The following is a 57671-nucleotide window of genomic DNA, read 5'->3' on the forward strand; positions in this document are numbered from 1 at the left end:
CAACAATTTCCAAGCCATTTGAGTACCATCACCTGCGTTGACTTTTTCAAAGTCTACATCTTTTCTCAAAACTACCAAACCGACACCTTCTTTGATTTCTATTTTATCACCATCGCTAACTATCGCCAAAAAAAGGTGATTTTTTTGTAAGATATTTCTATCATTTTGGGTCTTTTGGTGAGTAAAAGTTGCGATAAATTCCATTGTGTAATCATCGATCGTGAGGCAAGTTTCTTCCTCCATTTCTCGCACTGCTGCCTGCTGTGGAATTTCTCCAATGTCCACGCCACCACCAAAAGTAGAAAGCATTCCTTGACTGGCAATACCTGGAATATTATCTCGCAGTTGTGCCCCTATTTGACCGTTGGGGAGCATTACAAAAATGCGAACTATTGACTTGGGAATATTCATATTATTGAGGAAATAACTAAACTAACAAAAGTTGCTCTATAGTTGTCTGATTTGACTACAAATTTTTTTAATCCAATTGTACACCGCAGCATACAAATCATGCAAAATTTTGACAGAACTTTTCCAAATAGATTTTTCTTTGACCTCTGAAATCTCCTCGATTTCCACGGGCAGCGGCGGCATCCCGACTACTTCATAGAGCGGATATTCGCCGCTTTTTCCCGGAATTTCAACTAATATGCACCGATTGACGATCGCCAATTCCTTCACTTCCTGATAAGTCTCTTCGGAAATCAATAAACTCGTTCCCACTTGCTTGTTAGCAGCTTCGATCCGGCTGGCTAAATTCACTGCATCTCCGATCGCAGTCACTGTCTGATTTTTCAACGCCCCCAAATTCCCCACAACCACCCAGCCGCAGTGAATCCCAATCCCAATCCGCAATCGGTGACGGTATAAGTTTTCAAAATAGGGATTGAGTTTCTCTAGTTCCTCCAGCATTTCCACCCCAGCCCTCACCGCTTGTTCGGCCGCCTTCTCAGGATTTTCCAACCCAAACAGCGCCATTAAACCGTCACCCATATAATTATTAATCATCCCGCCATTCCGGTTGATCGCAAAACCCATTTTTTGGAAATAGCGATTTAAAACATAGATTACGTCGTAGGGCAACAGCGATTCTGCAAAAGGCGTAAATCCTCGAATATCCGCAAACAAAATCGCAATTTTTTTCTCTTGACCCACAGGAGTAGAAATCAACTTTCCGGCGATTTGGTCGGTAAATGATTCCAAGTCTTCAGAATCGATCGCCAATCGGCGCAAAATCACCTTGCCGCCAGCAACCTGCGTCTGACAAGCCAGCCTAATTTCCGGCTCCAAACGCAATTTTTTGGCAAGTTCCTCCTCCGGCGCAGTGCGGCGAGAGCAAAATTCCAAACCTTCGACAATCAATACCCGGCAAGTCGAACATCGGGCGCTACCGCCGCAGATGTGGGTGTGCGGAATGCCGGCACGCAGGGAAGCTTCGAGAATTATATCGTCGTCGTCTATCTCGATCGTGCGATCGTCCGGCAGATAGTGAATCTGTGGCATATGTAGCGCGTCTAGCTAATTAGCGAGGAATCTCGCGGACATCTGTTATTGCAGCGAATCTGTATGCAAACCCGGTTTCTCGGCATTTTTTCTGTATCCCCTGATTCCTTAACTATAAGTCGCGATCGGCATTTGCTTCTCGTTGCGTCAGCTCAAGCCCCCAACTGGCACCAGTTTAAAAAAAGAATGCAACTCTAGGCAAGAGTCCAACTCTTAGCTGATCATTCATTCTCAATTCTAAGATATAAAATGGTATAAATGAACACTGAAATTTTCATTTCACCGTGAAAATACCCCCATTTAAGCTGTGGAGTTAATCTCAAATCTCAAATCTCAAATCTCAAATAAACTGACATAATTCTTAATAAAATTCCGATCGCCCAAAGCCCGATAAATCCGTTATCAAATCCCCTTCAACGGCGATATATTTTTCGGAATTTTCGGAATTTTCCTGTGGAAACCTGACTTTGTAATAGTTTCAGCTTTTTTGCTCTCTAACAACCAGCTAATTTTCGTGAGATAGAATAGCAGCATCTTTAAAACCACTATAGCCATGACTTCATCAACAGCCCTACAAAACCTCGAAAAGCACATTCCCATCGTGGGAGATGTACATACCAAAAGTCCGATCGCCTATCGAGCAACCCGCCTCGCAGTCAGTGCAGTTAACACGGTGCAAATGGCAGTAGCAGAGTCTTACATCAACGGATTAGAAGTCCCAGATTCAGTATTGCGATCGCTTTTTGATACCTGTATGCCCGTCTTTTTTAAGCATTTCCCGTCCCTGCTTGCACCCTACGAATGGGTACTAACAGAAACAGACCATACAGCCGAAGGACCGCGGGATTTAATGAAGATTCAGTACGACTTACCTCAAGCAATGCTGAATCCGATGTTAGGCGATGGAAAACTCATTTATCCTAAATACAGCATGGGATTGTGGGAAAAAGGAGCCGCCAACCTTGAACAAGCGCAAATGCAGATGATTGATGATGTTATTGAGAAGCTAGAGATTCAGGATGGCGACAATATTTTAGACTTTGGCTGCGGTTGGGGTTGTGTTCCGAATTACATTCTTTCCAAATTCCCCAATGTCACCTTTACCGGGATTAACTTGAGCCACCACCAATGCGAGTATATGCGTCAGAAGATGCAAGACCCCGAAAGCTACCTTAGTTCCGGTCGATTTACCTTATATGAAGGCGATTTGAACGACGCCAACTTCGAGACAAAATTTGATAAAATTCTCTCCATAGGAGTTTTTTGTCATGTAGGTAATTTAACGAAGGCTTTCCAAAAACTCGCCTCTTTCCTGAAGAATAACGGCAAAGTTTTCATTCATATCATCACAGTTCGCACTCCCAACAATATATCCAGCGTTTTCACCCACAAATACATTTTCCCCCACGGTCGTTACTGGAAATACGATGCCGTTCCCAGCCACAATAAAGACCTCAAAACCATTCAAAGATGGTATCTCAACGGATACAATTACTCCACAACCTTTGCTAACTGGCTGAAAAACTTTGACGATTCTCAGGCAATAGTCAAAGATTTGGACTACGGCATCGACTATGCCAAATTTCGGCGAATCTGGCGGTTTTACTTGATTTGGTTTGTGGCTAATTTCGCGAGTTGTGACGGCGAATATAACGGCAACGGTCAATATTTAATGGTTCGTGCCTAACCGCTAATCAAGACCCAGCTCAAAAAACCGAACACCCCGAACCCCGACATCTCAAAGAAGTCGGGGTTCTTGAGTGCGAGCTACTTATCGGGAGAATGAAACCTTTCAACCTAGATTTAGGGCGATCGAGAACTGTTGCCTTCTTTGGAGGAATTTTTCTGAGTTTAAAAAAATCCGGAATAAGATTATTTCTCGGTGAATAATACCTATATCAAGCGTGAGCCTGCACAATAGTTTTTAAATTCCATCCTCGATCAGTAGTGATGATGTCTGATATTTTACTACAAAAAGAGAGTAGATTTATACAATGGTAGACAATATGAAACCTTCTCTTCCTCAAGACGACCCGAACCCAGAACAGCGCAAAGATTCCTTGAATCGTCAGCAACAAGCTTATCAGTTTGACTATGAGAGTTTATCACCTTTGGCATTATTGAAAGAGGTGCCCGCAGTCGAGAATTTTTCGAGCAAGTATCTTGCAGAACGGATATTAGCAACCTCGGAACTTCCAGCAAATATGCTGGCAGCCGATTCGAGAACTTTTCTCGATCCTCTCGACCAACTCCAAGACTATGAAGACTTTTTTACTTGGCTGCCGCTACCTGGAGTTGCCAAAATTTACCAAACCGATCGCTCTTTTGCAGAACAGCGCCTGTCTGGAGCCAATCCGATGGTGCTTCGCCTGTTAGATGCCAGCGATCCTCGGGCAGAAACACTGAGGGGTCTTTCCAGTTTGCACCCATTATTCGATCTGCGCCAAGAGTTGCAGGACAAAAACATTTACATTGCCGATTACACAGGTACTGACGAACACTATCGCGCGCCGGCTCTCGTTGGAGGCGGAACCTATGAAAAAGGCAGAAAATACTTGCCGAAACCACGGGCTTTTTTCGCTTGGCGGTGGACGGGAGTCCGCGATCGCGGTGAAATGACACCTATTGCCATTCAACTAGATCCCAGCCCAGATAGCCATGTCTACACCCCATTCGATCCTCCTGTCGATTGGCTGTTTGCGAAACTCTGCGTACAAGTAGCAGATGCCAATCACCATGAAATGAGCTCGCATTTAGGTCGAACTCATCTGGTGATGGAACCAATCGCGATCGTCACCGCCCGACAGTTGGCAAAAAATCACCCGCTGAGCCTGCTGCTGAAACCGCACTTTCGCTTTATGTTGACCAACAACGATCTGGCGCGTTCTCACTTGATCGCTCCCGGCGGGCCCGTCGATGAATTGCTAGGCGGCACCTTGGCTGAGACAATGGAACTTACTAGAGAGGCGTGCAGTACGTGGAGTCTTGATGAATTTGCCTTACCCGCTGAACTGAAAAATCGGGGAATGGATGACCCCAATCAACTGCCTCACTATCCTTACCGAGATGATGGATTGCTGCTGTGGAATGCGATTGAAACCTTTGTATCGGGCTATCTAAAATTCTTTTACCCGACGGAGATGGCGATCGTACAAGATGTGGAACTGCAAACCTGGGCCCAAGAATTAGCCTCAGATAGTGGCGGTAAAGTCAAAGGAATGCCAGAGCGCATCAACACAGTTGAACAATTAATTCAAATTGTCACAACTATAATTTTTACCTGCGGTCCCCAGCATTCAGCTATCAATTTTCCTCAGTATGACTACATGAGTTTTGCCGCCAATATGCCCTTGGCAGCCTACCGAGACATTCCTAGAATTACTGCTTCGGGTAATCTAGAATTGATTACGGAAAAGGACATTTTACGGTTGCTTCCTCCGTACAAACGAGCGGCTGACCAACTGCAAATTCTGTTTATTTTGTCAGCTTATCGATATGACCGTTTGGGTTATTACGATAAATCTTTCCGAGAACTCTACCGGATGAGTTTCGAGGAAGTTTTTGCTGGAACGCCGATCCAACTTTTAGCCAGACAGTTCCAGCAAAATTTGAATATGGCAGAACAAAAGATTGATGCTAACAATCACAAACGAGTCATCCCTTATTTGGCTCTCAAGCCTTCGTTGGTACTAAATAGCATCAGTATGTAGGAGTATATTTGTTGGGTGGGTGTTTCGCCCACCCCACAAGAAAATTCATTTTTTGTGGAACAGGCTTTCTGGCTTGTTCTTAAGCATCGTAGAAGATGTAAGAACCCCTGCACATTCTCAGCTTTTGTATTCTTCAGCGATCGCGCAATTCACGGACATTGTACCAGACGAATCGGTGAAGGTGATTTCATCTTGATAATGCCGGGGTGTTTGCATCAGCAACCGCCAAGCTTGCCCAGCATCGATTAAATTCAGGCGATCGGGATAGTGAATTTCCAACAACTCTTGCACCATCGGATAATAGTTTGAGTTGATGCTGGGGAAAATATGATGCTCTGTGTGGTGAGAGAAATTTAAGTGCAGCAAGTCAAATATTTTAGGAACCCGCACTGAAGCACTGTTGATCAGCGGATCGTTAATGGCGGTCATCCGGCAACCCATGTGGTTGGTATAGATGTAAAACATTGCGCCTGCATGACCAATTGCGATCGGCAAAAAGTACGCAAGAGCGATTTTGAGCGGATGAAAATTTAGGTAGAACAAAATGCTCGCATGAATTCCTAAAATTCCCAGACATTCAAATGCAATTGTCAATCTATCTTTAGGACTAACTGTAAAGGCAGCCGGTACGTAATCGACAGATTTATCGTTAAATAACAGTACCGAGGTGAGATTGCGGAAATTATGCACTAACCACGAACCGGCCATCCCTACCATTAACCACACCGAATTGACTTCCACCGACGGGACAAACAGATTTTGAATCCATTTTCCCCAAGTATCTGGTTGCTGGTAGAGATAGTTGCGATCGGGGTCGGCCACAGAGTTCGTGTTATTGTGATGTACGAGATTGTGCAGATTTTTCCACTGAGTAGGCGGCATAAACAGCATACTTAGTCCCAAAAAGGCGATCGGATAAGTGAAGCGCGACTTTTTCTGAACGCTACCGTGCATCAAATCGTGGGAGCTAAATAGCAAAACTATAATACTATTGCCCATGATGACTGCTAAAGGTAAGTAAAGCCCTAAAAGATAAACAGGCCAGCGATCGAGATTAGCAGCAATTCCCCATCCCAGCAATAAAATAGCAGCGTTGATGAATAGTATTGCTAACTTGCTCCGATCGGGTTCAAAGGCATCAGACGGCAGCAGCGGACGCAATCTTTTTACATATACCGAGTGATGAATTAGCGTTTCTTCGCCTAAAGTCGGCGTTGCCACCTTGTCTAGAGTATTGAGTAATTTTTTGGATTTCATGCTATCGCTAAGAGTATTTTCATGGGTGAGTTAATAACTTTTTAAAGTTAATTAGAGCCTGTACCGATTTTAGATTGACCCACAAATGAATCCGGGGCTTATTCTCAGGACGCGGAAATGTTATCTGTGTCCGCGGTGTCGTTCCGGGAGCTTGTGACTAAATTGCTTGAGATCAAAGCTGTCTAATTGTTGTACCCAAATATTATTGTATTCCATAAATAAAAATTTGGAAACAACTATTAAAGGCTTATAAAGGCTTAGGCATCGATAATACTATCCGACTTTTGACTTTGATTTAATATTGCAATAACTAATCCTAAATATCCTATAAGATTAAAAAAGTCCGTTTCCTTGAACAATTTCTTTAATTGTCGTCAGCGTATCTAACCCGATCAATCCCCGACGATAACCTTTTTGGTTGGACATTCCCAAAAATATCGCATCTCCCCGATTTTGATAACGCCAAAACCGAGGTGAGGCATTAATAAAAGTTGAGGCGCTGTTAACATCCAGAGCAAATTGGCGACTTTCTAAGTAAGATTCAGTGGCGATGCAGTCAGCGTGGCCGCTGCTGTAGCGGTTGATCCAGCCGATCGCAATCTCTAAACTATCGACAACTTTAAACGCTATGGTTTTGTTTAAATAGGGTTGAGTCCACTCGTATGGTTCCGCCAGCTTCAAGTCTGGGAAATCTGCGACGAGATCCGCATCAGCGCTAATTTGAAAGCCTTTTTCTTTTAAACTGTTCCACAGCCTGACTAAGGAAGAAGGCTTTTGGTTGCGATCGATGAGCACTTTTTCGATCGCGTTAACAGGATCGGGAACGCTTTGATGGCTGTCCAAAATCATCCACCTTGCCATCTCCAAACTGCCAGTCGGTGACCAATAAAGGTAACAATTTCCCATTGCCGACCTCAAAACTGGTGCTGTACACAACCTTACTACCTGCTGCACCAAACTTGGCCTGCCGTAGGGAATAATTAAATTGAGATATTGGTCTTGAGTGACCAATTCTCTGATCGAAGCGCCCCGGTCTGGTGGCAGTACCTGCAAACATCCCGAGGGCAAACCAACCTCCTCGATGGCAGAAATCAAAGCTTCTCCAATTACTGTATTAGTTTGCCAGCTTTCGCTGCCACCTTTAAGAATCAAACTGTTAGCGCTTTTGAGAGACAAACCCGCGGCGATCGCCCCCAACTCGGGAAACGCCTCGTAAATTAGAGCTATCGCCCCCAGCGGTAGCGACTGACAGTAAACCTGACAGCGATCGACCTGATAAGAAGCATTGATCACCCTGCCGATGGGATCTGGCATTTCCCCCAACCGTTCCAGAATTTGCACAGTTGTCTTTATCCGTTCCGGCGTCAGCTTCAGCCACTCCACGATCAACTCCGGAATCGCCATGTCCCGACTTGCTTCTAGATCGAGAGTATTTGCTTCTAAAATGTCATTTTGCCGGCGTTTCAGCGAGCCCGCCATCGCCTGCAAAGCAGCAGCGCGATCGGCACTCTTTGTCGTAGCCAACTCCAAAGAAGCTTGATAAGCGCGACGCGCGACATTTGCGGCATCTGATGAATGGGTAAAATCCTCTATTATCATCTAGCTAACGCCTGTAAGCGAGCCATACCATCAGCGCCGGCAGCATTGCTAGCAGCACGGCGACCATTGCCCACAGAATAATATTCGGGCCCGGCGAGTGTAACGCCAAGGGCAACCAAATCACTAACGGCACCAATATCATACCCAAAGCCAGTGGCAAATAATGGGCCTTCAAACCCGGATGCGCTCTGTTCCACTGATTCCCTGTCCACCGCCAAGCCTGCTTGTAAGGATAGTTCGTTGATAGTTGCTCGATCACGTATCCACTTTCGTCCAATACAAATATTTGTTGACAGCGGTTGCATCCAAAGGCTTCTGTCAACGTTATAGGCACTAGACGACCCCGGCGTCGGCAAGGACAGGGGTACTCATCGTTTAAGTCAATCTTTGGAACTTTTTGAGATGGCACGAGCGATCGGATAAAAAAAGCGTTTTTGCAAAAATAATCGTTAACATATCCACTTAATCAAACTTGTCAATTTCGGCATACCGAGGCTTTCAACTGCCTGTTCCGAGATATGGCCCGATCGGCAATTTTGACTTGCAAGTTCTGGATTCAATCTTACCACTAACTTAGGTATTTTCAACCATCATTAGGACTATACCGAAAACTTTCTTGATATACTTTCCGGTTTCCTGGATTTTTTTATCTTCTAAAGCGGGTGACGCGATTCGAACGCGCGACATTCACCTTGGCAAGGTGACGCTCTACCACTGAGCTACACCCGCATTTCCTGCGGTATTAACAATATTGTCTCAATTCTCGAAATTTGTCAAGTCTTTTTAGTAAGTTTTTTTCACAAACCCAGTAAACCCCCCCCAAACCCACCCCCCACCTGCAATTTCAGCAGCCAGATCATTAACCAAATCAGTAATTGCCGTGAAAATTGACCGCCATCGGCCGACGGCAAAGCTACAATCAAGCTGGAATTGTGGGAGAACACTGTCATGTCAGATTTAAATCGCGGAATCATGAAGTTCAAGGGAGCTGACAGTCCTATAGCGATCGCCATTTCGGCGATTGTCATTGCCGGCGGAATCGGCTTCTTGATCTGGTGGGCGCTGCAATCAGCCTACACCTTCAGCTAACAGACTACTCAAACGTAAAACTTATAAGACCTTGCTCAGAAGGCAGAATTTAAGAAAAATTCTGTCTTTTGCATTTTTTTGCCCTTAGTCTGGAATTGATTGCCCAGGAATGCGGATCGATTGCTGACGATCGAATGATTGCCATAAATCACCCGATCGGGCGAGTCGCTAGCATGAGCCGAGATGACTTCCCGATCGACTACTTTTGTAGTACACTTGTAAACAAAGCGCGCCGAGAGCGCAATTTTAGATGCAAGTGTTTGCAAGGGTTGTATCTCAACACAATTTTATGGCAAACTTTCAGGACATTTTCCAATACTACAGTCGCTACTGGAAAATATCAGTTTACAGCATAGGCGCATCCAGCGTTTTGGCACTAGCCGATTTGCTTGTTCCTTACGCGATCGGTCAAATATTAAACGTATTGTCGGGTCAACCTACAGATACAGTAACGCAAAAACTCATAACAGCGATCGCCTCTGTTACCCAGCACTCACCCAACAAAATATTATCGCTATCCGTCTTGCTGGGCATAATTTTTCTGGTAACAGTCGCCAAAGCACCGGTACAGCCTTGGGTGGGAAATTGGTTCCACTGGGCGATACCATTGAGGGCAAGGCGCGATCAAATGAGAAGTGCCATCGGCAAAATCCTCACCTTGCCCCTAGAATTTTACGACGAAAACAACGCCGGACGGATTGCCAGCCGCATCGCCAAAGGCATCGCCAACCATACTTGGACTTACCCAGAAATTGCTGGCGAATTCATCCCCGAAGTCGTCCGCTTAATCGGCATTTTTGCCGTTATCTGCTTAATTGAGTGGCGGATTGGCTTATTAATTTTGGTTTCATTCCTATTTATCCTCAGTTTCACCCTCAAAGGCCTGCAACAGGTGACTGCGCGGGAAGAAATTCTGGATGAATACATTGAAGATACCGAAAGCCGCAACTCGGAAATTATCACCAACATCAAAACAGTCAAAGCTTTTGCGACAGAAAGCGATGAACTCAAAAGGCAAACCACCAGACTCGATCGCGAATTAAAAGTCGTGATCAACCGCATTCATAAAGGATACGTCACCCTGGGGACATACCAGCAGACGATCGTCCAGTTGTGTTTGTTTTCAGTTCTCGGTTTTAGTCTAGCAGCCACGGTTGCGGGCAAAATTTCCCTCGGATATTTTGTTACCGTCTACACCCTGGCAAGCATGGCATATTCCCAACTGCGTCCGATTAGTATAATCGCCGAATTATTGGCGCGGCGTTATTCTTCAATGATCCGGTTCCACGAGTTTATGCAAACGCCAGACGGTGTTGATGCGGTTAATTTAGCAGAAAATGCTCGATCGGCACAGCCACCTTATAAATTTACCGGCAAAGTTGAGATCAGCGGTTTGACATTCGGGTACGACAGTCAAAAACCGGTTTTGCAGGATGTGAATTTATTGATTCATCCCCGTCAAACTGTAGCATTAGTCGGGCGATCGGGTTCCGGGAAATCGACTTTAGTTAAACTTCTGTTTCGCTACTTTGAACCGAACTCCGGCCGCATTCTGATCGACGGCGAAGACATTCGCAGCTTAGACGTGACTCGCTACCGGCAGCGTTTAGCCATTGTCCACCAAGAAGTAGACGTTTTTAACGGTACTTTGCTGGAAAATTTGACTTACGGAAACAGAAGCGCCACTTTCGATCAAGTTGAGGATGCTTGTCGCATTGCCAAGGTAGACGATTTTGTGCGCCTGTTGCCCCAAGGTTACTATACCGTGGTCGGGGAGAGAGGAATGCGCTTGTCCGGCGGTCAGCGGCAGCGGTTGGGAATTGCGAGGGCGCTGTTGGTGGAGCCGGATGTGTTAATTTTTGATGAGGCTACTTCTAGTTTGGACTATGAGTCGGAGCGATCGATCCAGCTAGCCATGCAAAATATCCTCGGTACGCGCACCACCATCATTATTGCCCACAGACTCAGTACAATTCGCGAAGCCGATACGATCGTCGTACTCGACGGCGGTAGAATCGTCGAAGTTGGCAGCCACGAAGAACTTTTGAGTCAACAAGGCATTTACCGGCGCCTCCACTCCCTGCAAGAAACCGGGGAATTAGTGAATTAGCGATTTCCTCTTAGTCTAGACTTAGGGTGCTCGGGGCGGGCATCCAGCCTAGACTTAGCAATGCACACCTTAAATAGTGTTCAATTTTTCCGTCATCCCCTAACTCACTTATGTGTTATCAAGTGAATCATTAGAGTTTTAAATATAATGTTGCAAATAAAGATTCTGGTGCTAGGATGTATAACTGTGATGGAAATGGGTCGATGCCCGAGTGGTTAATGGGGGCGGACTGTAAATCCGCTGGCTACGCCTACGCTAGTTCAAATCTAGCTCGGCCCACCTCAATTTAATAAAAAGTTAAAATTTAAGAATTAAAAATTAATTTTTTAATTGGAGGTTCTTAATTTTTTATGCCCGTGTAACTCAGTGGTAGAGTACCTCCTTGGTAAGGAGGAAGTCACGAGTTCAAATCTCGTCACGGGCTTGCTATTCTCTGCTATATACCTCAAGGATTTCAGGTTAATCGCACAGCAAGAAGGTTAGTTTTCCGCTCAACTTTCGCGCCCATGGTTTTCTAATATCTCCAAAACGACTTCCATATCTGTCAAGTTGGCGCCGGACTTTTTCCCTCTGACTGTGAACTGGTTGAGTAAGTCGGCCGGGGGAGCATCTCATATTGGTAAAAACACTTCTTCTAGCTCCTTCCTTCTTCCTCTGTCCTCTTGGCTCCAGGCTCCAGTTTCTAGCTTGGCTGCTTTCATTGAGATGCTCCCGGCGGGCACTTCTACAAACTCATCACAATATTGTCCCCATATCGAATTCCCGGACTTGTTCAAGAAATCGGGAATCTAATCATCCTCATCCAATCCCAGTGGGACGAAATATTGACTGTAAACCACACTATCGGGCTCCCAAAGAGGTCGCCAATAAACATTTTGCATCACCGCTTTTTCCCCATCACCCTCAGCAGGCCACTGAAAACTGACGATCGCAATATTGCTATATCCCACAATCTCATCACCCTCTTGCAGCCAGCGATTGCGCCACAACAACGCTATAAAATTCCACAACCTACGCAGGAATGACAATTGTTTATTTTTATGAGATCTATCTGACGCAGTTCCCTTTTCTAGCAGCAAAAATACCCGAGATCTTTGCCGTTTAATCCAGTCAATCCGATAGCCCCAGTCAGGCAGAGATTGTCTATTCCTAACAGCAGCCTCCAGAGCTTTCTTTCTGCTACTCCTGGGAATTTTCATTAATTCCAGCGGCTGATTCCATCCCAAACATTCATGCGAGCGCTCAGGAAACAGCGACTTAATCTTAGTATGAATTAAATGCGTTTTCCACTCCTCATTGATAAAAGCACTAGCAGTCAACTGCGCCAGCACAGAATATTGACAATTTGACCGATAATTATCCCTCGTCAAAGGCTCAATATTCGGCCGAGAATCGCCAAAATGACAATCAGACCAATAACTCAGTCGCACAGCAGCAGCATAGTGAATATCCCCAGTCAACACAATCACCCGATCGCGCTGCTTAAAAAACTCCGACAACAGCTTTACAAAAGCCAACTCATGAAAATTCCAAGCATCCCCCGCATCACTATTAAAAACCTTCCCCTGTTCCACATCCCACTTTTGCACCGCATCAATAATCCACAACCCCACCAAATTTGTTGGTACAACCACCAGCGTCGCCTCAATCTCAAACTCCCCAGTTTTATTCAGCAAATCAGTCTCCTTGAAAGGCTGCTGAATTTGCTCCTCAAAACCTTTGTGAGTCAAAAGCATCGGTGGATCTATCGCGCTTTTCACCGGATACCCGCGCCAACTCCGCGTATCCAGTACAATCACCTCGTGCTTAAAACTTCTCACAGTAAAATGCCAATTCAAAACCTCATTGACACCCTCCTCATCTCGATCCAAAATAAAAACATCTTCATCTAATTTCAACTTAGGCAAATGAGTTTTCGGATCGAGTGCAGGAATTCCCAAATACGAAGCCGCCTCCTCCCAAGCAGAAACATCCGTACCAGCAGAAGCGGACCATTTTTCCGCAGTTGTTAATAATTTATCTCCGGGTTTTTCGCGATCGAACTGTGCAGGCGTATTGCCCCAAGCCTGAAACACAGCGTAAGCCAGCAAAGCATTCTGCACCACCCGTCGGCCCAGCGGCTTTCCCAGCACCCGGTAACACCACTCTCGATTCAAATACAAATCGTCGCTAACATCATGATCGTCGCAAATCATATAACTAGGAATATTCGCTAGCGCCCTCCTCACCCTCCACAAATTGCGAGCAAAACCGTTAAGTTCAACAACTTCTCTATCCCAGACTTTTGCCTGCTTAGAATTTGGACAAATATCCTTACCCTTCGGAAAACTCGTGCACCAGAGTACCGGCGACCAAACTAACAAATACATCGCATAATATTCGCCCAAGCTAAATAAATGACTTTTAGCATTGGCGGGTTTATTCACCAACATCGCCGTAAAGCCGCCAAAATCTCTAGCAATATCGCTGCGAGTCCCCGGCTGTAACTCAATTGGTTTTTTGGACTGATACTCAGCATCAGACGGTTTCTGAATTGGCGACTCTCTAAAAATTTCCCTCTTTTGGCCAAGTGCAGTTTCGTTTTCCGAATTTTTAGGTATACTAATACACAAATTCTTTTTTATTTGGGCATCATCCATCAGGGGTAGACTTTCTTCCCAGCCCAACAGTGTATCGCCAGCGTCAGTCAAGGCCCACAGCATGGCATCGGCAACGTCGTCGCCGTAAATTTGGTCGCCCGTTAAAAACAGTTGGTGGGGCCTACTATTTGCCGTTCCTGCAAACTGTTCGATCGAATTATCCAAGATAGGCAGCGCATCTCTGCCGTCTCCGTGGGGCTTGCGACAAGAACCGTGAACGATACGCAAATAGTTTAAATCGTTCGGTGGCAGGGCAAAAGTCGGCAACTGGTGAGCGAAATAACTAATCGTCCCCGGCCCCAAAGCCGATAAATCAGGGGCGGCAGGCCACAGGCAAGAAATGAGATTTTCTTTCTCATTTTCTGGGGCTGCGCCCGCCGACGGTGACTCGCTACTCCCAGCAAACTCGATGTCATAAGCATAAATTTGCCCTGATGTCAAGATATTGCTATTAATGGGTTTAGCAGTCACCGCGACTACGTGCAGGTATTTGCCGAGCTGTACGGTAGAGATCGCACCTTGCAGTAAGGGCTGACCGACAATTTCGCCGGTTCCGCCCTCTGTCGAATAAACCTTGAGTTCGACTTGGCGGGGTGCTTTCAGAGCCAGCCAAACTGTCACCGCCCGACTTTCAGTCCGGCGCAAAATCGGGCCCGCAAGGATCAGCGGCAAATGATGAATTCGATGACTTAATGGTGTCCAGGACATAGGATTTAAAAAATAAAAATTAAATAAGAGTGTTCTAGCAATCAGATTTTAGGCGATCGAGCATCTGTCACCCGCTTAATTAATGCTAAGTCTGCCAACCCAAGTCTCCAAAATTGTAACAACTCATTAAGTAAAATTAATAATCATGCTACAAGAAGAAAAATTACAACATTTTCGAGATTCAGCCCCGCAGTTGCCCGTAATTAAATCATCAGAACCAGCCGGACGGCCTAACAACCGGCCGCTCTACTCGTCACCTTTAGATCGGGCGATCGACCGCCACCCCCTCACCGTGCCTCCAGAAACCCCGATCGCGCAGGTGTTGGCTCTCATGAACCCGATGCGCGTTTCCTGTCAGCTTTGTGGCGAAAAACAAAACGCTGTTGCTAGCGCAGCCAAGCGCAGTTGCGTATTAGTCGTGGAAGATAATCGACCGATCGGCATTTTTACAGAACGGGATATCGTCAAGCTAACTACCGTCGCAGCTTGTACGGTCGGACTGACAATTGCTGACGTAATGACTCGATCGCCCATTACCCTCAAACAATCCAAGTCTCAAGATATTTTCACAGCTATGTTCACGTTGCGCCAGCATCAGATTCGGCATTTGCCCGTAGTGGACGAGGACTCGCGACTTCTGGGCATCATCACCCGCGAAGCCATTCACGAAGCCCTGCAACCGATTAACTTGCTAACCAATTTGCGCTGTGCAGCAGATGTCATGACCAAAGAAGTCATTTCTGCCCCAACAACTGCCTCAGCCCTCGATTTAGCCCAGCTCATGGTCAAGCATCGAGTTAGTTCCGTAGTCATTGTCCAAGAGCAAACTCAGCATCCCGATCGGGCGATCGCACCACCACAAAATTATCAAATTCCGATCGGCATTGTCACCGAGCGCGACATCGTGCAGTTTCACGCCCTCGAGCTCAACCTCTCGGAAATCCCAGCAGCAAGGGCCATGAGTGCGCCTTTATTTTGCATATCTCCCGCCGATTCCCTGTGGAGTGTCCACCAGTCCATGCAGCGCCACTGCGTCCGCCGTTTGGTAGTAGTTGGCAGCCAGGGAGAACTTTTGGGCGTTGTGTCTCAGACAAATTTGCCGCAAGTTTTTAACCAATCTGAAATGTATGGGACGATCGAGCTTTTGCAGCAAGCAGTGGACGATCGAGCCACCCAATTGCAGAAAGCCAACCAACTTTTGCAGGAAGAAATTTTAGAGAGGCAACGGGCCCAAGAAGCCCTGCGCCAAGCTCACGACGACTTAAAAAAACAAGTTGAAGAACGCACCGCTCAACTTTTAGAATCCAATGAATTGTTGAGACGGGATATTCTCAAGCGCCAGCGAGTCGAAGAAGCGCTGCGGCGAAAGCAAGCTTGCTTGAAAAATCAAGCGCAGCAATTAGAGCAAACTGTGCGAAAGTTGCAGCAAACTCAAACTCAATTAGTGCAAACCGAAAAAATGTCTTCTTTGGGACAAATGATTGCCGGTATCGCTCACGAAATTAACAATCCTGTTAATTTTATCTACGGCAACCTTTCCCACGCCAGCCACTACATCAAAGAATTGTTTCAACTGTTGGAACTTTACCAGCAGCACTATCCCGAACCTGTCTCGGAAATTAGGGAAGCAGCAGCAAAGATGGAAGTCGATTTTTTGGTAGAAGACTTATCTAAGATCCTGTCTTCTATGCAAGTAGGAACCGAGCGCATCCGCCAAATAGTTGTGTCGATGCGTAATTTTTCGCGATCGGATCAATCTAACATCAAGCTCGTTGACATTCATGAGGGACTCGAAACCACTTTGTTGATTTTGCAGCATCGGCTCAAAGCTCACGGCGCACATCCAGCTATTAACATTATTAAAGAATACGGTAAGTTGCCCCTGATCCAGTGCTGTGGCGGTCAGATCAATCAGGTGTTTATGAATATTATCGGCAATGCTATTGATGCTTTGGATGAAGAAATCCAGAAAGGGGAATGGGCGACGAGAGATGGAAAAAATTCACCCCCGTCAAATCCTAGTTCTCCATTGAGTGTGCCGACAATTACAATTCGTACTGAAGTTGTTGGTGGCGATTTTGTGGCGATCCGCATTTCCGACAACGGGCGGGGCATACCGGAGGAGATTCGCCGCCAATTATTTGACCCGTTTTTTACTACCAAACCAGTAGGCAAGGGCACTGGGTTGGGACTGTCGATTTCTTACCATTTAATTGTCGAACAGCACGGGGGCCGGCTCAACTGCGTTTCGGAACCGGGACGGGGCACTGAATTTGCGATCGAGATTCCGATCGTCAGTTGTCATTAGTCAGCAGTCATAGGATTTTAGATTTTAGATTTTCGATTGAACAATTTAAGAATTGGAAATGACTCATTAAGCTCGTGGTTTGGATCACGGGCCTACAGTTGCATTCTTTTTTTCAACTGGTATCAGTAGTCATGCGCAAGACATCATATTCTCGCACTCCCCCACTCTCCCCATCCACTCTCCCTCTCCCTGACTCACTCCCCCAATCTCCGACTCGCCACCATTTCCTAAAAATTCACAATTTTTTACAAAACACCAGAAACCCCAGCAAAGTCAATCTTTGCCAATCTCAAATCTCAAATCAAAAATCAAAAATCCCATAACTTTGCTCTCCCCTGACCCAAATGAGCCGAACTCACTTCGAGTTTGCCTCATCCACTAGCGCCTTTATGACCGTTCGAGTTACCCGCACAAGCCATCAACTGCCTGCATCCTAGCCCCAAAGCCAAAAGCCCAGATTGTTTGAGAAGTTAATTTTTGTTTTATTTTTGTACCTCTTTATATTAAGAAAGTATTCTAAAATCTATTTAAAAGCTAAAAAAAATATAAAAATAGATTTTTATATCAAAAAACCAGTTAAGATTCCCAAAGATGCAAAATAAACAAATTTACTAGCATTTTCATTTAGACGCCCCCTTTCTTTTCATCGCAAGTTAGCTAATAATGCTTTCAACGAGGTGACTAAGGGCCGAGTCCAAAATTGGCCTAACCCAAAGACGGATACAAGCCCCAAACAAAAGTCGTCGAGATCGAAAATTTTAGTTAGAGAGAAGCCCCAGATTCATCTGTGGAGTCGCTTCTTTCATCTCAAATCTGAAATCTCAAATCGACTGACAGTAAGGGAATTGCAATTGGGCTATTGCAATTGGGCTATTGGAGTTGGGCGATCGAAAAAAAGCATGAAAACCCAGCCCTCATCGTTTTGATAGAAACCTATAGGAGAACAAAGAGTGAAACTCGCAGTTTACGGAAAAGGTGGAATTGGCAAATCGACAACAAGCTGCAACATCTCCGTTGCCCTAGCCAAGCGCGGCAAGAAAGTTTTGCAAATCGGTTGCGATCCAAAGCACGACAGCACATTTACCCTCACTGGCTTCTTGATCCCCACAATTATTGACACCCTTCAGCAAAAGGACTATCACTACGAAGACGTTTGGCCCGAAGATGTCATCTACAAAGGCTACGGCGGCGTTGACTGCGTAGAAGCAGGTGGCCCCCCCGCAGGAGCTGGCTGCGGCGGCTATGTAGTCGGTGAAACCGTCAAACTCCTCAAAGAACTCAATGCCTTCGACGAATACGACATCATCCTGTTCGACGTGCTCGGTGACGTAGTGTGTGGCGGTTTTGCAGCCCCCTTGAACTACGCCGATTACTGCATGATTGTTACCGACAACGGGTTCGACGCTTTATTTGCAGCCAACCGCATCGCCGCCTCAGTTCGCGAAAAAGCCCGCACTCACCCGTTGCGGCTCGCCGGTTTAATTGGCAACCGCACCTCAAAGCGCGACTTGATCGACAAGTACATTGACTCTGTACCGATGCCGGTGCTGGAAGTGCTGCCCCTGATTGAAGACATCCGCGTTTCTCGCGTCAAAGGCAAAACATTGTTTGAGATGGCCGAAAGCGATCCTTCCCTCAACTACGTCTGCGATTACTACCTCAACATCGCCGACCAGATTTTGGCAATGCCCGAAGGAGTAGTGCCCAACGACACGCCCGATCGCGAATTATTCGCCTTACTTTCAGATTTTTATCTAAATCCAGTGCAACCGGTGGTCAAGAAGGAGGAAGATGAGCTAGACCTGATGATGGTTTAATAGGTCTAGCGATCAGGATGAGGATAAAGAGGTTATGGCTTTTTTTGATACTTTTTCAGTTGCTCTCAAACAGAAGTGGTTGGACTACTACCAGGTAAATCGGGCTTGGCTGCTCCTGCACATGACGGCTGAGAACACGGTCGCCACACCCGACGGCGGGAAAAGGCCTGTTTCTTACCTCATCCTGGGAATTGCGGCTGCCCTGGAGCCGGAACTCCAGCAATTAATGCTGCCCTTCTCAAAACTCAAGCCGGATGCAGACAGCCTGATCGAAGTGTTGGGACTAAATTTTGACCCGGACATCGCGCTGGGTATGCCCTCAAATATCGCGCCGCAGACGGCCGGTAAATCTCCAACACCCGCAGCGGCTCAAACTGCAACTACTGCACCCGCAGCGGCTCAAACTGCAACTACTGCACCCGCAGTCGCTCAAACTGCAACTACTGCACCCGCAGTCGCTCAAACTGCAACTGCTGCACCCGCAGCAGCTCAAACTGCAACTGCTGCACCCGCTGATGCCAAATCTAATAAATTGGGCGGTGCGGCCTTAGCAGCAGCCGGAGTAGTCGCCGGAGTCGCCGGAGCAGCCGGTCTGGCTGCTGGTGCGTCAGCACTGAGCTCCGACGAATCCTTCGATGAGTTTGAGGAAGAAGCAGTCTCTGGCTTCGACTTGGGCGATGACGAGGAAGAAGCGGTCTCCGACTTCGACATGGACGACGACGAGGAAGAAGCGGTCTCCGACTTTGACATGGACGATGACGAGGAGGAAGAAGCGGTCTCCGACTTCGACATGGACGATGACGAGGAAGAAGCCTCGGCTTTGGACGCTCTCGGTCTCGAAGACGATGAGGAAGAGGCCATATCTGACTTTGATATGGGCGACGATGAGGAAGACGCCGTATCTGACTTTGATATGGGCGACGATGAGGAAGACGCCGTATCTGACTTTGATATGGGCGATGATGACGAGGAAGAAGAAGCCTTAGCTTTGGGCGGTCTCGGCCTCGGCGATGATGACGAGGAAGAAGAAGCCTCGGCTTTGGGCGGTCTCGACCTCGGCGATGACGAGGAAGAAGAAGCCTCACAATTTGGGACTTTGACCTCTGGGGATCTCGAATCGGGAATATCCGATCCGTTTGGGGAAGAAGATGCAGAGTTTGTCGCCGAAGAAATACCTGATCCGTTTGGGACAGCGACCTCAGATGACCTAGACATGGATCTGGGTGACTTGGACGATGACGGTATTGACGATTTCTCTGTATCTGATGACGATGACCTCGACGATCTCGGACTCGACGATCTAGGGGAAGCAACTACCGGAGATCCCGATGAAGATGATTTAGATGCTCTAGGTCTCGGCGATTTGGATTCCGACGATGAGGATGAAGAAATTTCGGGCTTTTTGTCGGATTTTAAGTGAGGTTGTGGCGATCGCCCGCATCTCTTCTAGTCTTGAATTTTGCCGGTCTATTGGTGAGTTGTGAGTTGCGATTTGTTGATTTTTAATTAGCTCCAACTCACAACTCCCAAAAGGCTTTTTGCCGGAGCGAGTTGAAGAAAATTAAATCCCTGCTGTGAGGGATTATAAGCCCTCGCGCAGAATTTTTTAGCTCAAATTTTGGATGCTGCGGCTGCGGAAATATTGAATTGGCTGCATCTATTTTTCAGAGGAATTAGCCCAAAATCAGGTATTTCTATTATTGTTCGCTGCGAAAGCGCGATCGCACAAAACAGGTGTTTTCTCGCCGCTGCGCCTGTTTGCGTTCGAGAGGAAAAAAAACCTATTTCTATCGTCCGCCAGAGAAACGAGGCGATCGCAAAATACAGGCATTTCATCGCTAGGCAAGCCTGTCCTGTTTCAGACTAAAAACAATTTAAAGGGAGAAGATTTGAGATATGACTGCTATTACTACTAATGAACCGGAAGCTTTAAACTTTGAATGCGAAACAGGCAATTATCACACATTTTGTCCGATTAGCTGCGTAGCTTGGCTTTATCAAAAAATTGAAGATAGCTTTTTCTTGGTCATCGGTACTAAGACTTGCGGCTATTTCTTGCAAAACGCAATGGGCGTGATGATTTTTGCTGAGCCTCGCTATGCGATGGCTGAGTTGGAAGAGGGCGATATTTCCGCTCAGTTAAACGATTATGATGAGTTGAAGCGGCTGTGCTTGCAAATTAAGCGCGATCGTAACCCCAGTGTAATTGTCTGGATCGGCACTTGCACCACCGAAATCATCAAAATGGATTTGGAAGGGTTAGCGCCGAAGCTGGAAGCCGAAATTGGCATTCCCATCGTCACAGCGCGCGCTAACGGCTTGGATTACGCTTTTACTCAAGGGGAAGATACCGTTTTAGCAGCGATGGCTGCTAAATGTCCTGAGAAAGCGCCCGTGATGGAATCTCAGAAACAAGAACGCAATGCTATCTCTCAACTGCTGAATTTCGGCAAGAAAAAAGAGGAAGTTGCAGCAGATGAATCGGAATATGTCAAGCACACACCGCTGGTACTTTTCGGTTCTTTGCCCGATCCGGTTGTTACTCAGCTAACTCTAGAATTGAAGAAGCAAGGAATCAAAGTTTCCGGTTGGCTTCCTTCCAAGCGCTACACTGAATTGCCAGTCTTGGAAGAAGGTTATTATGTATCGGGCATGAATCCGTTCTTGTCGCGTACTGCTTCTACGTTGATGCGCCGCCGCAAGTGCAAGCTAATTGGTGCGCCATTCCCGATCGGCCCTGACGGAACTCGCGCTTGGATTGAAAAGATTTGCTCAGTGTTGGGAATTGAACCAAAAGGTTTGGACGAACGGGAAGCGCAAATTTGGGCTGGTTTGGAAGATTACCTGCAAATAATTCGCGGCAAATCTGTCTTCTTTATGGGAGACAATTTGCTGGAGATTTCTTTAGCACGTTTCTTGATTCGCTGCGGCATGACTTGCCCGGAAATTGGCATTCCTTACATGGACAAGCGCTATCAGGCGGCCGAATTGGCTTTGTTAGAAAAGACTTGTCACGAGATGGGAGTTCCTACTCCTCGGATTGTGGAGAAACCGGACAATTACAATCAGCTTCAGCGGATTTACGAGCAGAATATTGATTTGGTGATTACTGGTATGGCTCACGCTAATCCTTTGGAAGCGCGGGGGATTAATACTAAGTGGTCTGTTGAGTTTACTTTTGCTCAGATTCACGGCTTTGGTAATGCGCGGGATATTTTGGAGTTGGTGACTCGTCCGCTGCGCCGGAATAATTCGCTGAAGGATTTGGGTTGGGGTAATTTGGTGAAGAATGAAGCGAAGGTTTAATCGTTTTTAGCGTTATAAAAAACCCGGTTTCTCCAAGAAACCGGGTTTTTTCAGTAGAAAATTACTGGACATTTAATGCACCACAGCTAGTGCAACAGCCATAGGTCTTTTTTTTTCTAGTCAAGCCAATTTTCCCGGCTAGTCCGTTAAATTGTACGATCGCCCGTCTGTTGCTGCTAGGTAGGGGAGGAGGTGTGCGATCAAGTTCCCACTTACGCTCCTCCTCATCTCCGAGTGTGGGCTGTATCTAATCTTGGCAAGCTCGATCCTGACATTTACTATTTTTTTTGACCTTAATACTTGACATTGTCAGAAAACATGGCTAGCTTCATCATAGAAGCAAACTCCGAGTCTTGGAGGTTCGACCATGCCCGACGGAGATATCATTCACAGTCAGCTTTCGGGGCTTTACCAGAAGCCGTATAAGTGGCTTTGCGAAGGAAAAGCTAACAGCAGTGAATGCGCTCAAGTTATAAAGAGAGCTGTGATACAGGACATCAAGAAAAACTACGGTATTGGGGTCAAATACGCCAAGCAAATGGGGGAGATGTTAGAACAGGCGATGGAAACTGCTGGCCACAATAGCTCTGTGAATTGGGCTGCTTTAAGCACGGAGATCGATAGACAGGTACGACAAGCGGAAGTTAAGCATTATGTCAAAGAACTACTCCGTCGTGCTGGCAAAGCCATCCTCCATGAATTTCGCTATAACCCGACAGCAAACAGTAGCAATTGCTCAGAAACTGTTGTGGAGCGGTTTTTCCAAGAAGTCTACAAGTCGAAATTTGAGGAGCGGATTCCGCTGACACGTAATCACCATGATGGTGTTGATAACGCGACCCTTACACAGCGTGTTGAGGCTGTCCGTCCAGATATCTTCGCCGATATCAGTCAATGGGCGAAGAAGGCTAATGCGAATAAGGATGTGAAAAACCTGCGACGGTCTCCACGCAAGAATGTGGAAAAGATAGACATGGATAATGAGGAGCTGCGATGAACTACGAACCTTCGATTGAGCAGAAGCTTCACAACGGCGATCACAGCAATTACACCTTGCTTTTTGAACCTGTATCGAACAGTCATGGATCTGTGCGCTTCATAGATCACTCTCAGGGCAAAGAGCTAACTGTTGGTATCAATGTGGATGATGAGGCATTCGGGTATCGGGTTCAGGCAGAGTTTCCAGCCATCATTGCTGACCTCGTTGACCTCGCCGTTGCAATCCATGCTTCCGACCGCCTTGCGCCCCACAACCTGAGAGAGAAGAAGCGTCGCCTTTATGTGGTGCTTCCTGTCCGTCATCCAGAACTGTTGAGTGCCGAAGCGTTTCGGACAAAGCTGGAAGAACTTCTTGATTGGGCAACAGGGAGCGAGTGGGTTTTTCACTTTCAGAAACGAATCGTAGCGGAACGCCTCGTTGAGCACCAATCTCTTCCAATAGCACCTAAAGGATGTGAAGTGGCGCTGTGGAGTGGTGGACTTGATGCCCTTGCAGGTCTGTACACTCGTCTTCAAATGTATCCAGAAAAGTCTTTCGTGTTGTTCGGAACAGGGAGCAGCGATCAAGTCTATAACCGTCAGGGAAAAGTTGCACAGACAGTTCAGTCTATCTTCCCCAGCCGTTGCACCCTCTTTCGTGTGCCAATCCGCTTCCAGGATAGCGGTATGCAGCTTAAGAATAAGCTTTCTCGTTCGCGAGGTGTTGTCTTCACGCTGCTTGGTGCCGCGTGTGCATATCTCATGGGTCAGCGGGTTCTGTGTGTTTACGAGAATGGGATTGGGGCGATTAACCTTCCTTACCGCGCATCTGCTGTGGGACTGGATCACTCTCGTTCTGTTCACCCGCTGACTTTACTTATGGTTAGCGATGTCGTCTCAGAACTTTTAGGAGAAGAGTTCCGCGTAAAAAACCCATTTCTGTTCTGGACTAAAGCCAAAATGTGCAAAGCATTGGCAAAAGACGGGAGAAACGGCTTGCCGCCGCTAACTATGTCATGCGACAGCCCACATCGCCAGCAGCCGATGCAGTGTGGTTACTGTTCCTCTTGTCTTTTAAGACGACAAGCGCTTGCTGCTACCTATATAAAAGATCGAACGCGCTATGTAGTGCTTCACGGAAACTGCCCGCCAAAGGAGTCCAGTTTGCATCTCGATCATATGCTTGTGCAGGTTAACACCCTCCGAAATTTGCTTGATGTATCAGATGAAATGGATCTTCAGTGGGAAGCTTTGACACGAGAGTTTCCAGTGCTGGATGATATCGTCGATCGCAGCGCTGGGGCAGAAAGCTTACTGCCCATTGATATGCGCGGCCAGCTAATTCAGCTTTATCGAACCTATGTTTCTGAATGGGATACAGTAAAATCCCAAATTGCGGTTTGCCCATTAAATCAATGTGGCAAACAGCAGGTATCAAATAGAAACGCAGTCAACGTTCAGTAAGGTTGAGGAAAAATGTATGACTACGAACATCCTTGACAACATCGACCTGCGGACACTGGGGGAACTTCTTCAGCAGGCACGTAAAAAGTGCGGTATGAATCAGTCTGATGCAGCTAAAGTCATCGATGCTGCACGCACTACTATGGTGGCGATCGAAAAAGGAGAGCGCCGCCTTAAAGCAACTGAACTAATTAAGCTTGCCCGTGCGTATGGGCGCTCCGTTAGTGAATTCGTTCGAGCTCGTCCAGTGGTTCAACCTTTCGAGATGCAATTCCGGGCAGCCTATCAGCGCAGTGAGGGAGAAGAGGTACAGATTGAACCAGCAATTCTGCGCCTAGAGGAGTTGTGTCGGAATTACCTAGAGCTTGAAGAGATTATGTCCGCACCACTTCCCCAGAACTATCCTCCTGAGTACGAGGTGACGAATATGCCACTCAAGGCTGTGGCGGAAAGCATAGCGATTGCGGAGCGTCAGCGGCTTGGGCTTGGAGATAGTCCGATTTCACGGCTGCGGGACATTCTAGAGCAGGATGTGGGACTTCGCATCTTTTATCTAAAGATGCCACCAAAATACTCAGGGATTTACAGCTACGATGAACGACTTGGTGGTTGCATTGCAATCAATGCTAATCATCCAGAGGAGCGGCGGCGTTGGTCGCTGGCTCACGAATACCTTCACTTTCTCGCACATCGGCGAAAAGCTGTGTTGGAATTTGAAGGTCAGTATCAGCGAGTTCCAGAGAGCGAACGACTAGCCGACACTTTCCCAAAATATTTCTTGATGCCCACTAGCGGCTTGCTCAAGCGATTCAATGATGTGTGCCGCACGCATGGCAAGTTCACTCCGACTTATTTATTCACTCTGGCCCATTACTACGGTGTGTCGATAGAAGCGCTTGCTTATCGGTTAGAAGAAATGGATCTCCTACCCTCGGGAACTTGGGAGCGATTGCGCGATCGCGGGTTGAAAGTAAGAAAGGTACAAAAGGAGCTTGGCTTAGAGGACATCCCACAGCGCACTGATACAATCCCTCTCCACTATCAGCATCTGGCGATCGAGGCGTTGGATCAGGGACTGATTACAGAGAGTCGCTTTTCTGATTTCCTAAATGTCGATCGCTTGGAGGCGCGCCGCATCGCAGAAGCATTGCGGGAACATTCAAGCGGAATGATGGAGGAAGCCTCTGATTTCGACCTGATCGATATGCAGGAGTAATGGGAGAAGTCAAGTTATGCAGATTGTTAACTCCCACCTTCTTCTTGATGCCTGCTGCGTTCTAAACTTTTGCGCTTCTGGTCAATTACTGGGAATTTTGAAGTCTATTCCTGTTCGGGTTGCAGTTACCCAGGTTGTTCGAGAGCTGGAGTTACAAACACTCCAGCGTCTTGAGGGCGAAGAAAATGATGGTGCGTCTCAATTCGAGGCAGCGATCGCACAAAGTCTACTTATAACCGTGGATTTTGAGTCGGAAGAAGAGGCCGAATCCTTTGTGAATTACGCCGCTATTTTAGATGACGGCGAGTCAGCGACTGGCGCGATCGCAGTTCACCGACAATGGGCAATGGCGACCGATGATAAACGGGCGATATCGTTTTTTCGGAACGAGACACCACAGCTTCAGGTTTTATCAACCCTAGAGATAGTTAAGCATTGGTCAGAGGAAGCAGGTGTTGATTCGCAAACACTACGCGATGTACTGAATTTAATTCGAGTTAAGGGGCGATATATGCCACCTAAAAGCCACCCTTTGCAGAATTGGTGGGAAACTGCGAGGCAGTGAGGCTGAAAGTTTAAGCTGAGCATTAGTTAAATGGTCATATGAAAGAATTAAGGTGAAGGCGATGGAGTTTTTTATTAACTGCAGATTAACCCAGATAAAGAGAGCGATCGCACTTTTACCCAACTTTTCCAGAATCTCAGGCCACACGCCCGTAACACGATCGCAAGTACGATCGCCTATAATCGAAACTAGCCCAACTCTCATCAGTTGAGAAACCGCCATGAGTCAAGACAAGGAAGAAATTAGCTATTCAGAGAAAACAGAACGTCTCAGAGTTATCGGTCAGTTTATCAAAACAGTGACACCTATGATTTGGACGATCGTAATTTTAGTAGTCATCATTCCCCTATTAGGTAACTTTCTAATTTCCCAGTCCCTAACAAATACGGGAACCACAGCAGTTGTAGTCTCGCCACCGCACGATTTTAGCAAAGTCAACCAAGACGTTAAAAACGCCATCCAACAATCCCATATAACCGCAGAAACTTTCGCCTCCCAAGAATTGGACAAATGGGAAACCGAAGTAATTGCACGAGTAGACAATAGCTTCCTGGATTGGTACTTCGATTACTTCAATCAAAAAAAGATGGAGTTTACTGTACCTTTTAATTTCGTGAAATCTGCCGTACTCAACAGATTTGACATGACAGCAGCTTCTCAAGCTGTTTCCGAAAAATTAACCGAAGACTTTCAAAGAGAATTTGCTAACCGCGTGCTGGTTCCCAAAAATGCTCAACTCCGATTTCAATTAATCACTCAAGATACTGCTAATTTGTACATAGCCGAAGTTAGCAAGAATGTAAAAGTAGTTCAAAACAATTATAATATACCGCAAGTACAGTGGGACAAATATCTGAATGATATTGCCACCACAATTAGCGACAAAGGAAACATCTCGAATTTATCATTAAAAGTATTAGTTGGCGGCAGTGGCTACTTAGTTGCTAAACCCTTAATTTTGGGAGTCGCAGCTAAAGTTGGCAGCAAAGTTACCGCAAAAGTGGCCAGCAAAGCCGCCGCTAAGGTAGCCACAAAAACAGGCGGTACAGTTGCTAGTCAATTGGGAGTAAGTTTAATCGACCCGATTGTCGGCATCGGGATTATCATCTGGGATTTGTGGGATTACAATCACACAGTAAAAGTAGAAAGACCAATTTTGCGGGAACATATTGTAGAATACTTGAAAGATGTCAAAAAGTCCTTGCTTAAAAATCCTGAAAGTGGAATCATGGCAGCAATTTATCAGTTAGAAAGTGGTCTTCTCAAGTCACTTTAATCATTTGGCGTTGCTTAATACAGGTATGAATTGAAGAGTTCGGAATTGCAATAAGCCAAGTCTGGTGAGTTTTGTAACTTCCGAAAAAAGTTGGTTCATACCGTTAATCAGCAACGTAAAAAAAAGATAAGATAGAGGAACAACTAGAAGAGTTGCAAGATTTAATTGCATATAAAAATATCATAAAATGGAAGAAAGCGCAAGCTGTTTAACTCAACTCAAAAAAATTTAGTTATAATAAAAAAATAAAAAAATTAGAAGTTTTAACAAGTTTTATTACCCAAACTCACAGAAAAGACTTAGCCGGGAATCACGGAATTAAATTTAAAACATCACGGCTAAACAGCTCTCCGCAACGCCTCTACTTCCTATCTCAACCCGAAGCCAAAATATATCAGAATTAGAAAAATATTTGAGGTAGAATTATGATGTAATATTTAAATCCTAGTCAAGTTCCTATCTAATATTCAAAGCTGTTAATTAATTTGGCATAAAGCTAAGGTATAAAAATAGATAAAACAGCGATAATTTATTACACAAAATGCTACTTTTGCCGAGAAATATTATTAAAGCAGAAGCCAGAAATAGCAGTATGATAACTGGTACTGTATCCCTTAGATGAGTGTAAGTCTGTCGCTCAAATACTCCAAAGGAAATGATCGAGCAGGCAGTTGCGATCGCCCCCTGAGACTAAAATCAAGTAAAATTGCCAGTATTAGTCGATCGACCCCCGTTACTCGACTAGATTTTGATTAAAGGTTTGCTATACTCCAGAAATAGACACATATTAACCTTTGGAAAATCAATAGGCCGGAGCTATGACATCCTATGCAACCTCTACAGCAAGAGCCGAGATGAGTGAGATCCGGCGCTTGAAAAACATACTGCCCCCAGAACTCCAAAGTTGGGTAACAGTAGAAAAAACAATAGAAGTTAATCCTACCCTGATCCGCAGCGAAGAAATAGGCAAAGACCAGGTAGAAATCCAAATAGACCTGATCCGCTGGGAACAGCTAGCAATGGATCAGCGCAACCTCCTATTTTGGCACGAAGTCGCCAGAATCCAAAACGACACCATCCCCAGAGACGGTTGGGAAATGGCAGCCCTCGCCATTGGTTTAGGCGGCGCCGTCGGCGAACTTTGGGTGCAAGACGGCTTGCTGCTTTTACTAGCCCTATCCCTTTGCGGCGTCTCCGGCTGGAGACTTTACCAAAAAAATAACGGAGAGAAAAGTTTAAAAGAAGCAGTAGACGCCGATGAAAAAGCCCTGGCCCTGGCCACCCGCTTCGGCTACACTCTCCCAAACGCCTACAAAAGCCTCGGCAGCGCCTTAAAAACCTTAATCGAGCAAACCTCCAAAAAACAGCAGCGGGCTAAATACGAAGCTCGTCTCCAGGCCCTCAAACGCAACGCAGCCAAAGCCAAAGCCAAAGTCAAACCCATCACCCGCGAAACTTCCCAGTCAGAAAACGTCTACAATTCTTAACCTCATCCCCCGACGCTGGTTACGGGGGTTTTCCAGTTAACCGTTAACTGTTGACTTGTGGGTTAGCTGTTAACTGTTAACTGCGATGGCTATCTGGTGCAAGACAGGCACCAAAATAATTAACGACAAGATTAATCTGCCTGAATCCACAAAAATCTTGATTCCGATGTCAAAGTTTGACCGCGACTGCGCTCAAAAATCTTTGGGCAAAAACTGGCACTGGTAGACTTAAGTCTATTTTTGCCTTTGATATCATTCTCGGCGGGCGAGTTTGCAGGCGTTTTTGTAAAGTTTGTATAAAGCTACCCTTTTGTTAACCATAATATTTGGTAAAGGTGGAGCTGCTAGGACAGAATAGGCTAAAGACATCAGCTTGAAATTTGAAACCAGGACTTCATGGTCAGTCAAACCCCAGAGGCAGATTTTCGGGTAACGTACTCAGACGAGATTCCCTCAGTTCACATACCCGTGCGCTTGAGCGTACTTGAAGCTGTAAACTTCAAGACAACCTGCCAGCAACTTTTTTCGGAAAGCACCACCGTTCCCAGCAAGATTGTCCTAGACTTCAGTCAGACGACATTCATCGACAGTAGCGGGATCGGTGCTTTAGTCAGCAATCTGAAATTTGCCAAACAGCGTGGTAGCGACTTGGTGCTCCGAAGCCTCAAGCCGCAGGTGATGGCAGTATTTGCTCTCACCAGCCTAGATCAAGTGCTGACGATCGAGCAGCCCTCTGCAACCTCAACTCCCACAGAGACCAACGCCTCGGACAATCAGCTACCGATGACCCACCCCTCAGTGCAATCGTGGGTGAAGCGGCTGATAGACATTGTTGGGGCAATAGTCGGTTTGATGATTACAGGAATTTTGCTCGTACCCATAGCTGCAGCAATCACTATCAACGATCCAGGCCCGATATTTTTCGGTCAAACCCGCTGTGGCTGGATGGGCAGACAATTTCGGATTTGGAAATTTCGATCGATGTGTACCAACGCCGAAGCCATGAAAGCCCAAATCAAAAACCAGGCTTCTGGCGCATTTTTCAAAAATGACAACGACCCGCGGATTACCAAAGTCGGGCGCATCTTACGCAAAACCAGCCTCGACGAACTGCCGCAGTTTTGGAACGTGCTCAAAGGCGAAATGAGTCTAGTCGGCACTAGACCGCCTACCCCAGACGAAGTTGAGCGTTACGAAGTCCCTCAGTGGCAGCGTTTGGATGTCAAACCCGGGATGACAGGGGAATGGCAAGTCAACGGTCGCTCTCAAGTCCGCGATTTTGAAGATGTCATCCGTTTAGATTTAAAATACCAACAAAACTGGAGCCTTGTGTATGACCTCAAACTAATTGTCAAAACTGTAACAGTCCTGTTTAACAAAAATAGTGGCGCTGTGTAGGAACCCTCAACAACCCACCGCTGAACTTTGAGGTGCTGTTGCCGACGGGGGACGGGAACTCGAACTCGATACTTAGTCAAGCAGACGATCGCTAGCGATACCTACGCTAGCATTAAGTGTTAAAATTCACACGCCCAGAAAATGCACAGCTAGTTGCCAGCTCTGCAATCAGAGCATTAATAATTAGCAATTGGCGAGTTCGAGGTCATACTCGAATGATCCCAGCATGATTTTCGAGGACGAGAAGAACTCACCTGTGTTTAGAAAAGTACCGACTGCTAACACGATCGAAGCTTAAATCACTTCCTCGCAAGCTGACTCGGAAATTTTCCCTATTTAAACGCCCTACCGAGGCGGGTTACAGTATCGGAAGTCTCTCATTTGCTGTGCGAGTAAATGGTGCGAAAGGAATGCTCACCTTGAGGCAAAACGGGCTTCTTCAACTCAAGCTTGACTTAACTAATATGTTGCCAAGACCTTGCCCTCCTTTTTCTCTTCCTCCGCCGCTGAGTACAGCGGTGGTGGGGGCCGACCAGGGGGAAGAAAGATGAAAGACAAGCAACCAAAGGCCGAGTGGCACCTGCAGGTTGAAACAGACCTGAATGCTTTAACATCCGTTTTGGAATGGTTGGAGAATATCGTTTTGCCCATGATACCAGCGGATTTCTGGTGGCAGTGCCGGCTGATAATCAACGAAGGCTTTACAAACGCTGTCCGCCACGCTCACCAGAACTTGCCCCCCGCGACGCCCATAGACATTGAGGTAAAAGTGTTTGCCGATTACTTAGAAATTAGGATTTGGGACAGGGGTCAACCGTTCAACCTCGAAGCAAAGCTGCATTCGATCATGCAAGAGCAGCGCGATCCTTTGGACAGAGAAGGAGAAAGGGGACTGGTTTTCATGTACAAGCTCACAGACGATCTTCGCTATATCCGTACCGAAGATCGCCGCAACTGCCTGGTAATGCGAAAAAACATTAGCTGAGGGCGCGATACCCGCCCGGTAAGGGCGGCTTCTTTCCCAAAGAGTGGAAGATCCCCTCGCCCCCTATTGTCCTACCCGGCACCCAACCACATCCTCTGCAATTCTGCGGGTGCAGGCTCGATGCACGCGGCTGGAGGACAATTTGCTTCAAAATAAATATTATGCGTATTCTAATTTATTCCTATAACTATTATCCAGAGCCGATCGGCATTGCCCCCCTGATGACAGAACTAGCGCAAGGCCTAGTCAAGCGCGGCCACCAAGTCCGAGTTGTCACAGGAATGCCCAACTATCCGCAGCGCCGGATTTATCCGCAATATGAGGGCAAATTGTACCTCACCGAAGAACACAACGGCGTCACAATTCAGCGCAGCTATCTGCGTGTCAACGGCCCCCACCCCAGCCTCCTAGACCGACTTGTGCTAGACGGCAGTTTTGTCGTCTCCAGCGCCGTCCAAGCCTTCAGAGGCTGGCGTCCCGACGTGATTTTCTCTACAATGCCCCCTTTACCGATTTGCGTCCCAGTCGCCTTTTACGGCTGGATTCGCGCTTGCCCGATCGTCCTCAACGTTCAGGATATCGTCTCAGAAGCAGCCGTGCGCGTCGGCTTGGTCAAAAAAAACGGACTGCTAGTTCGCATTGCTGACGCTTTGGAAAAATTGGCATACAGCACAGCCAGCCAAGTCAGCGTCATCGACAGCGGTTTTATCAAAAAATTGCACTCTCAGGGAGTACCACCGGAAAAAATAGTTTGCGTGCCCAATTGGGTTGATGTCAATTTCATTCGCCCCTTACCCAAGGAAACTAACTCATTTCGAGAAACTCACAAACTCAAGGGAAAATTTGTCGTTCTTTATGCAGGCAATATTGCCCTCACTCAAGGCTTGCAAACAGTTGTCCAAGCAGCGGCTCGTTTGAAACACCTAACCGAAATCGCTTTTGTAATTGTGGGGGAATCAACAGCCTTGGCGCGCTTGCAACAAGATTGCGAAACTTATAAAGCTAATAATGTAATGCTGCTACCCTTTGAACCGCGAGAAAAATTGCCCGACTTGTTAGCTGCTGCTGATGTTAGTTTAGTCGTACAAAAGCGCCGCGTTACTAACTTCAATATGCCTTCAAAAATTCAAGTAATTCTTGCCAGCGGTCGGGCAATTTTGGCTTCGGTTCCCGAAACTGGTACGGCTCAGAAAGCAGTGCAGCAAAGCGGTGGCGGGGTGGTTGTAGCGCCGGAAGATCCGCAGGCTTTGGCCGAGGCTGTTGAGGATTTGTACTTGCACCCTGCTAAGGTCGATGCCTTGGGGGAGCAAGGCAGAAATTATGCTGTGGAGAATTACGGATTTGAGGAAGCTTTGAATCATTATGAAGCTTTGTTTGCGGCGGTGGCAGCGAGTCATTCTGAGAAAATATTTGCGCCCCTGCCAAAATAAGATAAGCGCTTGAAACCGTGCCTACTTAGAGTGCCAAAAGATGTTCCTAGCAGTACAGAAACAACGTTCGTTAACATAAATACAAAAAAAATGAAAGACTGATGGTTGAGCGATTGAATTCCACAATATACAAGAACCGGAACTGTCCTCGCAGCCATGCAGAAAGCCCTGACTACCGCGATTAAAAGTAAAATACAGATTACTGAAAAAGACTTTTGACTTCCCGTTACAACCATTTTGATTAAATTTTTTAGAAAAAAAGTTTTCTGTTGAATTAACAAAATAATCATAAAAAATCCCAGAGAAAATAGCAGCGGCTCAACGACAAAATAACCTTTGATGGCACTGACTAAAAATAGAAAAAATGAGATAATTACCAAAAATAGCAAGTTTATTAGACTAATTGTTCAGGTAGGAACTGTTTTGAATATTCCAGGAGTTACCAGAAAAGATAACGTATCTACCAAACAGCCGATCGCCCCCTTCGCCCCCTTCGCCCCTCCCCATCCCAGAAGTCACCACACCCCTGCGTGCCCGACACCGCAGCCGATCAAAACAAAACGCTAAAATAGTAGCTCATACAATTTTGGAGTTAATATTTGACACTTGCACCCGCGCGCGAAAACGTTCTAGCTTGGCTGTCAGACAAAGTTCCTGCTGCCCGCATCAAACATATTCTGGGAGTCGAACAGACAGCAGGTGACTTGGCTCGCCATTACGGCCTCGACGAAGCAAAAGCCCGATCGGCCGGTTTGTTGCACGATTTGGCAAAATACTTCAAACCTCACCTGCTGCTACAAATGGCCCAGAAGGAAGGTTTAGAGTTAGACTCAGTGTTGGAAGCACACCCGCATTTGCTGCACGCAGACGCGAGCGCGATCGTCGCCAGAGACGAATTCGGGGTAGTCGATCGAGAAATTTTGGACGCAATCGCCAATCACACCCTCGGCAGACCAAACATGAGTCAGCTCAGTTGTACCGTATTTGTAGCAGATACCATAGAGCCGAGCCGCGGCAACACAGCCCAACTAGAAGCACTGCGCGAGGCAAGCTTGCAAAATCTTTATGCAGCCGTGTGGCAAACTAGCGATTATTCTCTTAAATATTTGCTAGAAACTCGCTGCTACATCCACCCCCGCACCGTACTTACCCGCAATTGGGCGCTGCAAATGGCTCGCGAATCGCCGGAAACAGGAAATTCGACAGAAAAGTCGATCGAACAAATCACAAGTTAAAAGTAAAATTTATCAGAAATCCTGTCCTTACTTTTAGCTTCAACCTAACTCCTATTTCCCGTCTCAAACTGCCAACAACCGAAAGCCAATAGCGCACCCATTTCCCCTTACCCGATCACTTAGGAAATTAAACACTTAATGTCAGATCTAACTCAACTCGAATACTCCAGGGCTCAGTCTACAGCAACGGGCGGCACCTCCTCAGACGAAGCCCGTGGTCTGATCATGACCGTTGCCCAAGCAGCCGATGACCGCAAAGCAGTAGATATTGTATTGCTCCGGGTGGCAGAAGTCTGCTATTTGGCAGACTACTTTGCGATCATCACCGGATTTTCCAACGTGCAGGTACGAGCCATCTCCCAAGCAATAGCAGACCAAGTGGAAGAAGAGTGGCAACGCTTGCCACTGCGTACACAAGGCCTATCAGACGCTAGTTGGGTAGTCATGGACTACGGCGACGCAATCATTCACATCTTGAAGCCTCAAGAGCGGGAGTTCTACAATTTAGAAGCGTTCTGGGGACACGCCGAACGCATTGACTTTTCCCCCGCGCCGTGAGGATGGCTAATGTGAAAAACGTTTCTGCTTCTATTTGTCCCGTTCCGCAAGAACAGCGACCCATCAATGAATACCAAGAACTTAAAGAATCCTGGTTTTTTAGCTGGGTAACACTCAATTGGCCAGGATACCTGGCAAAACTAGCTTGGGTGTGGGCTTGGAGTTGCTTGGTATCGGGGCCGATAGCTGCTTCTAGCTTTGCTCCTGTCAAGTATCCAGCTCAGTTTGTCCTCAGCAGTGCCGCAGGTGCCGGTTTTATTCTAGGATTAGCTTTGCTGCGGCTCTACTTGGGTTGGTTCTACGTGCGATCGCGCCTTTCAAATCCCACGGTCGTCTACGAAGAGTCTGGTTGGTACGATTGTCAATCTTGGCCTAAAACTCCCGAAGTTTTGCTTCAAGATCAGTTGATTGTCAACTACCAACTAGAACCAATTCTCAGGCGTCTGCGGCAGACATTTTATGGTTTGACAGTATTGCTGGTTGCCGGGGGACTAACTTGGAGTTGTTTGTAATTGTGAATGGAAGGGAGTTTTGAGTTTTGAGATTGCCGCGCACAGCCAACAACACGCACGGAGTGCATGAGTGAGAAACGATCGCAGAAAGATTAACTTTATAACTCTTAACTGGCAGCTCGCAACTCCTAACTTCCTGAACCCCAATCTAAAATCTAAAATCTAAAATCTAAAATTGATATGACAAGGGGAAAACGAACCCAAGCTCCCGAACTGGAAGTCACATTGCTGCGCGAAGGTATTGTGGAATCGAGGCACCGCGCCCAGGCCGCTGTCTGCGACAACCGCGGGCGCGTTCTGTCTGTTGCTGGTAACTCGGAAACGGCCTCATTTGTCCGTTCTTCACTCAAGCCTTTTCAAGCTTTGGCGGTGACGGCGACTGGCACTTTAGAACGCTACGAATTGACCGATCGAGATTTAGCGATTATTTGCAGTTCCCATCAAGGTACGATCGAGCAATCGCGACAGGTATTTAACGTCCTGTGGCGCTGCGACATTGACCCATCTAAACTTCAATGCCCCATTCCTGAAGGCAAAAAGAGCGCCCTGCAATACAACTGTTCCGGCAAACACGCCGGTATGCTGGCTGTCTGCCAGCAACTGCACTGGCCTCTGGACACTTATTTGCGCCGCAAACATCCTGTCCAGCAGCTTATTTTGGGCAAAGTGGCTGACTTGCTGGCCATGCCTGCCGAAGAGTTTATCAGCGCTCGCGACGACTGCGGCGCTCCTACCTATCTGTTGCAGTTGGGGCAAATGGCGTCTTTGTACGCTCAGTTAGCCTCCGGTAACAATGTGGATATGGAGCGGATTGTCCGCGCTATGACTCACCACCCGATGATGGTTGCTGGTGAGGGCAAATTTGACACGGAACTGATGCGCTTGACTCAAGGGGAATTGGTGAGCAAATCCGGCGCCGAAGGGGTGCAGTGCATTGGCCGCGTTGGCGAAGGCATGGGCTTGGCAATTAAGGTGACGGATGGGGGAAAGCGGGCTCAATTTGCTGTGGCGATTCACTTGCTCAAGCAGTTGGGGTGGATTACTCCGACGATCGCCGAAACTCTTTCGGAAACTTACCTCACTCTCAGCGAGTTCAAGCGCTTGGAGGTAATCGGGGAAGTTTCGATGCTTTAGGGCGATCGAGACTCTGAGCCGATTTAAGCAACCCCTCCCATAATCTAAAAAGTTTTTTTGATTTAGGGGTTGCAATTTTCAGAAAGATATGTTTATATTAAAGAGAGACAAAGCGACGCGGGATAGAGCAGCCTGGTAGCTCGTCGGGCTCATAACCCGAAGGTCAGTGGTTCAAATCCACTTCCCGCCACCAAATTAAACAAGACAAGCCCCGGCAGCCTAAAAGTTGCTGGGGTTTGTTTTATACCGTCTGTTGGATGCCGTCGGCGATCGCATCTTCGACGATTGATAGCGTTTCCGGTTGCACGAGCGACATGATATAGAGGAGACGCCACTGCCGTCTCGAAATCTGTGGGCAATATTAATTCCGATGCTGCCACATTTGATATGAAAGCAGTTTATTTTAGGCGGCAAAAAAAATGAGGACACAGCAGTGCTGTGTCCCTACTGTATATTTGTATTTTTCTAATTGGGACAAAATAAGACCCACCCTCAACCTAAACACTCAACCCTATACTTTTCGACAACCGTTTGTGCAAGCTTTATTTGTCAAAAAATTGCAATCCGATATCCATATTTTTTAACTCAGGATGTTAAATTGCTAAGTCGGCTGAGCTTCCAGCCAATCAAAAATCAGATTTAATTGTTCCAGTGTTACTAACCCGTACTGCCACAGAACCATCGGCAGTTCGCTGGCATCTTGTTCACCGTGTCGGAGAGCAACGGCGATCGCCGAATTCGATATCGCCAACTCTCCCCGCAAATAATCGATAAGTTGAGCCTTTCTCATCACCTTCACCGCCAGTTTTATGCGCTATTGTAAAGATATGTAGCTAATCGGTCTGTATCGGAAGTTTAATTGGTCTAATTGTAGGTTCACAATAGAGAACCTTGTGTGAGGGAAACCGCACAAAACTTGTGATAAAACTCTGATAAAAAAGCGATCGCAGTCACAATAACTCCGAGAGTCAAAAATTGGGTTCCGCGATCGCTTGCTTTAAATGAATTCATTTAAAATTGCTAAAGTCCTAGCTGAAGCTGAACTCCCGCTTCTGTACCGCTGTCGGTTTGTTTTGGAGGTAAAGGATTTCCTTGACGCTGGGCGTCCGAAGGAGTAGTAATAAATTCCAATGGGCCATCGATTTTGAGGCGAAATGTGTCGCCCAAGCTGCTTTCCCTTCTAGCAGAATTAGCTGCCGTTTCTGGTTCACCAATCAAGTTTTGGTAGTCAGAGTCTAAGGTTCTGTCCTCCACAGCCCTCAATGAATCCCCAGATAAAGTCGTTTCCGAATATTGGGGCGCTGGTTGCAGTCTTTGTTGGGCGAGAACCGCCGGGGTCAAACCGATAAAAATTGAGCTCAGTCCGAGAGCAGTGCCAAGAGTAGCAATAACTGCGTTCATCATCCATGCCTCCGCTAGTTGCATCCTACTATGCGCTTATTGTACCGAGTCGGCATTAAGTTGCACTCTATCCAAAGTAGCTGCTTGGGGAGATATAAATTGCAGTTGCTGTGAAAACTTATAATTTTCGCTCGCGCTATCGGAAAAATAGAACTAACCCAGCAACCCGGTTGAAACCCCAGAATACGTCATTTCAGGAATGAGTCAACCAAAAACTCGATTTGTTTGATTAGGGCACCTCAGAAGTGGAAAAAGAGTTAGTGGTGGATGGAAGGGTGGCTATTCACCAATTGGTTTTTTCACGACAATAGTTAGTTACAGCCCGCCAAAATGCTAAAAAAACCCGGTTTCAGAAATCGGTTAAAAAAAAGAATGCAACAGCAGGCAACTTCTAAACCCTTACAGAATCAGTTTTTCCCAATTATTCAATTCTTTAATCTCAAAATCTATAATAGTATGAGCGTGTAGACTGCATGGAGGATTGATACTGCATTCATCTCGATCGCCAATGTTCCCAAAGGTCGCGATCGCGCTAAGATGGCGGTGGCAGTCGTTAAAAATTCAGTTGCCAGCGGCAGATTCCGAGTTATTAACAGCACTGTGCCTACTAAAACCATCTCAACTTCAAAACCTGCGCTCATCAAGTTGTACTTGACAGGAATGTTGTGGGTTCATAATAGTTCTGCTTTACCATGCCAATCAAATATCTGACCGACCCGATTTTAAAAATGTCGGGCAAAGTGCCAATTCGCATCGTCCTTGTTGTGCCTTTTGCCCTCCAGACTTTCGCTGCGGTAGGGTTGACGGGGTGGCTGTCGCTGCGGAACGGGCGCATAGCCGTCAACCATGTTGCCGCACAACTGCGGACAGAAGTCACATCGCGTATCCAGCAACATATTAATAGTTATATTGAAACGCCACACCAAATCAATCAGCTAAATCTCGATGCCATCCGTCTCGGCATTGTGAACGAGCGGGATAGTGATAGTTTGCAACGCTACTTCTACAAACAAATAAAAATTTTTGATAAAATTAGCTACATTCAATTCGCATCCGAAGCAAAAGATTTTATTGGAGTTGAACGCCTCGACGACGGCAAGTTGCAAGTTCAGATTTCTAATCAATCTACTGGCTATAATTTGCATAGCTACGGGCTGTCCCAGTTCGAGAAACAAACCAAGCTATTAAAAACAACTCTCAACTACGACCCCCGCGTCCGACCTTGGTACATAGCTCCGGTGCGGGCCGGCAAACCGACTTGGAGTAAAATCTATAATTATTTTGACGCTCCCAAACTAGCGATTACGGCTGCTCAACCAGTTTATGGCGAGGATGGTAAACTGATTGGCATCCTGGGTTCTGACTTGGCACTTTCCAAGCTCAATCAATTCTTGGAAACTCTAAAAATTGGCAAATCAGGACAGACTTTTATTGTAGAAAGGTCTGGGCAATTGGTGGCAAATTCTACTCAGGAACCGCCATTTATTGTTAGCAATGGTGTTGCGAAACGGATTGTGGCCACGAGCAGCAAGAATGTTCTAATTCGATCGACCGCCCGCTATTTGACAGAGCGCTTCGGAGATTTGCACAAAATTGACAGCTCTCGCCAGTTAGATTTTACGATCGACGGTCAACGGCAATTTCTACAGGTGACGCCGCTTTTAGACAGCAGGGGCCTCGACTGGTTGATTGTGGTGACGGTTCCTGAAGCCGATTTTATGGAAAGGATTAATGCCAACACTCGGTATACTGTGGTGATGTGTCTGGGTGCTTTGGTGCTGGCAACGGCGATTGGCGCTCTGACTTCTAGGTGGATTGTTGTACCGATTCGGCGTCTGAGCAAGGCTGCGGAGGCTTTGTCGCGGGGAGAATGGGACGGGATGGCGGTAGATCCCCGCTTGATGGCGTCTGTAGATCGGGAGGATGAGGTGGGTGTCTTGGCTCGCTCTTTTAATAGGATGGCCGGTCAATTGGAAGAGTCGTTTACTACTCTCGAAGAGCGGGTAGAATCTGCGATCGCCGACAAAAATGAATTAATTCTTTCTCTGAAAAAATCGCAGCAAAAACTGGCTCTCCATCTTCACCAAACTCCTTTGGGAGCGATTGAATGGGATCTCAACTTTGAAGTAGCGGAATGGAATTTGTCAGCCGAAAGAATTTTTGGATACAGCCGCTTGGAAGCAATGGGACGCCACGGAGTCGATCTAATAGTTCCTGAAAGTGCTAAGGACTATGTTAGGCGACTATCTATAACTTTGCTCACTAATCAAGGAGGAATTAGTAGCATTAACGAGAACATCCGAAAGGATGGCAAAATTATTCTTTGCGAGTGGTACAATACGACTTTGGTTGATGCTGACGGCACGATCATCGGGGTGGCATCGCTGATTCAGGATGTGACTGAATTTCACAGTGCTGTGGAGAAGTTGCGGGCCAGCGAGGAGCGGTTTCGTCAGTTGGCAGAAAATATTCATGAGGTATTTTGGATTAGAGAACCCAATCAAAAGCAGCTACTTTATGTGAGTCCTGCTTGCGAAAAAATATGGAATTTGAGCTGTCAGAGTTTGCAGTCAGAACCGGAGGCTTTTTGGGATGCTATTCACCCGGAGGATCTCGATCGCGTCAAGGCTGCTTTTGAGAAACAGGTGCGGGGCGATTATGACGAAGAGTATCGGGTAGTGCGATCCCCTACGGGGGCTACGCCAACGGAAGGTTCAGTTTGCTGGGTGCGCGATCGGGCTTTTCCAGTCCGCAGCCAAACCGGAGAAATTTACCGCATCGTCGGTATTGCCGAAGATATTACCCAGCGCAAATTAGCAGAAGAATTCCAAAAAGTCGCTCAAACCGCTCAAGCTGCAAACCAAGCCAAAAGCGCCTTTTTAGCTAATATGAGCCATGAATTGCGAACTCCTCTCAACGCGATTATTGGTTACAGCGATATCCTCAAAGAAGACGCCGAGGATTTAGGCTGCGAAGATTTTATCCCCGACTTGCAAAAAATTCAAACAGCGGGCAAACACTTGCTATCTTTAATTAGCGACATTCTAGATATTTCTAAGATTGAAGCGGGTCGGATGGAACTTTACTTAGAAACTTTCAATCCGGTTAATTTAATTGACGAGGTAGTTTCTACTGTCAAACCCTTGGTAGATAAAAATTCTAATAAGTTTGAAGTTGATTGTGGTAGCGACTTGGGAATGATGTATGCTGACATTACCAAAACTCGTCAAATATTGCTCAACCTGCTGAGCAATGCAGCCAAATTTACGGAAGGTGGCACTATTACCCTCTGCATTGAAAGAGTTAAACATGACAGCTTAACAACTCAAGAAATAGCAGAACCTTCCGACTCAATAATTTTTCGCGTAGCTGATACGGGTATTGGGATTCCCCCCGAACAATTGCAGCATTTATTTCAAGCTTTTATGCAGGGCGACGCCTCAACTACGCGCAAGTATGGTGGCACCGGTTTGGGATTGACTATTAGCCGTCACTTTTGCGTGATGATGGGTGGCGATATGCACGTTGAAAGCGAGTTAGGTTGCGGTTCGGTTTTTACTGTGTACTTGCCTGCCCGCGTTGAATTATTGGTCAGCAGTTAGTCTTGCTATCCGGGACGCACTTTTTACACAATAAAGCAGGTTTACGGACAAAAAACCTACGCTTTCAAATAAGTTCGGGGCAATAAACTAAGGTGATGATAGGATACACCACAAGTCCTAATCCTAGCTAATTTCCCGTTTCCGCCGCCCTAAAAGTTGAGCTGTTAATACCCCGCCGACAAAGCCAAAGAAATGCGCTTGCCAGGAAACTCCCGGCTGCGAGGGCAAAACCCCCCAAATTAAACTGCCGTAGAAGAAACCGACAATTAAAGATACCAAAATAGATGTAAAACTGCGTTCAAAATAGCCCCGCAGCAGTAAGAAGCCGAAGTAACCAAAGATTAATCCGCTGGCACCAATGTGAACGGAATAGGGCGCGCCAGTCAGCCAAACTCCGAATCCGCTGACTAGCACAGTGACGGCACTCACGATAAAAAAGTCGCTAATTTCTCGCAGCATGATCAACCAACCCAATGTCACTAAAGGGAGGGTATTGGCGGCTAAGTGAGCAAAACTGCCGTGTAGAAAAGGCATCAACAGGATGCCTTGAAGTCCGTCGAGGCTGCGGGGGCGGACTCCGTAGGCATTCAGCCTGCCTCGGAATACGAATACATCGACAATTTCGATAATCCAGAGGAGGGAGACGAAGCCACCGAGAATGGCGGCGTGGCTTTGCAATTCGCGGGTGATAGCTTTGGTTTCTGGGTTACTCATGGGTTGTGAGGGCGGTGATACCGATTATTTCTCATTGTAGAAGTTTCTGAGCGATCGCGAGCAAAGATTGTTGGGGCGAGGTTTCAGGGTTTTTTGCAGCAGAGCTTATTTAGAAATATGATAAGTTTTATTAAAAGTTCCGCATTTTCACGTATAGGATAATTCGCCTGGATGCCTCACAATAGTAATTGAACTACAAAAGGAGAGTCAACCGAAGGTTGAAGCTAAAACGTAGAAGACAGAATTTTTACCCTATCAATCAATTGTTGGGCTTGAAATGAGGACAGTTTTTAGAGCGCACACCGCCTTTAAAAAAAAATCAGGAACTACTTTTCTCGCCCTAAGTCATTAATTTAAGAAGTTCAATCCGGTAAAGCAAAACGAGATGCTGTAGATACTGATTGTAGATAAAATCGCACAAGCTCTACAGAGAGTTCTTGGCACCTCGTTATAAAAGAGGAACAGAGCAAAATGAACGTATTTGAGCATACAGTTTCCTACCGAACTCTGCCAAATTGGGTAGGGTTTGGCAAACAAGAAACCGCCGTTAATGTCGCTACAAATTCTCAACCTTACGGTCAAAAGCCACACTTTGACCCCTTGCATCCGCTAAAAGAATGGCTTGATAACACTGCAATTAAAAGTCAAAAATTGGCTCGGTTGCTGTGTAAGTTTATTCCCAGCCAGTGTCCGTTTGAGCGAGAAGTCAAAATTGGCGATCGCACTTTATTATCCATTCCGCCGCTGTGCAAGTTAAATCCGCTTTACGAGCAAATCGTTGGGCTGCGCTTTCGTGCTTTGTGTTATTTGGCTGACGAGTGTGGCGAAGATGTAACTCCTTATTGTTAATTCTGCAAAAACTTAAAATTTTCACTGTCTTTTCACCCTCCCTTCTCCTTGTTGGGGAGGGTTTTTGTTTTGTGTCGGCTTTCCAGGAACAAAAGTGCGGTCAATTTCTCGATCGCCCAGTAAATCAGTTTTGAATCAATTCTTTTTTTTCGTGATTGATAGTTATCTCAAGGGTGGTTGTTTGGGAGACTTTTGTCAGGAGGAGCCCGGTTAGGTCAAACAACTATCAAGAGAGGATAATAGGTAGAGCGTCAACAGAAGCGTGAACTGCATTCGTAGGAGGAGTGGCTATGACCCCTGAACAAAAGGAGCGTTTTAAAGCTTGTGCTAGCTTAAAACCGGGATGCTGCTGGTTCGCCTCTTGCCTAACTTTATTGGGTAATCTCCCAAAAGATGTACGGTTTTATCCCCTCTAGAGCGCTATGAGCTAGATACCATGAGAAAAGTGTCAAGGACATCACCAATCTATGTCGGTTGAGCAGTGGAGTGAGGCAACCCACAATTAAAGTTCAGTTTTACTCCCTACATTTTTCCCAAAATTGATAGATTAGTAATTGGGGCAAATATTTAAGCTTTTTCAAGAATATAACTAACACAAAATGTCAAAATCACGAACTCGGTAATTATCGATCGCAAATTATCAAATATTTTACGTCTATAACTAATATCAAGTGTTAAAAATCAAGTTTTTCGCAGTAATTATTGCGCTTTTATCTTTTATGGCTGCACTCATGCTATCAGCTCAAAGTTCTCAGGCTGTCAATGAACTATATGTATTTGGGGACAGTCTTTCGGATATGGGAATGGTGTTTCGAGCAAGCGGGGGTCAATATCCGCCTCGTTCGACTTACTTTCAAGGGCGTTACTCGAATGGTAAGGTTTGGGTAGAATATCTTGCCGATCGCCTGAAGTTGCAGCCTGAACGAGTCACTAATTTGGCTTATGGAGGTGCAACAACGGGGAGCGAACGCAATAGCCTTGTCCCTGGTTTGTTAACTCAAGTTCAGTCATGGACTAACTCCCAAAAACAGGCAAATCCTCATGCGCTGTATGTACTGTGGGCGGGGGCAAATGACTATTTGCAGGGGGGAAATAATGCGAATATTCCCGTTGAAAATGTGGCGAGGGCGATCGCATCTCTTGCTGGTGTGGGTGCCAAAAATATCCTGCTAGCAAATTTACCCGATTTGGGGCAGTTACCGGCGACGCGAACAGGCACTAATTCTGCAAGGCTCACTGCATTAACACAAGCACACAATCAGGGTTTGAGGCGAACCGTTAAGGTATTAAGTCAACAGCATTCTGACTTAAAGATTGCGACTCTGGATGCTCATGCGCTTTATCGGGAAGCCATTGCTTCTCCGGCTAAATATGGCTTGACTAATGTGACGAGTGCGTGTTTATCGGGTGGAGGTGTTTGTGGTAGCCCCGATCGATTTTTGTTTTGGGACGGAATTCATCCGACGACGGCTGCACACAGGATTTTGGGGGAAGCGGCGTCGGCTGTTGTGCAGGAAAGCGGGATCATTAAATCGGAATTGGGGATGCTTCGGTAAACTATTTTAAGGCTTTCCCGGCGAGCGCCACAAGAGCGGGATGCTCCCAGATTAAATTAAACAAAATTTCGTCTGCCTCAGCAGAAAAGCCAGATATTTTGTTAGATACCCGGCTTTTTCAAGAAGTCTGGGCTTGAAAGAGCGATCGCATTTAAATACTAAAGGGAGCGAATCACTCGTTGTTCGAGAATGCGTTTGCCTTTGTTATAAATACTAAGGCTGGCTCCTGTAACAATGTAATCGTAGGTGCCATTTTTTGCCACGTAACCAGTTCCCTCTTCAGTACGAGCACGCAGGGCGATCGTGCTGCCGTTACTCTTTTTAACGCCATAGTAATATAGTTGATTGGCGTGGTTGTAGCACAGATAAATCCGAAAGTTGCTGGTCTCGAAATAGTTTTCCACTTTCTGTCTTTTGCGAGCACAAAAATCCCTCACCAGTTTTTGGGGGGTGGATACATTAGCTATTTGTATGGTTTCAATCGGAGACTGAGTGCGAGACGCTGTTGGTGCAGTGCTTGTGTTCGATTGTCCTAGAGCAAAGGTTGCCGCTGGATTGCTGGCAAATAGCATTAAACCGAGTAAGCTGGTTTGTGTGAGTCTTGCTGTGAAGTTCATAAGTCATTCCTTTAAAATATGTTGATGCGTCTAATCTAGGTAAGTTGGATTGATTAGGGCGATCGAACAGTACAGTTTTCACAATTGGCCTCAAGGAGGAAATCCTTCCATGGAATTTCCGTTTCCCCTGAGATCGGGCACTATTCTCAATAAGTTTTTAGGGGCAGGCTAGAAGCCCGCCCCACAAGAGGATTGGATGTATAGTAGAAAGCTCGTTACTGAAAATGATATTTTTCTGTGAGTTTCCCTGCAACTGACTAGCCGACGGACAATTAAAAAACTGGCACTTTGGATTGCTGAGAAGACTTATGTACTAACAGGCGATCGCGAGGACAAAGCAGAGAATTATTTTAAATAGTGTGCGCCAACTGCGGGCGCTGATGCTAGTTTTCATCAATTTCGATAAGTGCGATCGGGTAGTCCTGCATAGTCAGGACTACCCTATATAAACAGATTTAATAATACCATCAGACCAAGAATATCTCTAGGGAAAAAAACTCTTTCATTCTCTAAAACACTCTCCAATCACATGGGCAGCTTTTTGGTATTTTATTCATGAGTATAACACCAGTTTATCTATGAAATAAAACCCCTAATTATACTGCCTATGCAGGACTACCCAAAATGGTTAGTTTAAATCTGCCAGGGAGAGGGATTTACGATGGTTAACTGCTGAAGCTGCACTGAAAGCAGGTGTGGATGTGTTGTTGACTCTTCACTCTAATGATTTTACTCGACTGGCAGAGGATGTCAGGCAGTTAGTGCAAGTGCCGGGTTAAGCCGATCGCCCTTGGTTTGAAAAGGGCGATCTCTTCTCTACAGGTGGTGCTGCATAAATTTGGGAATTGATGCTACAATTTAAATAACAAACCCTTCGTCAAAATTATTGAATGAATCACTTAGAAATATTACAACTTTTTAACGAAAAAGCCGAAACTTTAAACCAGTATAAAAGGTTTATGGCATCACTTCCTGGAAGAAAAATTGAATTTAAACAAAGCCCTGAAACATTGGGAAAAAGTCAAGTTACAGTTGAAGGACCCGATTATGAATCGATTGCTGCTTGTGTTTTAACAATAAGATTTTTTATTCAAGACAACGAAGCTGTATCCTTTCGTAATATGAAAGCTGTTTACGATGAGTTAGCCACATCTCAAGAAAACAAGAATGACTTTAACCAAATTAGAGATAAGTTAAACAACTATCTTGATAGTGACTCACCTTTTGTAAGGCCAGCTACAAACGCTAACCCAGAATGGATACTTGCTAGTGACCTGAATGAAACGTTTACAGAACTATTCAATGTTGCTATTGATTCTGGTAATAAATTAACTAAGAGGGAAATATTAGAGTGGTTTCTATATGGTGAATACGCCCACGCTAATAAAGACAAAAAAGAAAAGTTAAAGCAGCTTTTATCAAGTTCTGTAAGTGCTGCTTTTGCAAACTACATATTTACGGGAATCTTAATTCAAATTATGAGATGTATTTTTGCTGTTGCAGAAATTAACCAAGATGTGATTAGTGAAATGGAAGGATGAGTTTTTTTAGCTAGCAATTAGTGTAAGTAAGGTGGGCAAATGCCCACCCTACCAATAAACTACGCGCCGACAGATTCCTTCGCTGCGTACAGCACCTCAACGGTAATCTTATCAATCCCCCGATCGCGCGCGAACTTCTCAGTATTCCGCTTCACCTTACCCCGCACAAAACCAGGGATTTTATTCAATTCTGCCTGTCCATCCTTCGTCCAACCCATATCAGAATCAGCCGAAATTCCCTTGGTAATCACTTCCTTAGTATCGTGGCCGCCGAAGATTTCCAGCAAGTGGTCTTCCATTCCCAAAGTGAAGGAATTGTAGACCAAATCTACGCACTGATTCGTACCTTCATAACCCAAAAATGGCTTGTAGCCGATCGGGAAATTTTGAACGTGAATCGGTGCAGCAATTACGCCGCAGGGAATATCCAACCGCTTACCGACGTGGCGTTCCATTTGCGTGCCGAAAATCGCCGAAGGTTCCGCTTTGGCGATCGCATCTCCGATCGCCCCGTGATCGTCCGTCACCAGCACTTCATCGCAATACTCGCTAACCTGTTCCCGGAACCAGTCAGCGTCGTGTTTGCAGTATGTTCCAGCCCACACAACGTGGATTCCCATCTCGCGAGCCAAAATCTTCGTCATCGCCGCAGCGTGCGTATTATCGCCAAATACGACGGCTTTTTTGCCGGTTAAGTTTTGGCAGTCGATCGATCGCGAAAACCAAGCAGCCTGCGACACAAATCGAGTTTGTTGGTCAATAAAATTTTCGTAATCAACATCCGCACCTTGAGCATTCAAAACTTGCTGAATCTTGCGGATACAGCGCGCCGTTTCCACCACACCCATCGGCGTAATATCCACCATTGGCGTGCCGAATTCTTTTTGCAAATACTCCCCGGCCATCATCCCTAATTCCCGATAAGGAACCAAGTTAAACCAAGCGCGGGGCAGTCTTTTTAAGTTATGAACCGAAGCACCTTCGGGAATAACTTCGTTGACTTCAATGCCCAAATCTGCCATCAAACGCTTCAACTCGGTGCAGTCGTGCTGGTTGTGGAAACCCAGGGTAGACATACCGATAATGTTGACAGATGGTTTTTCGCTTTTGGCTTCTACTAAATCGCCTTTTTTGCGGGCTTTGTTTATGTAAAATTGGACGATTTGATCCAAAGTGCGATCGGCAGCTTGCAGTTCGTTTACCCGATAATGGTTAACATCCGCCAGCAATACGTCGCCTTTGGCATCCAATTGAGCTCGCTCGACGAAGTTTTCCAAGTCTTCTTGCAGAATGCTGGAGGTGCAAGTCGGGGTGAGCACGATTAAATCTGGGTGCTCTTCTCTGTCTTTGCGGGTGATGTTGTCCACCACCCGTTCCTGCGAACCCCGCGCCAGTACGTGTCTGTCAACGACGCTGGTAGTTACCGGGGTGAAATCCCGTTCCCTCTCCAGCATGGAACGCATGACGTTGAAATAGTCGTCTCCTATGGGTGCGTGCATGATCGCATGGACGTTTTTGAAGGAAGTGGCCACGCGCAAAGTGCCGATGTGGGCTGGGCCTGCGTACATCCAATAAGCCAATTTCATAGGTATTTTTCCTGGTGCTGGTTGAGAATTGCCCGATCGGGCGATTACTGCTAAATTTTAAGGTTGTTTCTGATTTTCTCACCGGATGAATCCTTGAGAAATACTAATTTTCTGAGAATTTACAGATTTAGGAAATGCTCAAACCCTTTGCCTGCTTGGGATTTGACTCGCAATTCAAACAACTTTACCTGGGTTTTATGGCAATAATTCTTAATCTTTCCTCAAATTTTCTTAAGAGTTAGGCAAATTTGATTAATGTAGGGTTCGCTGCCGCGCACCAGACAAGGTGCAATAATTCTGAATTTCTTGTCAAATTTACTCTGGTCAAACGGTCAGTTAGTATTGTTAATCGATCTGTCAAAATAGATAGAACTGAAGGAAATTTCCGATTCCGAAGCAACACTTACTTCACTCAGCACCTCGGTTGCGAATTATAGTTAAGATTTGCACCGGCCAGTTTTTTTGAAGCACCGCAAATTCATACCCGATCATCGGAAAAAATAAATCTTTCAGCACTTGCATATTTTCACGAGATGTGGTGACGCTCCACTAAAGTCAAGCGATTACTTGGAATCTGAGAGGATTTAGTTGTCAGCATGGCGATCGAGCATTAGAGTAAATCTTTGCACAAATCCTGTATTTGTGATTTTGTTTACCTAACTGCTGAGGTGACGAAAGCCCCAGCGTGCTTTTGTCAGCAGTAGCTCTTTGCTGTCAAGGCCTGCCTACCCACACATCCCAAAAGATAGCTCTTGAGCGATAATGAAGAATAACATAGGATTTACGAAAAGAAACCCGATTTACACGATAAAATCTTGGGTTTGTCAACGACTAGCAACGAAGGAACCGGGTTTCTAGCCCGCCGCGCGTCAGTCCTGTAACATTGACCAAGCACACCTAATTTGAGAGAACCCAACTATGATGGCAATTCCCGGCGTTGCAGTTCTCGCTCTCATTTATGAAAGCAGCACTTCCCTGGTTTACCGCGGCCACAACGAGCAGAACAACCAACCTGTTATTATCAAACTTATCAAAGAAGACTATCCGACTCCTGAAGAACTGAATAGATACAAGCGCGAATATGAGATCACTGCCAACTTAAGCCTGTTGGACGGAGTTGTGAAAGTGTATAAGTTGCAACAGGTTAGAAATAGTCTGGCAATGATCTTAGAAGATTTTGGCGGGGAATCTTTAAAAATATTTATGGGTTCTCAAAAGTTTACCATTTTAGGATTTCTGACTACGGCAATCAAAGTTGCTGAAACTTTGGGAGAAATTCATGGGAAAAATGTAATTCATAAAGATATAAACCCTTCTAATATAGTTTTTAATCCTGCTACAGGACAAGTAAAACTAATAGACTTTAGCATTTCAACTGCATCCAACCTGGAAAATGTTCCGACTAAAAATCCCAATTTTCTAGAAGGCACTTTAGCCTATATGTCGCCCGAACAAACCGGCAGAATGAACCGGGTAGTCGATTACCGCACCGACTTTTATTCGCTCGGCGTGACCTTCTATGAAATCCTGGCAGGACAACTCCCTTTTTCCACTACAGATCCCATGGAGTTAGTTCACTGTCACATTGCCAAACAGCCAGTACCTCTCGCTGAAATTGCCCCAGAGATTCCTCAAACTGTTTCAGATATTGTGATGAAATTGTTAGCAAAAACTCCTGAAGAGCGCTATCAAAGTGCTTGGGGACTAAAAGCAGATTTGGAATCATGCCTGTTTCAGTGGCAAACATCTGGGGTTGTTTCTGAGTTTCCTCTCGGCCGCCAAGATATTTCCGACAAATTTCAAATACCTCAAAAACTTTACGGCAGACAGCGAGAAGTTGAAACTCTTTTAGCGGCATTTGAACGGGTAGCAGCAACAAATAATCGAGGCTACCGCAGCGACGATTCTCAAATTTCTGTCATCAAAAAAGAGAGCAAATCGAAAAAAGAAAGTCCCTTGTCAGTCCTGGCGAGAGGACAGCATAAATCCCGCAGCGAGATGATGCTGATTGCCGGTTATTCCGGTATTGGCAAATCTGCAATGGTGAAGATTTTAGACAAACCCATTACCCGCAGGCGTGGATATTTTATTTGGGGAAAGTTTGACCAGTACAAGCGAACTATTCCTTACTCTGCCGTTGTCAGCGCTTTTTCGGAATTGGTGCGGCAACTGTTAACTGAAAGTGAGGCTCAATTAGCAGTTTGGCGGGAAAAACTCCGCAGTTCCTTCGGTCAAAACGGACAAATTATTATTGATGTTATTCCCGAAGTTGAACTAATTGTCGGAGCTCAGTCTCCTGTAGCTGAATTGGGGCCGACGGAATCTCTGAACCGCTTTAATTTAGTATTTCAAAATTTCATTCGCGTATTTTGCCAGCCAGAACATCCGCTGGTCATTTTTCTCGACGATTTGCAGTGGGCTGATTCGGCTACTCTCAAGCTGATCGAATTGATGATGACAGATGAAGCTACGCAATATCTGTTTTTAATTGGTGCTTATCGGGATAATGAAGTTAGTCCTACTCATCCTTTAATGATGACAGTGGAGACACTGCGAAATCAGGAAGCTATCATTAATCAGATTGCTTTGTCACCGCTGGGGGTGGAAAACATAACTCATTTGATTGCCGAGACTTTGCACAGCGATCGAGAATCTGTGAAACCGTTAGCTGAATTAGTAATTAGCAAAACAGACGGCAATCCTTTTTTTGTAAATCAATTTCTGCAAACATTGTATCAAGAAAACCTGCTAGTTTTTCACCCGCCACAGTCGGGGAGCAAGGGCGGCTGGCATTGGGATATGACTCAAATTGAGCAGTGCGCTATCACTGACAATGTAGTAGATTTGATGGTACAAAAATTGAGAAAACTGCCAAGTTCAACGCAGCAAGTTTTGCGTTTAGTGGCTTGTTTGGGGAACGAATTTGACTTGAATACTCTTTCTTTAATTCATGAAAAAGAAGCCTCGGAAACTTTTTCTCACCTGTTGCCCGCCATTAAGTCAGGACTGATTCTGCCAACTTCGGAATTGGAAAGCAAGTCATTAGATTACGTGCTGTTTCCGCTATTAATTCTGAATTATAAATTTTTGCACGATCGCGTACAGCAAGCAGCTTACGCTCTGATCGACGACTCGCAAAAAAAGGCAGTTCACCTGAAAATAGGCAGGCAAATCCTAGAAAACACCCCGGCGGAATATCGCGCTGACAGAATCTTTGAATTAGTCGATCACTTGAATGTGGCTCGATCGCTAATTAAAGACGATCGAGAATTAATTGAACTGGCAACGCTCAATTTAGACGCGGCCCGCAGAGCCAAAGATGCCACTGCTTATGTTGCTGCCTTGCAGTATTTGACCGCAGGCATGGACGGTTTGAGCGCCGATATTTGGGATGCCCACTACGATTTAGCCTTTGCCTTGCACATGGAGCGGGCAAATGTTGAGTATTTAAACGGTTATTTCGAGAAGTCTGAAGAATTTATTAATATAACTCTGGAAAAAGCGCGATCGCCCTTAGAAAAGGTAGAAATTTACAACCTGCTGATCGTGCAGTACACCCTGCGGGCGAAGTACGAAGAAGCCGTTAAAGCCGGAATCCAAGCTTTGGACTTGCTAGGCATTGACTTGCCGCTAGACGGGCTACAAAAAGTCATATCCGAAGAATTTGCAGCAGCTACAAATATTTTAGCAGGTAGAGAAATAGCTTCCCTAATTGACGCCCCCGAAATGACTGTACCCGACAAAAAAGTTGCAGTCAAATTAATTACCAACTTGCTGACATCGGCGTACCTCAAAAATCCAGACTTGTGGAAAGTTAGCGTTTTAAAAGGAGTCAATCTTTCTCTACAATACGGTTTAGTACCCGAAGCCTCTCTTTGCTATGCTGGCTACGGTATGTTCTTAAACGCAGTTTCGGGAGATTACAAAGCTGCGTATCAATTCGGCTTGCTCTCGCTGAATCTCAGCGAAAAATCTGGCAATATCGGCTTGAAGTGCAGAGCTTGTTCATCCCTGGTCAGTATTTTTTATTACTGGTTCAATCACATCAAAGATTCCCACGCAATCAGCAATGAAGGATATCAAGCAGCTTTAGAATCTGGAGATTTAGAGTATGCGGGTTATATCCTGTCCAACCGCATAGCTAACTCATTTTTTCAAGGTAAAGAAATCTCGCAAATTCTTGCAGACACGAGCAGATATTTGCAGTTCAGCCAAAAAACCAAAAATCAGCTCGTAACCGATATATTATTAGGGGTAGAGTTAATCCTGCGTAACTTGAGCAAACTAACTCCTGAAAAGTTTGTATTTGAAAGCGAAGATATCAGCGAAGCTGAATACGTACACAACTGTCAAGCTCATCAAAATTTGTACTCGCTCTGCCTTTATCAGATTCGCAAATGCCAGGTAATGTACTGGTACGGTAACTTCAACGAAGCGCTACAACTAGCTTTTGAAGTAGAAAAACAGCTATCTTTTATTACCGGAGCGATACCCGCTACCGAATGGAATTTTTTCTTTTCTCTAACTTTAGCCGCCGTTTTCCCAAATGTTTCAGAAGAGAAGCAAAAGGAATACTTGGAAAAGTTAGAGGAAAACCAAAAACAGATGAAAATTTGGTCAGATAACTGTGCCGAAAATTTTCTGCACAAGTATCTTTTAGTACAAGCAGAAATAGCCCGAATTTCCAAGAAAGATTCTGAAGCTGTAGAACTGTACGATTTCTCTATAAATTTAGCCCAAGACAATGAATTTGTTCAAAATGAAGCACTAGCTAATGAACTAGCAGCTAAGTTTTGGTTGAGTAAAGGCAAGTATCAATATGCCAAAATCCACTTGCGCGAAGCTCACTCGTGCTACTTGCGCTGGGGTGCAGTTCGCAAAGTAGAAGATTTAGAACAGAAGTATCCGCAGTTGCGGGAAATGACGCCGCTCAACGGAAGTTTTAACAACAATCAAACTACCACAACTATTCATACTTCTACTGGCAGCGATGCGAGAGTGCTGGATTTGGCAACGGTAATGAAAGCATCTCTGGCGATTTCTAGCGAAATTGTCCTCGATAAGTTGCTGGCTTCTCTGATGAGAATCTCCTTAGAAAATGCGGGTGCTCAATTAGGTTTTCTGATTTTAGTTAGAGATGGTCAACTGTTGATTTCAGCTAAAGCGTCAGTATTTACTGAAGATGTAGCTGTGCTGCAATTTACGCCTGTTGGAGACTATCATGATTTACCTGTGACGGTGATTAATTATGTGGAAAGGACTCGCTCGGATTTGGTGTTGAGCAATGCGGCGGGTGAGGGACTATTCACAGCAGATCCTTACATCGCTAAACACCAACTGCAATCTATTTTGTGTACTCCCATCATCAATCAAGGCAAACTGATCGGCATTCTTTATTTAGAAAATAATTTGACTGTCGGAGCATTTACTCCCCACAGATTGGAAGTTTTAAGGTTGCTTTCTTCCCAAGTTGCTATTTCTTTGGAAAATGCTCTACTTTATAATTCGGTTGAACAGAAAGTGCAAGAGCGGACGCAGGAGTTAAATGAAAAGAACGAGCGTTTAGAACAAACTTTGCGCGAACTTAAACTAACTCAAGCTCAATTAATCCAAACAGAAAAAATGTCGAGTTTGGGGCAAATGGTCGCTGGTGTAGCTCACGAAATTAATAATCCTGTAAGTTTTATCTACGGCAACCTTAATCCGGCTAGCGAATACGTTAAAGACTTGCTAAAATTGATTGAGCTTTACCAGCAGCACTATCCAGAACCTGCTGATGAAATTCTAGAAGAAATAGAAACAATTGAGCTGGAATTTTTGAGCGAGGATTTGCAAAAGCTGCTGGATTCCATGAAAGTAGGAGCGGAAAGAATCCGGGATATTGTGCTGAGCTTGCGGAATTTCTCGCGCCTCGACGAAGCGCAAATGAAGTCGGTAGATATCCATCAAGGCATCGACAGTACGGTGATGTTGCTGCAACCGCGCCTGAGAAAAGAGGGCGGGCGTTTGGGAATTGAGGTGATTAAAAATTACAGCACGCTACCCCTAATTACTTGTTATGCGTCTCAGTTGAATCAGGTATTTATGAATATTTTGACAAATGCGATCGATGCTCTCCTCGTCGCAAGAGATGCCCCGGAAAACTCTCATCAACAGCCTACGATTACAATTTCTACAGAGGTGACTGATAGGAATTCTGCCATAATTAAGATTGCCGACAGCGGGCCAGGGATGAGCACTGAGGTGCTGCACAAGATATTCGATCCATTTTTTACAACTAAGCCCGTGGGTTCGGGAACTGGTTTGGGATTGTCTATTTCTCACTCGATTGTGGTTAGTTCTCATGGCGGAAAATTGACTTGCGTTTCTGCACCTGGAGACGGGAGCGAGTTTATTATTGAAATTCCGATCGCCCCCAGGCAAGTTTTGTAATCGGCGCTACCATCAACCCAAATCCCCAAATCAAATCCAGTTAGCAACCCTTAACAATTCGGCCACGCATTGCGTTTACTAAACTTTGAATTCGCAATTTAAACTCGGCGAAAACTCTGTCGCCAAGTCGAGCCATCGGGTTTCGACAAAAGGGCTATCGCCCTTTTGCAGCGGCACTGAGGGCTTTTCATCGCGACGAGGTGGGAAGGCTCCGATAAAGCATAAAAAGTATCATATTTTTCATTAAAAAAGTAAATATTGTGTGTATCTTCACGATCGAACTCTAGATAGTAGATCATACTAAAATAAAAGTAATTTCCGATCATGAAGATACGTCACTTCGGCAAAACTCAGGCGATCCCATTGCAGCTCATACTGATCGTGCCATTTGTTTTGCAAATCTTTGGAGCGGTCGGTCTGGTGGGATATTTGTCGTTCAAAAATGGACAGAAAGCGGTAAACGACCTGGCGAATCAGTTGATGGATCGAACCAGAATTTCGGTGAATCAACATCTGGAGGCTTATTTATCTATTCCACATCAAGTGATTCAGATTAACGCCGATGCGATTCGGATGGGATTGCTAGATGTGCGCGATCGCCAAACCCTCGGTAAGTATTTCTGGCACCAAATGCAGGCCTATGACCTGAATTACATCGGCATTGGACTGACCACGGGTGAGGGAGTAGGAGCCGCACGCTACGACCCCAGAACCGTAGTGATTGATGATTGGAGTCCCAAACCGCCGAATAATGTCACCAACTATGCCACCGATAACAAAGGCGATCGCACTCACGTCGTGACTATTTATGATTGGGACAACTTGCAAGAACCCTGGTACACCGAACCAATGAAAGCAGGTAAACCCATCTGGTCGCGGATCGTCACCGTAAATTATCCCAATCATCCCTACATCGCTGCCTCCGCTGGTCGCCCCATCTATGACGCAAATAATCGCTTGCTAGGAATGGTTGGAGTCGATATCCATCTGTTGAAACTGAGCGATTTCTTACGGAATATAGATGTCAGTAGCTCAGGGCAGGTTTTCATCATGGAACGAAATGGGCTGTTGATCGCAAATTCTGCAAAAGAACAACCCTTTACCACCGTCAAAGACGAGATTCGGCGTTTGAAGGCGATCGACAGTCCCAATCCCATCGTGCAGGGAATTGCCAAACAAATCCAGCAACGCTTCAAAGGGTTTCAATCCATTTCTGGAAACACCGATCTCCGACTTGATTTTCAGGGAGAACTCTACTATGTGCAAGTCACTCCCTGGCGCGACCAATATGGATTGGATTGGTTAGTGGTGGTGAGTGTGCCAGAAAGCGAGTTCATGGCACAGATTGATGCCAATACTCGCACCACAATCTTGCTCTGCTTAGCAGCATTGGGGGTAGCTTGTGGGATGGGCGTTCTCACCTCCGGCTGGATTGCGCGTCCGATTCTGCGACTGAATCGGGCGAGTGAGGCAATAACATCTGGCAACTTCGACCAAGCTGTAGAAGACAGCCGTATTCAAGAACTCAACGCCCTTGCCAACTCCTTTAACCACATGGCAAGACAACTGCGCGAATCGTTTACCGCCTTAGAAAAAAGTAATGCAGAATTAGAAGACCGGGTGGAAGACCGCACCGTTGAACTCAAAAACGCCCTAAGTGAGTTGCAACGCACCCAATCACAGATAATTCAGAGCGAAAAAATGTCTAGTTTGGGGCAACTGGTTGCGGGAGTCGCCCACGAAATTAACAACCCGGTCAACTTCATTCACGGCAACCTCGTCCATACACAGCAATACACCCAAGATTTGTTAGAGTTCGTGGAGCTTTATAGACAGCACTATCCTAACCCTGCTGACGAAATTCAAATCGCAGCCGAAGAAATCGACCTGGAGTTCTTGCAAGAAGACCTGCCAAAAATGCTGTCTTCGATGAAAATGGGTACCGATCGCATCCGCCAAATTGTCCTATCACTACGAAACTTTTCGCGGATGGACGAAGCAGACTTTAAACCAGTGGATATCCATGAGGGTATTAACAGCACCCTACTGATTTTGCAACACCGCCTCAAAGATAGACCGGAACGACCGTCTATTAAGGTGATTCAAGACTACGGTTCCCTACCCCTGGTGGAATGCTACGCCGGACAACTCAATCAGGTGTTTATGAATATTCTCAGCAATGCGATCGATGCTCTCCTCGTAGCAAGAGATCACCCGGAAAAATCTCATCAACAGCTTGCTATTACAATTTCTACAGAGGTGACTGACAGGAATTCTGTCATAATTAGAATTGCCGACAGCGGGCCGGGGATGAGCACTGAGGTGCTGCACAAGATATTCGATCCATTTTTTACAACTAAACCCGTGGGTTCGGGAACTGGTTTGGGATTGTCTATTTCTCACTCGATTGTGGTTAGTTCTCACGGCGGAAAATTGACTTGCGTTTCTGCACCTGGAGAGGGGAGCGAGTTTATTATTGAAATTCCGATCGCCCCCAGGCAAGTTTTGTAATCGGCGCACCATCAACCCACAGCATGGCTGAAAGAGTAATGATGTTTCAGGGAAAATTGAAGAACAAACCTCTCTACCTCTGTTTATCTGCGTAAATCAGCGTCAATCCCTTGTCCAGAGCGGTAAATACATTCTCTTTTTTTAACTGCCGATGAGGGCAGATAAACACAGATTAACGCAGATGAATTAGATTAATTCCGGTTGCACCGTCTGTAATTGTTGACGCTTCGGCGAAGCTAATCTGCCATCGCTGTTGAAGGAATTCATAAAATAAGTTAGTGATAAAGTTTCCAGCATTCTCGCGCAATTTCCCAATCCTCCTGCGTGTGAATGACCAAAATTCTCACCGCTGAATCCACTGCCGCAATATCTTCATCCACTGGCGACTGTTGGTTCTTCTCCCCATCCAATTTTAAACCCATAAATCCAAAAGCTTCGCAAGCAGCCGAGCGCACAACAGCAGAATTTTCCCCAACTCCCGCCGTAAAAATCAAAGCATCCAACCCTCCCAAACTCGCCAGCATTGCCCCAATTCCAGTGCGCAAACGGTGAATGTAAATATCCAAAGCAAGTTGAGC

43 protein-coding genes and 4 tRNA genes (2 of these 47 running past the window's edge) are annotated in these 57671 nt (G+C 45.8%); 30 read left to right on the forward strand and 17 right to left on the reverse strand.

Features of this window, described 5'->3' with window-relative positions; genetic code table 11:
- A protein-coding gene (locus QUA23_RS02910) for an NUDIX domain-containing protein (protein WP_333073095.1) crosses the window boundary here: on the reverse strand, positions 1–411 show its 5' portion. It extends 63 nt beyond the left edge of the window; only the first 411 of its 474 coding nucleotides appear in the window; the start codon lies at positions 409–411; its stop codon lies beyond the left edge, outside the window.
- A 36-nt stretch (positions 412–447) separates the two neighbouring features.
- Complete coding sequence (locus QUA23_RS02915; RefSeq protein WP_333073096.1) at positions 448–1503, reverse strand: adenylate/guanylate cyclase domain-containing protein; 1056 nt, start codon at positions 1501–1503, stop codon at positions 448–450.
- A 553-nt stretch (positions 1504–2056) separates the two neighbouring features.
- Between QUA23_RS02915 and QUA23_RS02920 the strand changes: the two genes are divergently transcribed.
- Together QUA23_RS02920 and QUA23_RS02925 are read left to right on the forward strand one after the other, a co-directional pair.
- Complete coding sequence (locus QUA23_RS02920) at positions 2057–3190, forward strand: class I SAM-dependent methyltransferase (protein ID WP_333073097.1); 1134 nt, start codon at positions 2057–2059, stop codon at positions 3188–3190.
- A 319-nt stretch (positions 3191–3509) separates the two neighbouring features.
- Positions 3510–5213 (forward strand): lipoxygenase family protein, encoded by a 1704-nt coding sequence (locus QUA23_RS02925; RefSeq protein WP_333073098.1) that lies wholly within the window; start codon positions 3510–3512, stop codon positions 5211–5213.
- A 117-nt stretch (positions 5214–5330) separates the two neighbouring features.
- Here QUA23_RS02925 and QUA23_RS02930 read toward each other — a convergent pair whose 3' ends face one another.
- The 6 genes from QUA23_RS02930 to QUA23_RS02955 all read right to left on the reverse strand — a co-directional run bounded on the left by QUA23_RS02930 (position 5331) and on the right by QUA23_RS02955 (position 9424).
- Positions 5331–6470, reverse strand: coding sequence for a fatty acid desaturase (locus QUA23_RS02930; RefSeq protein WP_333073099.1), 1140 nt, complete (start codon positions 6468–6470; stop codon positions 5331–5333).
- Between the two features lie 333 nt (positions 6471–6803).
- Positions 6804–8069 (reverse strand): glutamate-5-semialdehyde dehydrogenase, encoded by a 1266-nt coding sequence (locus tag QUA23_RS02935; protein ID WP_333073100.1) that lies wholly within the window; start codon positions 8067–8069, stop codon positions 6804–6806.
- Positions 8070–8073: 4 nt separating this feature from the next.
- Positions 8074–8478 carry a hypothetical protein gene (locus tag QUA23_RS02940; protein ID WP_190663244.1) on the reverse strand — a complete coding sequence of 135 codons (405 nt, stop codon included), beginning with the start codon at positions 8476–8478 and terminating at the stop codon, positions 8074–8076.
- Between the two features lie 248 nt (positions 8479–8726).
- A tRNA-Gly gene (locus QUA23_RS02945) sits at positions 8727–8798 on the reverse strand.
- 68 nt (positions 8799–8866) lie between these two features.
- On the reverse strand, positions 8867–9097 hold the full coding sequence (locus QUA23_RS02950; protein WP_333073163.1) for a hypothetical protein: 231 nt from the start codon (positions 9095–9097) through the stop codon (positions 8867–8869).
- Positions 9098–9193: 96 nt separating this feature from the next.
- Positions 9194–9424, reverse strand: coding sequence for a hypothetical protein (locus QUA23_RS02955; protein WP_333073101.1), 231 nt, complete (start codon positions 9422–9424; stop codon positions 9194–9196).
- 23 nt (positions 9425–9447) lie between these two features.
- Between QUA23_RS02955 and QUA23_RS02960 the strand changes: the two genes are divergently transcribed.
- The 3 genes from QUA23_RS02960 (at position 9448) to QUA23_RS02970 (ending at position 11692) form a co-directional block, all read left to right on the forward strand.
- Positions 9448–11268 carry an ABC transporter ATP-binding protein gene (locus QUA23_RS02960; RefSeq protein ID WP_333073102.1) on the forward strand — a complete coding sequence of 607 codons (1821 nt, stop codon included), beginning with the start codon at positions 9448–9450 and terminating at the stop codon, positions 11266–11268.
- A 197-nt stretch (positions 11269–11465) separates the two neighbouring features.
- A tRNA-Tyr gene (locus tag QUA23_RS02965) sits at positions 11466–11547 on the forward strand.
- 73 nt (positions 11548–11620) lie between these two features.
- Positions 11621–11692: transfer RNA gene (locus QUA23_RS02970), tRNA-Thr, on the forward strand.
- 364 nt (positions 11693–12056) lie between these two features.
- Here the strand turns inward: QUA23_RS02970 and QUA23_RS02975 are convergent.
- A complete protein-coding gene (locus QUA23_RS02975) occupies positions 12057–14615 on the reverse strand; it encodes a PhoD-like phosphatase (RefSeq protein WP_333073103.1) in 2559 nt (852 codons plus the stop codon).
- Between the two features lie 145 nt (positions 14616–14760).
- On the opposite strand from QUA23_RS02975, the gene QUA23_RS02980 reads away from it, so the two are divergent.
- From QUA23_RS02980 to QUA23_RS03070, 19 genes are all read left to right on the forward strand, one after another.
- Complete coding sequence (locus QUA23_RS02980) at positions 14761–16923, forward strand: CBS domain-containing protein (RefSeq protein WP_333073104.1); 2163 nt, start codon at positions 14761–14763, stop codon at positions 16921–16923.
- Between the two features lie 950 nt (positions 16924–17873).
- Positions 17874–18740, forward strand: a complete 867-nt coding sequence (gene bchL, locus QUA23_RS02985) for a ferredoxin:protochlorophyllide reductase (ATP-dependent) iron-sulfur ATP-binding protein (protein WP_006634709.1) — start codon at positions 17874–17876, stop codon at positions 18738–18740.
- A 34-nt stretch (positions 18741–18774) separates the two neighbouring features.
- Entirely contained in the window at positions 18775–20160 is a 1386-nt protein-coding gene (locus QUA23_RS02990) for a DUF5331 domain-containing protein (RefSeq protein WP_333073105.1), read from the forward strand.
- Between the two features lie 476 nt (positions 20161–20636).
- Positions 20637–22046, forward strand: coding sequence for a ferredoxin:protochlorophyllide reductase (ATP-dependent) subunit N (locus tag QUA23_RS02995; RefSeq protein WP_199292772.1), 1410 nt, complete (start codon positions 20637–20639; stop codon positions 22044–22046).
- 367 nt (positions 22047–22413) lie between these two features.
- Positions 22414–23043, forward strand: coding sequence for a hypothetical protein (locus tag QUA23_RS03000; protein WP_333073106.1), 630 nt, complete (start codon positions 22414–22416; stop codon positions 23041–23043).
- Entirely contained in the window at positions 23040–24488 is a 1449-nt protein-coding gene (locus QUA23_RS03005; RefSeq protein ID WP_333073107.1) for a 7-cyano-7-deazaguanine synthase, read from the forward strand. The genes QUA23_RS03000 and QUA23_RS03005 overlap by 4 nt, the downstream gene beginning before the upstream one ends.
- A 16-nt stretch (positions 24489–24504) precedes the next feature.
- A complete protein-coding gene (locus QUA23_RS03010; protein WP_333073109.1) occupies positions 24505–25704 on the forward strand; it encodes an XRE family transcriptional regulator in 1200 nt (399 codons plus the stop codon).
- A 16-nt stretch (positions 25705–25720) separates the two neighbouring features.
- Entirely contained in the window at positions 25721–26269 is a 549-nt protein-coding gene (locus QUA23_RS03015; RefSeq protein WP_333073110.1) for a hypothetical protein, read from the forward strand.
- Positions 26270–26489: 220 nt separating this feature from the next.
- Positions 26490–27545, forward strand: coding sequence for a hypothetical protein (locus QUA23_RS03020; RefSeq protein WP_333073111.1), 1056 nt, complete (start codon positions 26490–26492; stop codon positions 27543–27545).
- A gap of 818 nt (positions 27546–28363) precedes the next feature.
- Entirely contained in the window at positions 28364–29032 is a 669-nt protein-coding gene (locus QUA23_RS03025) for a DUF3318 domain-containing protein (protein ID WP_015178535.1), read from the forward strand.
- A gap of 396 nt (positions 29033–29428) precedes the next feature.
- Entirely contained in the window at positions 29429–30430 is a 1002-nt protein-coding gene (locus QUA23_RS03030; RefSeq protein ID WP_333073113.1) for a sugar transferase, read from the forward strand.
- A 547-nt stretch (positions 30431–30977) separates the two neighbouring features.
- A complete protein-coding gene (locus tag QUA23_RS03035; protein WP_333073115.1) occupies positions 30978–31415 on the forward strand; it encodes an ATP-binding protein in 438 nt (145 codons plus the stop codon).
- 161 nt (positions 31416–31576) lie between these two features.
- Positions 31577–32845 (forward strand): WcaI family glycosyltransferase, encoded by a 1269-nt coding sequence (locus QUA23_RS03040; protein WP_333073117.1) that lies wholly within the window; start codon positions 31577–31579, stop codon positions 32843–32845.
- A gap of 339 nt (positions 32846–33184) precedes the next feature.
- Positions 33185–33412, forward strand: coding sequence for a hypothetical protein (locus QUA23_RS03045; RefSeq protein WP_333073118.1), 228 nt, complete (start codon positions 33185–33187; stop codon positions 33410–33412).
- Between the two features lie 32 nt (positions 33413–33444).
- The gene (gene yqeK, locus QUA23_RS03050; RefSeq protein ID WP_333073120.1) at positions 33445–34080 is read left to right on the forward strand and encodes a bis(5'-nucleosyl)-tetraphosphatase (symmetrical) YqeK; all 636 of its coding nucleotides are present in this window, start codon (positions 33445–33447) and stop codon (positions 34078–34080) included.
- Between the two features lie 138 nt (positions 34081–34218).
- On the forward strand, positions 34219–34638 hold the full coding sequence (gene rsfS, locus QUA23_RS03055; protein ID WP_333073121.1) for a ribosome silencing factor: 420 nt from the start codon (positions 34219–34221) through the stop codon (positions 34636–34638).
- Between the two features lie 2 nt (positions 34639–34640).
- Positions 34641–35150, forward strand: a complete 510-nt coding sequence (locus QUA23_RS03060) for a CGLD27 family protein (protein ID WP_333065555.1) — start codon at positions 34641–34643, stop codon at positions 35148–35150.
- A 180-nt stretch (positions 35151–35330) separates the two neighbouring features.
- Complete coding sequence (locus QUA23_RS03065) at positions 35331–36284, forward strand: asparaginase (RefSeq protein ID WP_333065553.1); 954 nt, start codon at positions 35331–35333, stop codon at positions 36282–36284.
- 116 nt (positions 36285–36400) lie between these two features.
- Positions 36401–36477 (forward strand) — tRNA-Met (locus QUA23_RS03070).
- A 408-nt stretch (positions 36478–36885) separates the two neighbouring features.
- Here QUA23_RS03070 and QUA23_RS03075 read toward each other — a convergent pair.
- The 4 genes from QUA23_RS03075 to QUA23_RS03090 all read right to left on the reverse strand — a co-directional run bounded on the left by QUA23_RS03075 (position 36886) and on the right by QUA23_RS03090 (position 38326).
- The gene (locus tag QUA23_RS03075; RefSeq protein WP_015178546.1) at positions 36886–37074 is read right to left on the reverse strand and encodes a DUF2949 domain-containing protein; all 189 of its coding nucleotides are present in this window, start codon (positions 37072–37074) and stop codon (positions 36886–36888) included.
- An 86-nt stretch (positions 37075–37160) separates the two neighbouring features.
- Positions 37161–37295 carry a hypothetical protein gene (locus tag QUA23_RS03080; protein ID WP_333073122.1) on the reverse strand — a complete coding sequence of 45 codons (135 nt, stop codon included), beginning with the start codon at positions 37293–37295 and terminating at the stop codon, positions 37161–37163.
- Between the two features lie 9 nt (positions 37296–37304).
- Positions 37305–37688 (reverse strand): hypothetical protein, encoded by a 384-nt coding sequence (locus QUA23_RS03085; RefSeq protein ID WP_333073123.1) that lies wholly within the window; start codon positions 37686–37688, stop codon positions 37305–37307.
- A 443-nt stretch (positions 37689–38131) separates the two neighbouring features.
- Positions 38132–38326, reverse strand: coding sequence for a hypothetical protein (locus QUA23_RS03090; protein ID WP_333073124.1), 195 nt, complete (start codon positions 38324–38326; stop codon positions 38132–38134).
- A 51-nt stretch (positions 38327–38377) separates the two neighbouring features.
- Here QUA23_RS03090 and QUA23_RS03095 point away from each other — a divergent pair, with 51 nt between their 5' ends.
- Positions 38378–41287, forward strand: a complete 2910-nt coding sequence (locus QUA23_RS03095; RefSeq protein WP_333073125.1) for a PAS domain S-box protein — start codon at positions 38378–38380, stop codon at positions 41285–41287.
- Positions 41288–41410: 123 nt separating this feature from the next.
- Here the strand turns inward: QUA23_RS03095 and QUA23_RS03100 are convergent, their stop codons facing one another.
- A complete protein-coding gene (locus tag QUA23_RS03100; protein WP_333073126.1) occupies positions 41411–42001 on the reverse strand; it encodes a rhomboid family intramembrane serine protease in 591 nt (196 codons plus the stop codon).
- Between the two features lie 471 nt (positions 42002–42472).
- Here QUA23_RS03100 and QUA23_RS03105 point away from each other — a divergent pair, with 471 nt between their 5' ends.
- Positions 42473–42850, forward strand: a complete 378-nt coding sequence (locus tag QUA23_RS03105; RefSeq protein ID WP_333041720.1) for a Mo-dependent nitrogenase C-terminal domain-containing protein — start codon at positions 42473–42475, stop codon at positions 42848–42850.
- Positions 42851–43569: 719 nt separating this feature from the next.
- Positions 43570–44406: an SGNH/GDSL hydrolase family protein gene (locus QUA23_RS03110; protein WP_333073128.1), complete on the forward strand. Its 837-nt coding sequence runs from the start codon at positions 43570–43572 to the stop codon at positions 44404–44406.
- Positions 44407–44564: 158 nt separating this feature from the next.
- On the opposite strand, the gene QUA23_RS03115 is transcribed toward QUA23_RS03110, so the two are convergent.
- Positions 44565–45023, reverse strand: coding sequence for a hypothetical protein (locus QUA23_RS03115; RefSeq protein ID WP_333073129.1), 459 nt, complete (start codon positions 45021–45023; stop codon positions 44565–44567).
- 890 nt (positions 45024–45913) lie between these two features.
- On the opposite strand from QUA23_RS03115, the gene QUA23_RS03125 reads away from it, so the two are divergent.
- On the forward strand, positions 45914–46564 hold the full coding sequence (locus tag QUA23_RS03125; protein ID WP_333073130.1) for a hypothetical protein: 651 nt from the start codon (positions 45914–45916) through the stop codon (positions 46562–46564).
- A gap of 59 nt (positions 46565–46623) precedes the next feature.
- Here QUA23_RS03125 and bchB read toward each other — a convergent pair whose 3' ends face one another.
- On the reverse strand, positions 46624–48150 hold the full coding sequence (bchB, locus tag QUA23_RS03130) for a ferredoxin:protochlorophyllide reductase (ATP-dependent) subunit B (RefSeq protein WP_190659189.1): 1527 nt from the start codon (positions 48148–48150) through the stop codon (positions 46624–46626).
- Between the two features lie 918 nt (positions 48151–49068).
- Here bchB and QUA23_RS03135 point away from each other — a divergent pair.
- On the forward strand, positions 49069–54582 hold the full coding sequence (locus QUA23_RS03135) for an AAA family ATPase (protein WP_333073131.1): 5514 nt from the start codon (positions 49069–49071) through the stop codon (positions 54580–54582).
- 324 nt (positions 54583–54906) lie between these two features.
- The gene (locus QUA23_RS03140; RefSeq protein WP_333073133.1) at positions 54907–57093 is read left to right on the forward strand and encodes an ATP-binding protein; all 2187 of its coding nucleotides are present in this window, start codon (positions 54907–54909) and stop codon (positions 57091–57093) included.
- A gap of 275 nt (positions 57094–57368) precedes the next feature.
- On the opposite strand, the gene QUA23_RS03145 is transcribed toward QUA23_RS03140, so the two are convergent.
- Positions 57369–57671 carry the 3' end of an acetate kinase gene (locus tag QUA23_RS03145; protein ID WP_333073134.1) on the reverse strand. The gene runs 909 nt beyond the window's last position, so only the last 303 of its 1212 coding nucleotides appear in the window; its start codon lies off the right edge, out of view; the stop codon is at positions 57369–57371.

Origin of the sequence: Microcoleus sp. Pol1C5, from assembly GCF_036701115.1 — a bacterium.
In the GTDB taxonomy this organism is placed as follows: domain Bacteria; phylum Cyanobacteriota; class Cyanobacteriia; order Cyanobacteriales; family Microcoleaceae; genus Microcoleus.

Excerpts from the sequence above, each read along its gene's own strand:
- QUA23_RS02915 (WP_333073096.1), bottom strand. The coding sequence starts at position 1,503 with ATGCCACAGATTCACTATCTGCCGGACGATCGCACGATCGAGATAGAC.
- QUA23_RS02920 (WP_333073097.1), top strand. The coding sequence starts at position 2,057 with ATGACTTCATCAACAGCCCTACAAAACCTCGAAAAGCACATTCCCATC.
- QUA23_RS02925 (WP_333073098.1), top strand. The coding sequence starts at position 3,510 with ATGAAACCTTCTCTTCCTCAAGACGACCCGAACCCAGAACAGCGCAAA.
- QUA23_RS02930 (WP_333073099.1), bottom strand. The coding sequence starts at position 6,470 with ATGAAATCCAAAAAATTACTCAATACTCTAGACAAGGTGGCAACGCCG.
- QUA23_RS02935 (WP_333073100.1), bottom strand. The coding sequence starts at position 8,069 with ATGATAATAGAGGATTTTACCCATTCATCAGATGCCGCAAATGTCGCG.
- QUA23_RS02950 (WP_333073163.1), bottom strand. The coding sequence starts at position 9,097 with ATGACAATCGCCGAAATGGCGATCGCTATAGGACTGTCAGCTCCCTTG.
- QUA23_RS02960 (WP_333073102.1), top strand. The coding sequence starts at position 9,448 with ATGGCAAACTTTCAGGACATTTTCCAATACTACAGTCGCTACTGGAAA.
- QUA23_RS02975 (WP_333073103.1), bottom strand. The coding sequence starts at position 14,615 with ATGTCCTGGACACCATTAAGTCATCGAATTCATCATTTGCCGCTGATC.
- QUA23_RS02980 (WP_333073104.1), top strand. The coding sequence starts at position 14,761 with ATGCTACAAGAAGAAAAATTACAACATTTTCGAGATTCAGCCCCGCAG.
- QUA23_RS02990 (WP_333073105.1), top strand. The coding sequence starts at position 18,775 with ATGGCTTTTTTTGATACTTTTTCAGTTGCTCTCAAACAGAAGTGGTTG.
- QUA23_RS02995 (WP_199292772.1), top strand. The coding sequence starts at position 20,637 with ATGACTGCTATTACTACTAATGAACCGGAAGCTTTAAACTTTGAATGC.
- QUA23_RS03000 (WP_333073106.1), top strand. The coding sequence starts at position 22,414 with ATGCCCGACGGAGATATCATTCACAGTCAGCTTTCGGGGCTTTACCAG.
- QUA23_RS03005 (WP_333073107.1), top strand. The coding sequence starts at position 23,040 with ATGAACTACGAACCTTCGATTGAGCAGAAGCTTCACAACGGCGATCAC.
- QUA23_RS03010 (WP_333073109.1), top strand. The coding sequence starts at position 24,505 with ATGACTACGAACATCCTTGACAACATCGACCTGCGGACACTGGGGGAA.
- QUA23_RS03015 (WP_333073110.1), top strand. The coding sequence starts at position 25,721 with ATGCAGATTGTTAACTCCCACCTTCTTCTTGATGCCTGCTGCGTTCTA.
- QUA23_RS03020 (WP_333073111.1), top strand. The coding sequence starts at position 26,490 with ATGAGTCAAGACAAGGAAGAAATTAGCTATTCAGAGAAAACAGAACGT.
- QUA23_RS03025 (WP_015178535.1), top strand. The coding sequence starts at position 28,364 with ATGACATCCTATGCAACCTCTACAGCAAGAGCCGAGATGAGTGAGATC.
- QUA23_RS03030 (WP_333073113.1), top strand. The coding sequence starts at position 29,429 with ATGGTCAGTCAAACCCCAGAGGCAGATTTTCGGGTAACGTACTCAGAC.
- QUA23_RS03035 (WP_333073115.1), top strand. The coding sequence starts at position 30,978 with ATGAAAGACAAGCAACCAAAGGCCGAGTGGCACCTGCAGGTTGAAACA.
- QUA23_RS03040 (WP_333073117.1), top strand. The coding sequence starts at position 31,577 with ATGCGTATTCTAATTTATTCCTATAACTATTATCCAGAGCCGATCGGC.
- QUA23_RS03045 (WP_333073118.1), top strand. The coding sequence starts at position 33,185 with ATGGCACTGACTAAAAATAGAAAAAATGAGATAATTACCAAAAATAGC.
- rsfS (WP_333073121.1), top strand. The coding sequence starts at position 34,219 with ATGTCAGATCTAACTCAACTCGAATACTCCAGGGCTCAGTCTACAGCA.
- QUA23_RS03060 (WP_333065555.1), top strand. The coding sequence starts at position 34,641 with ATGGCTAATGTGAAAAACGTTTCTGCTTCTATTTGTCCCGTTCCGCAA.
- QUA23_RS03065 (WP_333065553.1), top strand. The coding sequence starts at position 35,331 with ATGACAAGGGGAAAACGAACCCAAGCTCCCGAACTGGAAGTCACATTG.
- QUA23_RS03075 (WP_015178546.1), bottom strand. The coding sequence starts at position 37,074 with ATGAGAAAGGCTCAACTTATCGATTATTTGCGGGGAGAGTTGGCGATA.
- QUA23_RS03080 (WP_333073122.1), bottom strand. The coding sequence starts at position 37,295 with ATGAATTCATTTAAAGCAAGCGATCGCGGAACCCAATTTTTGACTCTC.
- QUA23_RS03085 (WP_333073123.1), bottom strand. The coding sequence starts at position 37,688 with ATGATGAACGCAGTTATTGCTACTCTTGGCACTGCTCTCGGACTGAGC.
- QUA23_RS03090 (WP_333073124.1), bottom strand. The coding sequence starts at position 38,326 with ATGAGCGCAGGTTTTGAAGTTGAGATGGTTTTAGTAGGCACAGTGCTG.
- QUA23_RS03095 (WP_333073125.1), top strand. The coding sequence starts at position 38,378 with ATGCCAATCAAATATCTGACCGACCCGATTTTAAAAATGTCGGGCAAA.
- QUA23_RS03100 (WP_333073126.1), bottom strand. The coding sequence starts at position 42,001 with ATGAGTAACCCAGAAACCAAAGCTATCACCCGCGAATTGCAAAGCCAC.
- QUA23_RS03105 (WP_333041720.1), top strand. The coding sequence starts at position 42,473 with ATGAACGTATTTGAGCATACAGTTTCCTACCGAACTCTGCCAAATTGG.
- QUA23_RS03110 (WP_333073128.1), top strand. The coding sequence starts at position 43,570 with ATGGCTGCACTCATGCTATCAGCTCAAAGTTCTCAGGCTGTCAATGAA.
- QUA23_RS03115 (WP_333073129.1), bottom strand. The coding sequence starts at position 45,023 with ATGAACTTCACAGCAAGACTCACACAAACCAGCTTACTCGGTTTAATG.
- QUA23_RS03125 (WP_333073130.1), top strand. The coding sequence starts at position 45,914 with ATGAATCACTTAGAAATATTACAACTTTTTAACGAAAAAGCCGAAACT.
- bchB (WP_190659189.1), bottom strand. The coding sequence starts at position 48,150 with ATGAAATTGGCTTATTGGATGTACGCAGGCCCAGCCCACATCGGCACT.
- QUA23_RS03135 (WP_333073131.1), top strand. The coding sequence starts at position 49,069 with ATGATGGCAATTCCCGGCGTTGCAGTTCTCGCTCTCATTTATGAAAGC.
- QUA23_RS03140 (WP_333073133.1), top strand. The coding sequence starts at position 54,907 with ATGAAGATACGTCACTTCGGCAAAACTCAGGCGATCCCATTGCAGCTC.